Source organism: Streptomyces specialis (assembly GCF_001493375.1).
GTDB classification, from domain to species: domain Bacteria; phylum Actinomycetota; class Actinomycetes; order Streptomycetales; family Streptomycetaceae; genus Streptomyces; species Streptomyces specialis.
The window spans coordinates 169,873-226,979 of sequence record NZ_LN929769.1 but is presented as its reverse complement, the minus strand read 5'-3'; the positions used below and the strand labels follow the sequence as shown (position 1 = coordinate 226,979).

General features: G+C 73.2%; 45 protein-coding genes, 3 tRNA genes, 4 pseudogenes and 1 riboswitch (2 of these 53 only partly in view). Of the genes and pseudogenes, 21 read left to right on the top strand and 31 right to left on the bottom strand.

All coding sequences use genetic code 11. The features are described from left to right. On the bottom strand, window positions 1-1,035 hold the 5' portion of the coding sequence (locus BN2279_RS06260) for a UDP-glucose dehydrogenase family protein (RefSeq protein ID WP_059007336.1). The gene continues 327 nt to the left of window position 1, outside the view; 1,035 of the gene's 1,362 nt are visible here — the first part of the coding sequence; the start codon lies at window positions 1,033-1,035; its stop codon lies beyond the left edge, outside the window. Window positions 1,036-1,155: 120 nt separating this feature from the next. On the opposite strand from BN2279_RS06260, the gene BN2279_RS06255 reads away from it, so the two are divergent. Further along, a complete protein-coding gene (locus tag BN2279_RS06255; protein ID WP_079031891.1) occupies window positions 1,156-2,316 on the top strand; it encodes an acyl-CoA dehydrogenase family protein in 1,161 nt (386 codons plus the stop codon). A 356-nt stretch (window positions 2,317-2,672) separates the two neighbouring features. Here the strand turns inward: BN2279_RS06255 and BN2279_RS31400 are convergent. The 4 genes and pseudogenes from BN2279_RS31400 to BN2279_RS06230 all read right to left on the bottom strand — a co-directional run bounded on the left by BN2279_RS31400 (window position 2,673) and on the right by BN2279_RS06230 (window position 7,096). Next, window positions 2,673-3,712: pseudogene (locus BN2279_RS31400) on the bottom strand (M23 family metallopeptidase). A 3-nt stretch (window positions 3,713-3,715) separates the two neighbouring features. Then, window positions 3,716-3,903: riboswitch (cyclic di-AMP (ydaO/yuaA leader) on the bottom strand. A gap of 318 nt (window positions 3,904-4,221) precedes the next feature. Then, window positions 4,222-5,445, bottom strand: a complete 1,224-nt coding sequence (locus BN2279_RS06240) for a dipeptidase (protein WP_059007233.1) — start codon at window positions 5,443-5,445, stop codon at window positions 4,222-4,224. After that, complete coding sequence (gene purE / locus BN2279_RS06235) at window positions 5,442-5,963, bottom strand: 5-(carboxyamino)imidazole ribonucleotide mutase (RefSeq protein ID WP_059007231.1); 522 nt, start codon at window positions 5,961-5,963, stop codon at window positions 5,442-5,444. The genes BN2279_RS06240 and purE overlap by 4 nt, the downstream gene beginning before the upstream one ends. After that, on the bottom strand, window positions 5,960-7,096 hold the full coding sequence (locus BN2279_RS06230; RefSeq protein ID WP_059007335.1) for a 5-(carboxyamino)imidazole ribonucleotide synthase: 1,137 nt from the start codon (window positions 7,094-7,096) through the stop codon (window positions 5,960-5,962). The genes purE and BN2279_RS06230 overlap by 4 nt, the downstream gene beginning before the upstream one ends. Before the next feature lie 141 nt (window positions 7,097-7,237). On the opposite strand from BN2279_RS06230, the gene BN2279_RS06225 reads away from it, so the two are divergent. Further along, on the top strand, window positions 7,238-7,732 hold the full coding sequence (locus BN2279_RS06225; protein WP_059007334.1) for a GtrA family protein: 495 nt from the start codon (window positions 7,238-7,240) through the stop codon (window positions 7,730-7,732). A 19-nt stretch (window positions 7,733-7,751) separates the two neighbouring features. Here the strand turns inward: BN2279_RS06225 and BN2279_RS06220 are convergent, their stop codons facing one another. From BN2279_RS06220 to BN2279_RS06205, 4 genes are all read right to left on the bottom strand, one after another. Beyond that, window positions 7,752-9,008 carry an ATP-binding protein gene (locus BN2279_RS06220; RefSeq protein WP_059007228.1) on the bottom strand — a complete coding sequence of 419 codons (1,257 nt, stop codon included), beginning with the start codon at window positions 9,006-9,008 and terminating at the stop codon, window positions 7,752-7,754. 15 nt (window positions 9,009-9,023) lie between these two features. After that, window positions 9,024-9,701 (bottom strand): response regulator transcription factor, encoded by a 678-nt coding sequence (locus tag BN2279_RS06215; RefSeq protein WP_059007226.1) that lies wholly within the window; start codon window positions 9,699-9,701, stop codon window positions 9,024-9,026. 71 nt (window positions 9,702-9,772) lie between these two features. Next, window positions 9,773-10,285 (bottom strand): ATP-binding protein, encoded by a 513-nt coding sequence (locus BN2279_RS06210; RefSeq protein ID WP_059007224.1) that lies wholly within the window; start codon window positions 10,283-10,285, stop codon window positions 9,773-9,775. Window positions 10,286-10,463: 178 nt separating this feature from the next. Beyond that, entirely contained in the window at window positions 10,464-10,844 is a 381-nt protein-coding gene (locus tag BN2279_RS06205) for an STAS domain-containing protein (protein ID WP_059007222.1), read from the bottom strand. A 248-nt stretch (window positions 10,845-11,092) separates the two neighbouring features. Between BN2279_RS06205 and BN2279_RS06200 the strand changes: the two genes are divergently transcribed. Both BN2279_RS06200 and BN2279_RS06195 read left to right on the top strand, forming a co-directional pair. After that, window positions 11,093-11,959 (top strand): RNA polymerase sigma factor SigF, encoded by an 867-nt coding sequence (locus tag BN2279_RS06200; RefSeq protein WP_059007220.1) that lies wholly within the window; start codon window positions 11,093-11,095, stop codon window positions 11,957-11,959. A 130-nt stretch (window positions 11,960-12,089) separates the two neighbouring features. Further along, a complete protein-coding gene (locus BN2279_RS06195) occupies window positions 12,090-12,773 on the top strand; it encodes an MOSC domain-containing protein (RefSeq protein WP_059007218.1) in 684 nt (227 codons plus the stop codon). Here the strand turns inward: BN2279_RS06195 and BN2279_RS06190 are convergent. The 3 genes from BN2279_RS06190 to BN2279_RS06180 all read right to left on the bottom strand — a co-directional run bounded on the left by BN2279_RS06190 (window position 12,763) and on the right by BN2279_RS06180 (window position 15,207). Beyond that, window positions 12,763-13,152, bottom strand: coding sequence for a VOC family protein (locus tag BN2279_RS06190; RefSeq protein WP_059007215.1), 390 nt, complete (start codon window positions 13,150-13,152; stop codon window positions 12,763-12,765). The genes BN2279_RS06195 and BN2279_RS06190 overlap by 11 nt on opposite strands. Before the next feature lie 127 nt (window positions 13,153-13,279). Next, window positions 13,280-13,795 (bottom strand): putative immunity protein, encoded by a 516-nt coding sequence (locus BN2279_RS06185; RefSeq protein WP_059007213.1) that lies wholly within the window; start codon window positions 13,793-13,795, stop codon window positions 13,280-13,282. 65 nt (window positions 13,796-13,860) lie between these two features. Then, complete coding sequence (locus BN2279_RS06180; protein ID WP_079031907.1) at window positions 13,861-15,207, bottom strand: formimidoylglutamate deiminase; 1,347 nt, start codon at window positions 15,205-15,207, stop codon at window positions 13,861-13,863. Between the two features lie 161 nt (window positions 15,208-15,368). Between BN2279_RS06180 and BN2279_RS06175 the strand changes: the two genes are divergently transcribed. Both BN2279_RS06175 and BN2279_RS06170 read left to right on the top strand, forming a co-directional pair. Then, window positions 15,369-16,703 carry a type III PLP-dependent enzyme domain-containing protein gene (locus BN2279_RS06175; protein WP_059007209.1) on the top strand — a complete coding sequence of 445 codons (1,335 nt, stop codon included), beginning with the start codon at window positions 15,369-15,371 and terminating at the stop codon, window positions 16,701-16,703. A gap of 39 nt (window positions 16,704-16,742) precedes the next feature. Next, window positions 16,743-17,174, top strand: coding sequence for a hypothetical protein (locus BN2279_RS06170; RefSeq protein WP_059007332.1), 432 nt, complete (start codon window positions 16,743-16,745; stop codon window positions 17,172-17,174). Window positions 17,175-17,474: 300 nt separating this feature from the next. Here the strand turns inward: BN2279_RS06170 and BN2279_RS06165 are convergent, their stop codons facing one another. Further along, complete coding sequence (locus tag BN2279_RS06165; RefSeq protein WP_059007208.1) at window positions 17,475-18,866, bottom strand: cystathionine beta-synthase; 1,392 nt, start codon at window positions 18,864-18,866, stop codon at window positions 17,475-17,477. Between the two features lie 138 nt (window positions 18,867-19,004). Here BN2279_RS06165 and BN2279_RS06160 point away from each other — a divergent pair, with 138 nt between their 5' ends. From BN2279_RS06160 to BN2279_RS06145, 4 genes are all read left to right on the top strand, one after another. After that, window positions 19,005-20,045, top strand: a complete 1,041-nt coding sequence (locus BN2279_RS06160) for an SGNH/GDSL hydrolase family protein (RefSeq protein WP_199827643.1) — start codon at window positions 19,005-19,007, stop codon at window positions 20,043-20,045. Window positions 20,046-20,091: 46 nt separating this feature from the next. Then, window positions 20,092-21,312 (top strand): acetyl-CoA C-acetyltransferase, encoded by a 1,221-nt coding sequence (locus BN2279_RS06155; RefSeq protein ID WP_059007204.1) that lies wholly within the window; start codon window positions 20,092-20,094, stop codon window positions 21,310-21,312. Between the two features lie 247 nt (window positions 21,313-21,559). Continuing rightward, window positions 21,560-22,492, top strand: a complete 933-nt coding sequence (locus BN2279_RS06150) for a hypothetical protein (RefSeq protein WP_059007201.1) — start codon at window positions 21,560-21,562, stop codon at window positions 22,490-22,492. A gap of 28 nt (window positions 22,493-22,520) precedes the next feature. Continuing rightward, window positions 22,521-22,838 (top strand): hypothetical protein, encoded by a 318-nt coding sequence (locus BN2279_RS06145; RefSeq protein ID WP_059007200.1) that lies wholly within the window; start codon window positions 22,521-22,523, stop codon window positions 22,836-22,838. Window positions 22,839-22,958: 120 nt separating this feature from the next. Here the strand turns inward: BN2279_RS06145 and BN2279_RS06140 are convergent, their stop codons facing one another. Both BN2279_RS06140 and BN2279_RS06135 read right to left on the bottom strand, forming a co-directional pair. Further along, the gene (locus tag BN2279_RS06140) at window positions 22,959-23,819 is read right to left on the bottom strand and encodes a Bax inhibitor-1/YccA family protein (protein ID WP_059007198.1); all 861 of its coding nucleotides are present in this window, start codon (window positions 23,817-23,819) and stop codon (window positions 22,959-22,961) included. Between the two features lie 168 nt (window positions 23,820-23,987). After that, a tRNA-Leu gene (locus tag BN2279_RS06135) sits at window positions 23,988-24,069 on the bottom strand. 380 nt (window positions 24,070-24,449) lie between these two features. On the opposite strand from BN2279_RS06135, the gene BN2279_RS06130 reads away from it, so the two are divergent. Further along, window positions 24,450-25,211, top strand: a complete 762-nt coding sequence (locus BN2279_RS06130) for an ABC transporter ATP-binding protein (RefSeq protein ID WP_059007196.1) — start codon at window positions 24,450-24,452, stop codon at window positions 25,209-25,211. Between the two features lie 64 nt (window positions 25,212-25,275). Continuing rightward, on the top strand, window positions 25,276-27,822 hold the full coding sequence (locus tag BN2279_RS06125; RefSeq protein WP_059007194.1) for an ABC transporter permease: 2,547 nt from the start codon (window positions 25,276-25,278) through the stop codon (window positions 27,820-27,822). Between the two features lie 63 nt (window positions 27,823-27,885). Here BN2279_RS06125 and BN2279_RS06120 read toward each other — a convergent pair whose 3' ends face one another. The 7 genes from BN2279_RS06120 to BN2279_RS30305 form a co-directional block, all read right to left on the bottom strand. After that, the gene (locus tag BN2279_RS06120) at window positions 27,886-29,166 is read right to left on the bottom strand and encodes an SAM-dependent methyltransferase (protein WP_059007192.1); all 1,281 of its coding nucleotides are present in this window, start codon (window positions 29,164-29,166) and stop codon (window positions 27,886-27,888) included. 205 nt (window positions 29,167-29,371) lie between these two features. Further along, on the bottom strand, window positions 29,372-30,763 hold the full coding sequence (locus tag BN2279_RS06115; RefSeq protein ID WP_059007190.1) for an NAD(P)/FAD-dependent oxidoreductase: 1,392 nt from the start codon (window positions 30,761-30,763) through the stop codon (window positions 29,372-29,374). Window positions 30,764-31,104: 341 nt separating this feature from the next. Next, entirely contained in the window at window positions 31,105-32,058 is a 954-nt protein-coding gene (locus BN2279_RS06110) for a Ppx/GppA phosphatase family protein (RefSeq protein WP_059007188.1), read from the bottom strand. Then, window positions 32,055-32,585 (bottom strand): DUF501 domain-containing protein, encoded by a 531-nt coding sequence (locus BN2279_RS06105; protein ID WP_059007187.1) that lies wholly within the window; start codon window positions 32,583-32,585, stop codon window positions 32,055-32,057. Before BN2279_RS06105 ends, BN2279_RS06110 begins: the two co-directional genes overlap by 4 nt. 33 nt (window positions 32,586-32,618) lie before the next feature. After that, a complete protein-coding gene (locus tag BN2279_RS06100) occupies window positions 32,619-33,131 on the bottom strand; it encodes an FtsB family cell division protein (protein ID WP_059007185.1) in 513 nt (170 codons plus the stop codon). Window positions 33,132-33,231: 100 nt separating this feature from the next. Then, complete coding sequence (eno, locus tag BN2279_RS06095; RefSeq protein ID WP_059007183.1) at window positions 33,232-34,512, bottom strand: phosphopyruvate hydratase; 1,281 nt, start codon at window positions 34,510-34,512, stop codon at window positions 33,232-33,234. A gap of 228 nt (window positions 34,513-34,740) precedes the next feature. Next, window positions 34,741-34,911 carry a LysM peptidoglycan-binding domain-containing protein gene (locus BN2279_RS30305; RefSeq protein WP_104530954.1) on the bottom strand — a complete coding sequence of 57 codons (171 nt, stop codon included), beginning with the start codon at window positions 34,909-34,911 and terminating at the stop codon, window positions 34,741-34,743. Window positions 34,912-35,109: 198 nt separating this feature from the next. Here BN2279_RS30305 and mfd (BN2279_RS06090) point away from each other — a divergent pair. Then, a pseudogene (mfd, locus tag BN2279_RS06090) lies at window positions 35,110-38,565 on the top strand (transcription-repair coupling factor); the annotation flags it as partial. Window positions 38,566-38,780: 215 nt separating this feature from the next. Here the strand turns inward: mfd (BN2279_RS06090) and BN2279_RS06085 are convergent. Then, window positions 38,781-38,853 (bottom strand) — tRNA-Gln (locus tag BN2279_RS06085). Between the two features lie 14 nt (window positions 38,854-38,867). Continuing rightward, window positions 38,868-39,383: a hypothetical protein gene (locus BN2279_RS06080; RefSeq protein WP_324612819.1), complete on the bottom strand. Its 516-nt coding sequence runs from the start codon at window positions 39,381-39,383 to the stop codon at window positions 38,868-38,870. Window positions 39,384-39,504: 121 nt separating this feature from the next. On the opposite strand from BN2279_RS06080, the pseudogene BN2279_RS06075 reads away from it, so the two are divergent. Both BN2279_RS06075 and BN2279_RS06070 read left to right on the top strand, forming a co-directional pair. After that, a pseudogene (locus BN2279_RS06075) lies at window positions 39,505-40,161 on the top strand (hypothetical protein); the annotation flags it as partial. A gap of 14 nt (window positions 40,162-40,175) precedes the next feature. After that, window positions 40,176-40,248: transfer RNA gene (locus BN2279_RS06070), tRNA-Gln, on the top strand. A gap of 215 nt (window positions 40,249-40,463) precedes the next feature. Here the strand turns inward: BN2279_RS06070 and mfd (BN2279_RS06065) are convergent. Beyond that, window positions 40,464-44,100 (bottom strand): annotated as a pseudogene (gene mfd / locus BN2279_RS06065) (transcription-repair coupling factor). Between the two features lie 179 nt (window positions 44,101-44,279). Further along, the gene (locus BN2279_RS06060) at window positions 44,280-44,879 is read right to left on the bottom strand and encodes a TetR/AcrR family transcriptional regulator (RefSeq protein WP_199827642.1); all 600 of its coding nucleotides are present in this window, start codon (window positions 44,877-44,879) and stop codon (window positions 44,280-44,282) included. Between the two features lie 74 nt (window positions 44,880-44,953). On the opposite strand from BN2279_RS06060, the gene BN2279_RS06055 reads away from it, so the two are divergent. Further along, the gene (locus BN2279_RS06055; RefSeq protein WP_234347497.1) at window positions 44,954-45,571 is read left to right on the top strand and encodes a peroxiredoxin-like family protein; all 618 of its coding nucleotides are present in this window, start codon (window positions 44,954-44,956) and stop codon (window positions 45,569-45,571) included. Between the two features lie 28 nt (window positions 45,572-45,599). On the opposite strand, the gene BN2279_RS06050 is transcribed toward BN2279_RS06055, so the two are convergent. Beyond that, window positions 45,600-46,082: an OsmC family protein gene (locus tag BN2279_RS06050; protein ID WP_059007177.1), complete on the bottom strand. Its 483-nt coding sequence runs from the start codon at window positions 46,080-46,082 to the stop codon at window positions 45,600-45,602. 193 nt (window positions 46,083-46,275) lie between these two features. Between BN2279_RS06050 and BN2279_RS06045 the strand changes: the two genes are divergently transcribed. Further along, window positions 46,276-46,950, top strand: coding sequence for an HNH endonuclease family protein (locus BN2279_RS06045; protein WP_199827641.1), 675 nt, complete (start codon window positions 46,276-46,278; stop codon window positions 46,948-46,950). 577 nt (window positions 46,951-47,527) lie between these two features. Here BN2279_RS06045 and hemC read toward each other — a convergent pair. The 3 genes from hemC to BN2279_RS06030 form a co-directional block, all read right to left on the bottom strand. Then, window positions 47,528-48,466 (bottom strand): hydroxymethylbilane synthase, encoded by a 939-nt coding sequence (gene hemC / locus BN2279_RS06040; protein ID WP_059007176.1) that lies wholly within the window; start codon window positions 48,464-48,466, stop codon window positions 47,528-47,530. Window positions 48,467-48,596: 130 nt separating this feature from the next. Next, window positions 48,597-51,188: an ABC transporter permease gene (locus BN2279_RS06035; RefSeq protein WP_059007175.1), complete on the bottom strand. Its 2,592-nt coding sequence runs from the start codon at window positions 51,186-51,188 to the stop codon at window positions 48,597-48,599. Then, the gene (locus BN2279_RS06030) at window positions 51,185-51,919 is read right to left on the bottom strand and encodes an ABC transporter ATP-binding protein (protein ID WP_059007173.1); all 735 of its coding nucleotides are present in this window, start codon (window positions 51,917-51,919) and stop codon (window positions 51,185-51,187) included. Before BN2279_RS06030 ends, BN2279_RS06035 begins: the two co-directional genes overlap by 4 nt. A 273-nt stretch (window positions 51,920-52,192) precedes the next feature. Here BN2279_RS06030 and BN2279_RS06025 point away from each other — a divergent pair, with 273 nt between their 5' ends. The 3 genes from BN2279_RS06025 to BN2279_RS06015 all read left to right on the top strand — a co-directional run bounded on the left by BN2279_RS06025 (window position 52,193) and on the right by BN2279_RS06015 (window position 55,219). After that, window positions 52,193-53,488, top strand: coding sequence for a DUF6716 putative glycosyltransferase (locus tag BN2279_RS06025; RefSeq protein ID WP_059007171.1), 1,296 nt, complete (start codon window positions 52,193-52,195; stop codon window positions 53,486-53,488). A gap of 79 nt (window positions 53,489-53,567) precedes the next feature. Continuing rightward, entirely contained in the window at window positions 53,568-54,236 is a 669-nt protein-coding gene (locus tag BN2279_RS06020; RefSeq protein ID WP_059007169.1) for a SurA N-terminal domain-containing protein, read from the top strand. Then, window positions 54,233-55,219, top strand: a complete 987-nt coding sequence (locus tag BN2279_RS06015; RefSeq protein ID WP_059007167.1) for a nucleoside triphosphate pyrophosphohydrolase — start codon at window positions 54,233-54,235, stop codon at window positions 55,217-55,219. Before BN2279_RS06020 ends, BN2279_RS06015 begins: the two co-directional genes overlap by 4 nt. 283 nt (window positions 55,220-55,502) lie before the next feature. Here the strand turns inward: BN2279_RS06015 and BN2279_RS31155 are convergent, their stop codons facing one another. After that, on the bottom strand, window positions 55,503-56,408 hold the full coding sequence (locus BN2279_RS31155) for an SUKH-3 domain-containing protein (RefSeq protein WP_407702198.1): 906 nt from the start codon (window positions 56,406-56,408) through the stop codon (window positions 55,503-55,505). Between the two features lie 113 nt (window positions 56,409-56,521). On the opposite strand from BN2279_RS31155, the gene BN2279_RS06005 reads away from it, so the two are divergent. Next, window positions 56,522-57,107: the 5' portion of an SMI1/KNR4 family protein gene (locus tag BN2279_RS06005; protein WP_059007165.1), read on the top strand. Its footprint extends 389 nt past the window's final position; 586 of the gene's 975 nt are visible here — the first part of the coding sequence; the start codon lies at window positions 56,522-56,524; its stop codon lies off the right edge, out of view.

Sequence of the window (57,107 nt, the reverse complement as noted above, 5' to 3'; positions counted from 1 at the left end):
GTCGCTGTCCGGTTTGAAGGCCGCGCCCAGGACGGCGACGCGCTTGCCGAGCAGCGAGCCGTCGAGCGTTTCCCTCGTCAGCTCCACCATGCTGGCGCGCCGGCGCATGTTGATGGAGTCGATCTCGCGGAGGAACGACAGGGCCTCGGACGCGCCGAGTTCGCCCGCGCGGGCCATGAACGCCCGGATGTCCTTGGGCAGGCAGCCGCCGCCGAACCCGATGCCCGCGCGGAGGAACTTCTTCCCGATCCGGTCGTCGTGGCCGAGCGCCTCGGCGAGCTTCACGACGTCGCCGTCCGCCGCCTCGCAGATCTCGGCCATGGCGTTGATGAAGGAGATCTTGGTGGAGAGGAACGCGTTGGCCGCCGTCTTGACGAGTTCGGCGGTCGGCAGGTCGGTGACGAGGAACGGGACGCCCTCCGCGACCGGCTTGGCGTAGACCTCGCGGAGCAGCGTCTCGGCGCGCTCGCTCGTCACGCCGACGACGATCCGGTCGGGGCGGAGCGTGTCCTCGACGGCGAAGCCCTCGCGCAGGAACTCCGGGTTCCAGGCCAGCTCGGCGCCCTCGGCCGGGGCCAGCTCCGCGACGCGGCGGGCCAGACGGGCGGCGCTGCCGACGGGGACCGTGGACTTGCCGACGACGAGCGCGGGCCGGGTGAGGTGCGGGGCCAGGGACTCGACGGCGGCGTCCACATAGCTCATGTCGCAGGCGTACTCCCCCGGCTTCTGCGGGGTGTTGACGCAGATGAAGTGGATGTCGCCGAACGCGGCGGCGTCGGTGTAGGAGGTGGTGAACGACAGCCGGCCGGACGAGCCGGGCAGACCGCTGACATGGCGGCGGAGGATGTCCCCCAGACCGGGCTCGTAGAAGGGGACCTCGCCCCGGGAGAGCGACGCGATCTTGTCGGGCAGCACGTCCAGGCCCAGAACCTCGAAACCCAGCTCCGCCAGGGCCGCCGCGTGGGTGGCGCCGAGATATCCGGTGCCGATGACCGTGATCTTGGGAAGGGCCCTGGGCTGGGTCTGCGTAGGCATGGTCATGAGCATAAACCGGGGGTTGTCGGCAAGCTCACCTATCCGGCGGCGGTCGCGCGACCGTAGGATTGCTTGTTACTTAACAGTCGTTAGCATCGTCGCTCGCAGGGAGTGAGACAGGTGGCTGGAGCCGCAGACTTCGACCTCTTCCGTCCGGCTGAGGAGCATGAGTTGCTCCGGGAGTCGGTCCGTGCGCTGGCGGAGGCGAAGATCGCTCCGTTCGCGGCGGAGGTGGACGAGGAGGGGCGTTTCCCTCAGGAGGCGCTGGACGCGCTGGTGGCGGCTGATCTGCACGCGGTGCATGTGCCGGAGGAGTTCGGGGGTGCGGGGGCGGACGCGCTGGCGACGGTGATCGTGATCGAGGAGGTCGCGCGGGTGTGCGCGTCGTCCTCGCTGATCCCGGCGGTGAACAAGCTGGGGTCGATGCCGGTGATCCTGTCGGGGTCGCCGGAGCTGAAGGCGAAGTACCTGGCGCCGCTGGCGGCGGGCGGGGCGATGTTCTCGTACTGCCTGTCGGAGCCGGACGCCGGCTCGGACGCGGGCGGGATGAAGACCCGCGCGGTCCGCGACGGCGACCACTACGTGCTGAACGGCGTGAAGCGGTGGATCACCAACGCGGGCGTGTCGGAGTACTACACCGTGATGGCGGTGACCGACCCGGACAAGCGGACCCGGGGCGGGATCTCGGCGTTCGTGGTGGAGAAGTCGGACGAGGGCGTGTCGTTCGGGGCGCCGGAGAAGAAGCTGGGCATCAAGGGCTCTCCGACGCGTGAGGTGTACCTGGACCAGGTGCGTGTGCCGGCGGACCGGATGATCGGCGCGGAGGGCACGGGGTTCGCCACCGCGATGCGGACGCTGGACCACACCAGGATCACGATCGCCGCGCAGGCGCTGGGCATCGCGCAGGGCGCGCTGGACTACGCCAAGGGGTATGTGCGTGAGCGCAGGCAGTTCGGCAAGCCGGTGGGGGACTTCCAGGGGATCCAGTTCATGATCGCGGACATGGCGATGAAGCTGGAGGCGGCACGGCAGCTGACGTACGCGGCGGCGGCGAAGTCCCAGCGCGAGGACGGTGACCTGACGTTCTTCGGCGCGGCGGCCAAGTGCTACGCGTCGGACGTGGCGATGGAGATCACCACCGACGCGGTCCAGTTGCTCGGCGGCTACGGCTACACCCGTGACTACCCGGTCGAACGCATGATGCGCGACGCCAAGATCACCCAGATCTACGAAGGCACCAACCAGGTCCAGCGCATCGTCATGGCCCGCAACCTCCCATAGGCCGCACAGGGCGAGAACCGCCAGGGCCGACGAGAAACGGGCAGACCGACTAGTACGGTCCCCGCGCACGCGGGGGTTGGTCCGAGGGGCTTGCCCGTGCCCGGGAGGCATGGCGAACGGTCCCCGCGCTCGCGAGGTGGTTCTGGGCGTGCGCCAGGCAGAGGCGGCGCTCCGGCCGTCTTCGGGTGTCCGGAACCCGCTCCGGTGCGGCCCTCCCCTTCGCGCGGGCGGGAGCGTTGTCCCGGCGGTGTCGGTGCCGCCGGCGGTTCGCGCCTGCCGGCGGCAGGCTCCTGTGAACGTGACGAGGCCCCGCGCCGGGGGTGCCGGGGCGGGGCCTCGTCGTGGTGACGGATGCCTCAGAGGGCAACGCCGTGCTCCCGCAGGTAGGCCAGCGGGTCGATGTCCGAGCCGTACTCGGGGCCGGTGCGCACCTCGAAGTGCAGGTGCGGGCCGGTCGCGTTGCCGGTGGCGCCGGCGAGGCCGATCTGCTCCCCGGTGCCCACCGTCTGGCCGACGGTGACGGAGAGGACGGACAGGTGGGCGTACTGGCTGTAGTGGCCGTCGGCGTGCAGGATGACGACCTCGTTGCCGTAGGAGCTGCTGGTCCGGGCCGTGACGACCTCGCCGGAGGTGATGGCGACCACGGGGGTGCCGGTGCTCACCGGGAAGTCGACGCCGGTGTGGTAACCGGAGGACCAGTTGGAGCCCGCGACGGCGTACGCGGTACCGACCGCGCCACCGACCGGGGCGGTGAAGCCGGTGCCGGTCTCGTCGGCCGGGGCCGGGGCGGGCTCCGGCTCGGGAGCGGGCTCCGGGGCCCGGCTCGCCCGGCTCTTATACACATCTCCCAGCCCACGAGACAGGCAGAAAGATCGTATGCCGCCTCAATTGTAGTCTCAGTGAGTCGCTGTTACGTCCGTGTGCGCTCTTTCTGTACTTACTCTGCCCCCTCCATTATCTACACTACCCTCTTGTTCGGCAGCGGCAGATGGTTAGAAGAGACAGGGGACAGTTCCTGACCGGGGTGGATCAGGTCGGGGTCGCCGCCGATGACCTGGCGGTTGTCCTCGTACAGCCGCTCCCAGCCGCCGTCGACGTCCTCGGCGTCGGCGATCCCGGACAGGCTGTCGCCCTTGACCACGGTGTACGTCCGGTACTCGCCGGAGCGGTCCGAACGGTCCGAGCGGTCCGCGTCGTCCCGGTGGTCGGAACCGGCGGGGGGGGGGGCGGGAGCGGCGGTCGCGGCGGGGGCCCGCTGGGCCGCCGGCGGCGCGGCGCTCGCTCCGCCGGGGGCGAGGAGCGGCAGTGCCACGCCGGCGCCGCCCGCCGTCAGCATCAGGGAGATGCGCGAGGTGCGCCGTACGCGCTGGCGGCGGTGACGTCCGCGTGCGGACATAGGTGTGCTCCTCTCCAACGCCTGCGAGGTGAGCTGTCGGGTTCGGGCCGGAGTAGCCCGGCCACCGTCCGAATTCGGTTTGGGCGACCGAATTCATGGGTGGCTTCACCCCGAGCCGGTGCGAGTGGAACAGCCCCGGCGGAAAGTGGGTCCCCCGCTCCTGTCAGACGGAATTGCTGCGTTTCCGCCTCCGGTGACAGGACTCGGCGTCCGGGAGCGGCTCGCCGCGGATGCGGCGCGGCCAGAACGGTAAACCTATGAATTCACGGAAGACAAGAAATCGGGCGCAGTCGTTCCTTGATCGGAAATACCACCCCGGCCTTTTCGCCACGCCCCGCGACGGGACATGAACACCACGTAAGGGGCAGATTTCCGGCGGATTGCTCAACTACCCCCGGATAAACCGCTGTTGAGCCAGACGGCGGAACGGGCGGGCGACGCCGGGGCCCACCCGCACCTCGGTGAGTGACCTCGGTCACTACGCCGCCGTGCCGCGCCTTATGCCCGTTTCATCCCTGCCGCTCGGGCGGATCGGGCGCGGTGAACGTCGCGAGCGTGGCGAGCGACGGGCCGCGCCGGGCCGACAGGTCGCGGGAGACGGCCTCCGCGTCCCGCAGCACCCGCACCGCGTTGTGCCAGGTGAGCTTCGCCAGGTCGGACGGCGACCACCGCCGCTCCAGCAGCTCCGCGATCAGCGCCGGGTAGCCCGCCACGCTGTCCAGCCCGTCGGGCAGGAACGCCGTGCCGTCGAAGTCGCCGCCGATCCCGATGTGGTCGACGCCCGCGACCTCCCGCATGTGGTCCAGGTGGTCCGCGACGGTCGCCGCGGTGGCCCGGGGACGCGGGTGCTCCGCCTCGAACGCCCGGTGCGCGCGCATGGCCGGCTCGGTGGTGTCCAGCGGGTGCAGGCCGTGGGCCCGCAGGTGCTCCCTCGCGCGCCGCGTCCACGCGGCGGCCTCCGGCAGCACGAACGCCGGGACGAACGTCACCATCGCCACCCCGCCGTTCGCGGGCAGCGCCGCCAGCACGTCGTCCGGGACGTTGCGCGGGTGGTCGCAGACGGCCCGCGCCGAGGAGTGCGAGAAGAGCACCGGCGCCTCGCTCACCCGCAGCGCGTCGCGCATCGTCGTGGCGGCGACGTGCGAGAGGTCCACCAGCATCCCGACGCGGTTCATCTCCCGGACCACCTCCTCGCCGAACGCGCTGAGCCCGTCGTGCCGCGGCTCGTCGGTCGCCGAGTCCGCCCAGTCGGTGTTGTCGTTGTGGGTGAGCGTCATGTAGCGGACGCCGAGGAGGTGGAAGGCGCGGAGCGTGGCGAGGGAGTTGGCGATGGAGTGGCCGCCCTCGGCGCCCATGAGGGACGCGATACGGCCCTCCGCGCGGGCCGTCTCCATGTCGTCGGCGGTGTACGCGGGCCGCAGGGCGTCCGCGTACCGCTCGTTCAGGCGCCGCACGACGTCGATCTGCTCCAGGCAGGCGCTGACGGCGGCGTCACCGGCGAGGTCGGTGCGCACGTACACCGACCAGAACTGCGCGCCGACGCCGCCCGCCCGCAGCCGGGGGAGGTCGGTGTGCAGGTGGGCGCTCAGGTCGGTGGCGATGTCGCGGCGGTCGAGGTCGTAACCGACCTGCTCGCGCAGCGCCCACGGCAGGTCGTTGTGGCCGTCCACCACCGGGTGCTCGGCCAGCAGCGCGCGGGCGCGGTCCAGCGAGCCGGGCCCGGCGGGGCTCACGCGCCGCCGCCCGCCGCGAGGGAGGCGCGCAGGCGGCGGCCCTTCTCGGTGGCCTGCGCGTTCAGGCCGCGCTGGAACTCCCGCATCCGCTCCAGCAGCTCCGGATCGTGCGCGGCGAGCGTGCGCACGGCGAGCAGTCCGGCGTTACGGGCGCCGCCGACCGAGACGGTGGCGACGGGGACCCCGGCCGGCATCTGCACGATGGACAGGAGGGAGTCCATCCCGTCCAGGTACTTCAGCGGCACCGGCACGCCGATGACGGGCAGCGGGGTGAGGGAGGCGAGCATGCCCGGCAGGTGGGCCGCGCCCCCGGCGCCCGCGATGACCGCCTTCAGCCCCCGACCGGCGGCCTGTTCTCCGTAGGCGACCATCTCGTGCGGCATGCGGTGCGCGGAGACGACGTCCACCTCGTACGGCACGGCGAACTCGTCCAGCGCCTCGGCCGCGCCGCGCATCACCGGCCAGTCGGAGTCGGAACCCATCACGATGCCGACCAGCGGCGAGGGGGTGGTGCTCATTCGTCGATGATTCCTCGGAGGTAGTCGGCGGCGTGCCGGGCGCGGTCGCGCACCTCGGCCAGATCCTCGCCGAAGGTGGTGACGTGGCCGACCTTGCGGCCGGGCTTCACGTCCTTGCCGTACATGTGGATCTTCAGCCGGGGGTCGCGGGCCATGCAGTGCAGGTAGCCCTGGTACATGTCGGGGGCGTCGCCGCCGAGGACGTTGGCCATCACGGTCCAGGGGGCGCGGGGGCGCGGGTCGCCGAGGGGCAGGTCGAGGACGGCGCGCAGGTGGTTGGCGAACTGGGAGGTGACGGCGCCGTCCTGCGTCCAGTGCCCGGAGTTGTGCGGGCGCATCGCCAGCTCGTTGACGAGGACCCGGCCGTCGGCCGTCTCGAACAGCTCGACCGCGAGGTGGCCGGTGACGTCCAGCTCCCGGGCGATGGTGAGCGCGAGGCGCTGGGCGGCGACGGACAGGTCGTGCGGCAGGCCGGGCGCGGGGGCGATGACGGTGTCGCAGACGCCGTCCACCTGGATCGACTCGACCACCGGGTAGGCGACGGCCTGGCCGTGCGGGGAGCGGACGACGTTGGCGGCCAGCTCGCGCGTGAAGTCCACCTTCTCCTCGGCCAGCACCGGCACGCCCGCGAGGAACGGCGCGGTGGTCGAGGCCGCCTCGGCGGCGGACCGGATCACCCAGACGCCCTTGCCGTCGTACCCGCCGCGGGTGGTCTTCAGGACGACGGGGAAGCCGACGGCGCCCTCGTCGTCCTCGGCGAAGCGGCGGACGTCGGCGGGGTCGGCGACGACGCGGTGGCGGGGGCAGGGGATGCCGAGCGCGGTGAGGCGGGCCCGCATCACGCCCTTGTCCTGGGCGTGGACGAGCGCGCCGGGCCCGGGGCGGACGGGGACGCCGTCGGCCTCCAGCGCCCGCAGGTGCTCGGTCGGGACGTGCTCATGATCGAACGTGATCACGTCGCAGCCCCGGGCGAACGCGCGCAGGGTGTCGAGGTCGCGGTAGTCACCGACGACCACGTCGTTCACGACCTGGGCCGCCGCGTCACGCGGAGTGTCGCTGAGCAGCCTGAACCTGATGCCGAGCGGGATGCCCGCCTCATGGGTCATACGGGCGAGCTGACCGCCTCCGACCATGCCGACCACGGGAAAAGTCACGGGCCCAGCGTATCGGCAGCGCTCTGACGTCGGTCGATGGGCCGTGGCGTGGGTGCCGCGCGACGGGCGGCACCGCCGCCGGCCGGGCCCATGGGGGGCGGTCTGGTTAGCATGGCCGGTATGAGCGACCGGCGCACGCTGCGCGACCGTCTGCGCGGCATCGCCCAGGAGGCCGCGAAGTTCGGCACCGTGGGCGCGTTCGGCTTCCTCGTGAACGTGATCGTCTTCAATCTCTGCACGCAGGCGGCCGGCCTGGCGCCGGTCCGTTCGGGCGTGCTGGCGACGTCGGCGGCGATCTGCGCGAACTACGTGGGGAACCGGTACTGGACGTACCGGCACGCCGACAAGACGGGCCGCAGCCGGGAGGCGGGGCTGTTCCTGCTCTTCTCGGGCGCGGGCATGGTGATCGAGAACGGTGTGCTGGCGCTGTCGCACTACGGCCTGGGCTTCACGTCACCGCTGGCGGACAACCTCGCGAAGAACGTGATCGGCCTGGGCATCGGCTCGCTGTTCCGCTTCTGGTCCTACCGGACCTGGGTGTTCCGCACGGCCCAGGCTCCCGCCCCCGCGCCCGGCTCCGAACCGGCCGCGACGGCGGGCACGGCGGCCCGCTGACCGGCCCGCGCCCCGGCGGTCAGTGAGCCGCCTTGCCCAGGCCGTCCGCCTCGCGGCTCAGGAACAAGGCGAAGATCGGCGGGCGCTGCTGGAGCAGCTCCAGCCGACCGCCGTCCGCCTCGGCCAGGTCGCGGGCCACCGCCAGGCCCAGACCGGTCGAGTTGTGGCCGCTGACCGTCCGTTCGAAGACGCGGGCGCCCAGCTCCGGGGGGACACCGGGGCCGGCGTCGGTGACCTCGATCACCACCTGGTTGCCGGTCGTCCGGGTGCGCAGGGCGACCGTGCCGTCGCCGTGCATCAGGGAGTTCTCCACCAGGCACGCCAGCACCTGCGACACCGCCCCGGGGGTGCCCACCGCGCGCAGGCCCGGCTTGCCGGAGTGGACGATCGCGCGGTTCGCGCTGCGGTACGCCGGGCGCCACTCCTCGATCTGCTGGATCACGACCTCGTCGAGGTCGAAGCCGACCGCCGAGCCGAGGCGGGCGTCGCGGGCGTTCGTCAGCAGCCGCTGCACCACGTCCGTCAGGCGTTCCACCTGCGACAGCGCGATCGTCGCCTCCTCCTTGACGGTGTCCGCGTCCTCCGTCGCGATGATCTCCTCCAGCCGCATGGTCAGCGCCGTCAGCGGTGTGCGGAGCTGGTGGGAGGCGTCGGCGGCGAGGCGGCGTTCGGCGGTGAGCATGCGCGCGATCCGTTCCGCGCTGGAGTCCAGGACGTCCGCGACGCGGTCCAGCTCGGCCACGCCGTAGCGGCGGTGGCGGGGGCGCGGGTCGCCGGAGCCGAGGCGTGCGGCGGTCTCGGCCAGGTCGGTCAGCGGCGCGGCCACGCGGTGCGCCTGCTGGACGGCGAGGAGCGCGGCGGCGGCGACGGCCAGCAGCGAGACGACGAGGATGATCGTGACCATGCGGCCGATCTCGTCGCTGACCACGCTCTTGGAGTGGCTGACGGTCACGGTCTCGCCGTGCACACCGGTCTCGGTGGCCTCCATCAGGTCGCCCTCGGGCCGCGCCCCGAGGACCACCGGCGCCTCACCGGCCAACTGGATCTTGACGAAACGATCGGCGGGCGCCACCGGGCGCATCTCGTCGGCCGTCACCGGCTCGCCGGCCGCGATGCGGCTCTCCACGTCGCCGAGCAGCCGGGCCACCTCGGCGTCGAGGCGGTCCTCCGCGCTGGACTCGATCGAGCGGGCCTCGACCACGAACAGGGAGATGCCGAAGACCGCGATGACCACGAGCACCACGGCGAGGGTCGAGTTGATCAGGCGGCGGCGCACGCCAGGAGTCCTCCGTCAGCTCTTCTCGAAGCGGAATCCCACTCCGCGGACCGTCGCGATGTAGCGGGGGTTGGCGGCGTCGTCGCCGAGCTTCTTGCGGAGCCAGGAGATGTGCATGTCGAGGGTCTTCGTGGAGGACCACCACGTGGTGTCCCACACCTCGCGCATCAACTGCTCCCGCGTGACGACCCGGCCGGCGTCCCGGACGAGGACCCGCAGCAGGTCGAACTCCTTGGCCGTCAGGTGCAGTTCGTCCTCGCCCATCCAGGCGCGGTGCGATTCGACGTCGATGCGGATGCCGTGCACGGTCGGTGCCGGGGCGGCCTCGGCGGTGCCGCGCCGCAGCAGGGCCCGGACCCGGGCCAGCAGCTCGGCGAGCCGGAACGGTTTGGTGACGTAGTCGTCGGCGCCCGCGTCGAGGCCGACGACGGTGTCCACCTCGTCCGCGCGGGCGGTCAGGACCAGCACGGGCAGCCCGAGTCCCTCGGTCCGGAGTCTTCGGCAGACTTCGAGCCCGTCCATGCCGGGCAGTCCGAGGTCGAGCACGACCAGATCGACGTCGCCCCGCAGCCCGGCCCGCAACGCTCCCGGGCCGTCCTCCCGCACCTCCACCTCGTATCCCTCGCGGCGCAGCGCTCGCGCCAGCGGCTCCGAGATGGACGCGTCGTCCTCAGCGAGCAGTACTCGGGTCATGGGCTGATGGTAGACGCCCGCGGGTGAGCCGCCAGGGTCACGGAGGCCCGGAGCCGGTCTCCGGGCGCTCCTCAGTCACCGGCCGACGGCCCGGACAGCTCCGCCCAGACGGTCTTGCCCGATCCGTCCGGGTTCTCGGTCACGCCCCAGTCGAGGGAGAGACGCTGGACGATGAACATGCCGTGTCCGCCGGGGCTTCCGACCCGGCGCGTGGTGGCCGGAGCGGGCGCCCCCGCGCCGCCGTCCGCCACCTCGACGCGGAGCAGCTTGCCGCTCCGCCCGACCCGGATCTCCTCGGGGCCGCCGGCGTGCAGGCACGCGTTGGTCACCAGCTCCGAGACGACCAGGAGGACGTCCTCGGCGACCGCGCGCTGCTCCTCCGATACGGACGGCAGCCAGCCCCAGTCCCGCAGCGCCTCGCGCGCGAACTCCCGCGCGAGGGACACGACCCCCGCCGCCCCGGCCAGCGACAGCGCGCGCGTCTGACGCGGCGACTCGGGCTCGGTGGGCGGAACGGGGGCTACCGACGGGGCGGGCGGATCAGGGCCCGGATCTCCCGCCGGATACGGCTGGGTCATACCCATACGCGCTCCCCTCACCGCATCGCCGTGTCTCCGGATGACCATGCCGAGTCGTCCCAGTGGCCCGGCGTGCCTGAACTCCTGCCCTGACGAGCGGGGGCCACACCCGCCCGTTCCCGGTAATCCCGGTAATAGTGTGACCCGCCGACCGGTGACGCGCACGGCGTCCCGAGCGCGGACCTCATTCGGCCGGAAGGGCCGCGAGAGCCTCGTCGAGACTGTCGTGCACCACGAAGACGGAACCGGCACCTGTTATCTCGAAAACGCGGGCGACATTCGGCCGCATTCCGGCCAACTGCACCTCTCCACCCACCGTCTCCGCTTCCAGCCGCGCGGCGAGAAGCACGTTGAGTCCGGTGGAGTCGCAGAATTCGAGCGCCGAGCAGTCGATAACGATCCGGGAACAACCGTCCGCGACGCAACGGTCGAGCGCCGCGCGAAGTTCACCGGCGGAGTGGTGGTCGAGCTCGCCGATCGGCGAGACCACCGCACCTGTACCCACGCGCCGCACTTCGACCGTCAGTTGGCGCGGGGTTCGTTCACCCTGCATCCCGCGGTCCATGCAGCCCCCTTCATTCTGGAGCCCGTTCCTGGCTAGGTTCGAACCTTAGCCCCTGACGGGATCGCTCAACAGCCGAACAAGACGGACAAAGAGCCCAATTCGGTCCTAGCAGACTTGCCATCGTCACCGTACGCCGGGTAGGTCTAGAACACATCAGTATCCCCACGCCGGCTTTGGAGGCGCCGCACCCCGTAGTGCACCTCACGGCTTCGGCAGCCATATGCCGAGACGATTCGGAGGACCCCCCCATGTCACCCGCCCCTGAGACAACCCACCAGCCCGGCAGCGGAGTCACTGCCCCCGACGAGGACGTGTTCGCCTCGCTGCCCGACCTCCCCCACTACGACACGGTGGCGCCGCCCGACGCGCGCGCCCTGTCCAAGAGCCTGTTCGTGCGCCTGCGGACCCTCGACGAGGGCACCCACGAGTACGCGTACGTGCGCAACACCCTGATCGAACTCAACCTGGCCCTCGTCAAGTTCGCCGCGGGCAGGTTCCGGTCCCGCAGCGAGCCGATGGAGGACATCGTCCAGGTCGGCACGATCGGCCTGATCAAGGCGATCGACCGGTTCGAGGCGGACCGCGGTGTGGAATTCCCCACATTCGCGATGCCGACGATCATCGGCGAGATCAAGCGTTTCTTCCGCGACACCTCCTGGTCGGTCCGCGTCCCCCGGCGGCTCCAGGAACTGCGCCTGGACCTGGCCAAGGCCGGGGACGAGCTGTCGCAGAAGCTGGACCGCTCCCCCACCGTGGCCGAGCTGGCCGCGCGGCTGCGGATCAGCGAGGACGAGGTCGTGGAGGGCATGGCCGCGTCGAACGCGTACACCGCCAGCTCGCTGGACGCCCAGCCCGACGACGATCCCGAGGGCGCCCTGGCCGACCGGATCGGTTACGAGGACCACGGCCTGGAGGGCATCGAGTACATCGAGTCCCTCAAGCCGATGATCGCGCGGCTCGCGCCCCGCGACCGGCGGATCCTGTCGCTGCGCTTCGTGGCGAACATGACCCAGTCCGAGATCGGCGAGGAACTGGGCATCTCGCAGATGCACGTCTCCCGCCTGCTGGCCCGGACGCTGGGCAAGCTGCGCCGCGGGCTGATGGCCGAGGACTGACCCGCCGCCGCCGCTCGCGCCCTGCCGGGGGCCCGCCGGACCGCTCAGGTCCCACGGGCCCCCGCTGCTGTGCCGGGATCGGCCGGAATCCCCTGCGCGGCCGGCCGGGGGCGGCGTCTAGGGTGACGGCATGCTGAGCACCCTGCTGTCCGTGAACCTCGGCCGGGCCGCCGCCTCGGCGAGGACCGAGTCCCCCGACGGCCTGACCGGCATCGACAAGCGGCCGACGCCCGACCCGGTGGCGGTCTCCGCGCCGGGCCCCAAGGGCACGGGCGGCAGCGGCCTGGCCGGGGACACGATCTGCCACCTGCGCCACCACGGCGGCGACGACCAGGCCGTCTACGCCTACGCCCGCGAGGACCTGGACCACTGGGAGACGACCCTCGGCCGGAAGCTCACCAACGGCGTCTTCGGCGAGAACCTCACCACCACCGGCATCGACGTCAACGACGCCCGCGTCGGGGAACGGTGGCGGATCGGGCCCGATCTGCTGATCGAGGTCACCTCCCCGCGCATCCCCTGCCGCACCTTCGCGACCTGGCTGGACGAGCGCGGCTGGATCAAGCGCTTCACGAACGAGGCGCTGCCCGGCGCGTACTTCCGCGTGATCCGGCCGGGCGTGATCCGGGCCGGTGACCCGATCGAGATCGTCCACCGGCCCGGCCACGAGGTGTCCGTCGCGTTCCTCTTCCGCGCCGGGACCACCGAGCCGGAGCTGCGCCCGCGCGTGCTGGCCGCCGGTGACGCGCTGCACCCGGAGATCCTGCGCAAGGCCCGTAAGTGGGCGGCCGAGGGCGAGCGCGTCAGCCGTTGAGGGCCTGGAGGATCTGCGGGTAGTTCCCGTCGGGGTCCTCCACGGTGGCGAGCACCACCGGGTCGCCCGGCGCCGGGTCGGACACCGGCCGGATCCAGCGGACGCCCAGCTCGTCGAGGCGCGCGGCGGCGGCCTTGATGTCGTCCACCTGGAAGGTGAGCAGGGCCCGGCCCGGCTCGGCCGCCTTCGGGGCGACGTCGTCGCGGCGCTCGAAGATGAGCGTGGAGCCGCCCACCTCCAGCACGAGCCCCGGCCCGCCCGGCTCGGCCTCCGGCGCGAACGCCGCCCGGTACCAGGCGTGCAGCCGCTCGGGGTCGGTGCTGCCCAGCACCACGCCGCCCAGGCGGGCGGTGGCGGTCTGGTCGTTGTTCTCGGTCATGTCGGTCGCTCCTCGCCGATCGGTGAACGGGCGACGGTGGTCGCCCCTCCACCAGACCGTCCCGGACGCGAAAAGTCATCGATCGCCGGGAGACCGGTCGCCGCGGGTCCGGCGGCGGGCGGCGCCGTCAGCAGTCGAAGACCGACCAGCAGATCTCGTTGCGCGAGCGCTGGTCGTCCAGGACGAGCGCGCGTATCGGCTCCGGGAGCTGTGCGCGCTGCCAGCGGCACTCCAGCCGTCCGGCGCTCTCCGCCTCCGCCGCGGGCGCCGCCGCGCGCACCGCCTTGATCGCGTAGGCCGCGGCACCCAGCTCATGGGCGGCGACATGCGCCACCACCGCGGCCTGGCCGGCGGCGAACGCCGCGTGACGGGCCGCACCGCTCAGCACTCGCGCCGCGGCCATGGCGTGGCCGCCCGCCGCGCGGGACTCGGACATCGTGATCTCCCCCCGGGCCCAGGCCCGGATCCGCTCGACCGCCCGGCGAGGCCGGGGGTCCGAGGGCCGCGCCGCCTCGAAGAGCGGGAGCACGTGCTCCGCGCAGATGGCGGCCCACAGGGCCAGGAGCCGATGGTCGGAGTCCGTGAGCGTTCCCCCGCGGCGGATGGTGATGAACCGGGGGTCACGCTCCTTGGGCAGGATCACGGCTCCGACCGTACCGCGACGCCCGCCCGTCCGTCATCGGCGGAACCGGGCACGGACGGTGGGGTCTAGCGGGCGGCGCCCAGGGCGGCGATCGACCGGGTCAGGGCCCTCGGGACGTCGGGCACCAACTGGTGGACGCCGTCCCGCACCACATGCCGCCCGCCGACGACGGTGTGCCGGACATCGGCGGCCGTCGCGGCGAACACCGCCGCCTCGGCCGCCAGCCGGGGCGGCGGGCCGGCGGTGCGGACGGAGTCCAGGGCGACGGTGGTGAAGTCGGCGAGGCCGCCCGGTTCGAGGCGCCCGGCCTCCGGCCAGCCGAGCGCCGCGTACCCGCTCTCGCCGGCCGCGCGCAGGAGCTGGGCGGCGGTGAAGTGGCCGCGCACGCGGCTGCCGAGACGTTCGTGCATCTCCACACCGCGCGCCTCGGCGAGCATGTCGATGACGGCGTGGCTGTCGCTGCCCAGGCACAGCGGGCTGCCCGCGGCGCGCAGCGCGGCGGCGGGGCCGATGCCGTCGGCGAGGTCGCGTTCGGTCGTCGGGCACAGGCAGACGGCGGTGCCGGCGCGGCCGAGAAGGCCGATGTCGTCGTCGGTGAGGTGGGTGGCGTGCACGGCCGTGGTGCGCGGGCCGAGGACGCCGTGGTCCGCCAGCAGACGCGCCGGGGTGCGGCCGTGGGCGCGGTGGCACGCCTCGTTCTCGCCGGGCTGCTCGGAGAGGTGGACGTGGAGCACGGCGTCCCGTTCGGCGGCCCAGGCCGCGACGGTGGCGAGCGCGTCGGCGGGCACGGCGCGCACCGAGTGGACGGCGGCGCCGACGCGGGCGGTGTCGCCGCCGCGCAGCGCGGCGGCGCGTTCGGCCCAGGCGTCGGCGGTGCCGTCGGAGAAACGGAGCTGCGACGGGTCCGGCGGCTCGCCGAAGCCGGCGGACAGGTAGCAGGTGTCCAGCAGCGTGACGCGGATCCCGGCCGCCGAGGCGGCGGCGATCAGGGCCCGGCCCATGGCGTTGGGGTCGCCGTACCGGGCGCCGCCCCGGTCGTGGTGCAGGTAGTGGAACTCCCCGACGCACGTGATGCCCGCCAGCGCCATCTCCGCGTAGACGGCGCGGGCGAGCGCGAAGTACGAGTCGGGGGTCAGCTCCTGGGAGAGCGCGTACATGGAGCTGCGCCACGTCCAGAAGGTGCCGCTGCCGATCTGGACGCTGGAGCGCAGCGCGCGGTGGAAGCAGTGGCTGTGGGCGTTGGCGAAGCCGGGCAGGGTCAGGCCGCGCAGCGCGACGGCCCCGGGCGGGGGCTGCGGGACATCGGCGCGCGTCGCGGTGATGTGCCCGGTGGGCGCGGTGGTGATCAGGACGCCGGGCTCGACGGTGTCGTTGAGCCAGGCGTGCTCGGCCCAGTAGGTCTGCGCGGTCAGGGACACCCGGACCTCCCCTCGGTGACCGGCCGGACACGGCTGCGTGCCCCCGCGAGTACCCCGGGAACGGCCCGGCGGAAACCGCCTCCGGCGCACGGGTTCGCCGGATTCTTCCCGCTTTCCGTCCCCCTTTCGTCCGCCGCCCGTGCTTGGCTGGCGGCATGGAGCTGTCCTCCCGGCGCGACGCGGCCGTGCGGGCCGTCGTCGCCCGCCGGCTTCTCACCGACGACCACCCGCTGGTCGCCCTGCTCGACCTGCGGGCCGTCGAGGAGGCGGCCCGCGCCCTCCACGCCGCCTTCGGCGCGGTGCTCGCGCCCGGCGGCCGGCCGGTGCTGCACGCCTTCGCCGTCAAGGCCGCGTCGCTGGTGCCCGTGCTGCGGCTGCTGAACGGGCTGGGCCTTGGCTGCGAGGTCGCCGGCCCCGGGGAGCTGGCCCTGGCCCGCGCCGCCGGGGTCGCGCCCGGCCGTATCGTGCTGGACTCCCCCGCCAAGACGCCGTCCGAGCTGCGCGAGGCCCTCGCGCTGGGCATCGCGCTCAACGCCGACAACCCGCAGGAGCTGGCCCGGCTGGACGATCTGCTCGCCACGCGGCCCGCGCCGCCGGGGCCGGTGGGACTGCGGATCAACCCGCAGCTCGGCGGCGGCAGCATCGACGCGATGAGCACCGCGACCGTCACGTCCAAGTTCGGCGTCCCGCTCCAGGACCCCGGGGCCCGCGCCTGGATCCTGGCCGCCTTCCGCGACCGGCCGTGGCTGACCCGGCTGCACTGCCACGTCGGCTCCCAGGGCATGGCGCTGGAACGGATGGCGGCGGGGGTACGGGTCACCTACGAGCTGGCCGAGGAGATCAACGCGGCGGCCGGGCGGCGGCAGGTCGACACCCTCGACATCGGCGGCGGCCTGCCGGTGAACTTCGCGTCCGACGCCGTCACCCCGTCCTTCGCCGACTACGCCCGCCTGCTGCGCGACGCGGTCCCCGGGCTGTTCGACGGCCGGTACGGGCTGGTCACCGAGTTCGGCCGGGCGCTGCTGGCCAAGGCCGGGACGATCGTGGCCCGCGTGGAGTACACCAAGTCGGCGGGCGGCCGGCCGATCGCCGTCACCCACGCGGGCGCGCAGGTCGCGGTCCGCACGGTGTTCGTCCCCGAGTCCTGGCCGCTGCGCGTCGCGGTCTACGACGCCGAGGGACGGCCCGGGACGGGCCCCCGCGTCCGGCAGGACGTCGCCGGGCCCTGCTGCTTCGCCGGGGACCTGGTGGCCCGCGACCGGCCGTTGCCGCGCCTGGCGCCGGGCGATCTGGTCGCGCTGCTGGACACCGGCGCGTACTACTTCTCCACGCCGTTCGGCTACAACGCGCTCCCCCGGCCCGGCGTCTACGGCTGCGCGGACGACGGGGCCGGCGGGAGCGCGTTCAGCACGCTGCGCCGCCCGCAGACGACGGCGGAGCTGATCGCGGAGTACGGCGGGCCGCCCGCCGGAAAGGGGGGTTACCCCTAGTGCCGCCGGGTCCCGGCCCGCCGTACGGTGTGGGTCATGATGAGTGGCCGTGACCCCGAGCTGAACCACGACTCCGACCTCGGGCGGGAGCTGGACGCCGCCCTGGAGACCCGCAAGGAACTCGGCGCGTCCTATGAGGCGGAGCTGGTCGAGTCGTTCCTCGCGAAGGTCGAGCAGCGCATCGACGCCACCGTGGACAAGCGCGTGCGCCGCCAGCTCGCCGAGCAGCAGATGGTCATCGCGCGCGGCGGCCGTCCGGCGCCGGGCAGCGGCGAGAGCCACGGGCCGGGCGCCGCGTTCGGCCTGGCCGCGCTCTCCCTCGTGCTGGCGATCCCGCTGTCCGCGATCGCCGCCGCGCAGACGGGCCTGGCGGGGATCTTCGTGTGCTGGGCCGGCATCGTGGGCGTCAACGCCTGCTACGCGGGCGGCAAGCTGTTCAACCGCGGGGCCCGCCGGGAGGACTGGGACTGAACGCGCCCGCCGCCCGCCATCGGCGGGCGGCGGCGATGCGCGGGAGGCGCGGAGGAAGAGGCTGGCGGGGACCGCCGCACCCCGGTGAAGTCACCAGGGGCGGGACGACGGCGGTCCCCGCGGGGACACGGGCCGGGTCGGGGCCTCGCGTCCGGGCGACCAGGGAGGTCCGGGAGCCGCTCCGGAGGTCCTTGGTGCCGACATCCAGAACTCTGCCGGACCGGTGTTAACGACGCGTTGCCCGGCCGTGACACTTCGGGATCTCTTGCCCGACGCCCCAACGGCGGGCCGCCTGACCTGTCACTTCCCGTCGTCTCCGCCCGCCAGGAACGCCAGCAGGTCCTGCCTGCTCACGACGCCCGTCGGCTTGCCGTCCACGAGCACCACCGCCGCGTCCGCGTCCCGCAGCACGGCCATCAGGTCGCCCACCGGCTCACCGGACCCGACCTGCGGCAGCGGCCGGCTCATGTGCTCCTCCAGCCGGTCCGCCAGGGCCGCCTTCTGCGTGAAGAGGGCGTCCAGCAGCTCGCGTTCCACGACCGAGCCGACGATCTCGGCCGCCATCACGTCCGGGTGCCCGGCGCCCGGCTTCACCACCGGCATCTGGGACACGCCGTACTCACGCAGCACCTCGATGGCCTCGCCGACCGTCTCGTCGGGGTGCATGTGCACCAGGGACGGCAGGCCGCCCTCCTTGCGCCGCAGCACGTCCGCCACCCGGGTCTGGGGCTCGCCGCCCTCCAGGAAGCCGTAGTCGGCCATCCACTCGTCGTTGAAGATCTTGCTGAGGTAGCCGCGACCGCCGTCCGGGAGCAGGACGACGACCACGTCGTCCGGGCCGAGCCGCCGCGCCCCCTTCAGGGCGGCGGCGCCCGCCATCCCGCAGGACCCGCCGACCAGCAGCCCTTCCTCGCGGGCCAGCCGCCGCGTCATCCGGAAGGACTCCTTGTCGGAGACCGCGACGATCTCGTCCGCGATGTCCCGGTCGTACGCCTCGGGCCAGAAGTCCTCGCCGACGCCCTCGACGAGGTACGGCCGCCCGGAGCCGCCGGAGTACACCGAGCCCTCGGGGTCGGCGCCGACGATCCGGACCCGCCCGCCGCCGGCCTCCTTCAGGTAGCGGCCGGTGCCGGTGATGGTGCCGCCGGTGCCGACGCCCGCGACGAAGTGCGTGACGCGGCCCCCGGTCTGCCGCCAGATCTCCGGGCCGGTGGTCTCGTAGTGGGACCTCGGGTTGTCCGGGTTGCTGTACTGGTCGGGCTTCCACGCGCCGGGCGTCTCGCGGACCAGCCGGTCGGACACGTTGTAGTACGAGTCGGGGTGCTCGGGATCGACGGCCGTGGGGCAGACCACGACCTCGGCGCCGTACGCCCGCATCACGTTGATCTTGTCGGAGGAGACCTTGTCGGGGCAGACGAAGACGCAGCGGTAGCCCTTCTGCTGGGCCACGATCGCCAGGCCGACGCCGGTGTTGCCCGAGGTCGGCTCGACGATCACGCCGCCGGGCCGCAGCGCCCCGGACCGCTCGGCCGCCTCGATCATCCGCAGCGCGATCCGGTCCTTCACCGAGCCGCCAGGGTTGAAGTACTCCACCTTGGCCAGCACGGTGGCCGCGATACCGGCCGTGACCTTGGTCAGCTTGACCAGGGGGGTGTTGCCGACAAGGTCGATCATCGACTCGTGATACTGCACCTGGGTCTCCGCATGTCAGGGGCGGGTTCCTCCACCCTCTCCCAGCAGCCTATTGCGTTGCGCGACGGCCCGCGCTGGGCACCACTTCCAGTGAGGATCGGGTCCGGCGGTGAGCCGGGGGCAAGTCGGGAGCGGGCCATGTCGAGGGCGAGAGTGGCACGGAGGATCGCGACCGCGGCGGCGTTCGGCGGTGGCGGGATCAGCCTGGTGGGCGGGGCGGCGGCCGGGCTGGTGCTCACCGAGATGCGGTACGCGCGACGCCGGCTCGGTCACGGGCCGGACGCCGAGCCGCCCGTCGCGGAGGGGCTGTACGGGACGGCGTTCGCCGGCACCCGAGGGGCGCCGTGGCGGCTGGCCATGCTGGGCGACTCGACGGCGGCCGGGCTCGGCGTGCGGCGCGCGGGGCAGACGCCGGGCGCCCTGCTGGCATCGGGGCTCGCGGCGGCCTCCGAGCGCCCGGTGGAGCTGCACAACGTGGCGCTGTCCGGCGCCGGCTCGGCCGATCTGGAGCGGCAGGTGTCGCTGCTGCTGACCGACCCGGGCCGGGCGCCGGTCCCGGACGCGTGCGTGATCATGATCGGTGCCAACGACATCACCGGGCACGTGCCCCCGGCGCGTTCGGTCAAGCACCTGTCGGACGCGGTGGCCCGGCTGCGCACGGCCGGCTGCCAGGTGATCGTCGGCACCTGCCCGGACCTCGGCTCGGTGGAGCCGGTGGGTCAGCCGCTGCGCTGGATCGCGCGCCGGCTGTGCCGGCAGCTCGCGGCGGCCCAGACGATCGCGGTGGTGGAGCTGGGCGGCCGGACGGTGTCGCTGGGCACGCTGCTGGGGCCCGAGTTCGCCGCGAACCCGCGCGAGCTGTTCGGCCCGGACCGTTACCACCCGTCCGCGCAGGGGTACGCGACGGCCGCCATGGCGATCCTGCCGACGCTGTGCGCCGCGCTCGGCGCGTGGCCGGAGGAGGAGCGGGAGGGGGTGCGCCGCCGGGAGCGGCTGCTGCCGGTGGCGGACGCGGCGGTGAAGGCGGCGGCGGAGGGCGGCACCGAGGTCAGCGCGGCGCGGGCCGCGGGCCAGCGCGCGCCCGGGGCACTGCTGCGCCGCCGGCGGCGCCGGCCGCTGCCCGGGCAGGACCAGGATCACGTTCACATGCACGTGACACACACCGCTACCAGCGGGTAATTTGCGCGCGAGAGCTCGTGCCAGCAGCAGCCGCCTGGAGGACCCCGTGCCCGAAGCAGTGATCGTCTCCGCCGCCCGTTCACCGATCGGCCGCGCCTTCAAGGGCTCGCTGAAGGATGTACGCCCCGACGACCTGACCGCCACGATCGTGCGCGCCGCGCTGGACCAGGTCCCCGGGCTCGACCCGTCCGACATCGCCGACCTGATGCTGGGCTGCGGCCTGCCGGGCGGCGAGCAGGGCCACAACCTCGGCCGCGTGGTGGCCGTCCAGCTCGGCCTGGACCAGCTCCCCGGCTGTACGATCACGCGCTACTGCTCGTCGTCGCTCCAGACGACGCGGATGGCGTTCCACGCGATCAAGGCCGGTGAGGGCGACGTCTTCATCTCGGCCGGTGTGGAGACGGTTTCGCGCCAGGTCTACGGCACCTCCGACAACATGGAGGGCACCCAGAACCCGCTCTTCGACGCCGCCCAGGCCCGCACCGAGCGGCGCTCGGAGACCGCCGGGGAGGGCTGGCACGACCCGCGCGAGGACGGCGAACTGCCCGACGTGTACATCGCGATGGGCCAGACCGCCGAGAACCTGGCGCGCCTGAAGGGCGTCACGCGGCAGGAGATGGACGAGTTCGCGGTCCGCTCGCAGAACCTGGCCGAGAAGGCCATCGCGGACGGCTTCTGGCAGCGGGAGATCACCCCGGTGACGCTGCCGGACGGCTCGGTCGTCAGCGCCGACGACGGCCCGCGCCCGGGCGTGACGCTGGAGGGCGTCTCCGGGCTCAAGCCGGTGTTCCGCCCCGACGGCCTGGTCACCGCGGCCAACGCCTGCCCGCTGAACGACGGCGCCGCCGCGCTGGTGGTCATGTCGGACACCAAGGCACGGGAGTTGGGGCTGACGCCGCTGGCGCGGATCGTGTCCACCGGGGTCTCGGGCCTGTCGCCGGAGATCATGGGCTACGGCCCGGTCGCCGCCACCCAGCAGGCCCTGGCCCGCGCCGGGATGACCATCGACGACATCGATCTGGTCGAGATCAACGAGGCGTTCGCCGCGCAGGTCATCCCCTCCTACCGTGACCTGGGCATCGACATCGACAAGCTCAACGTCAACGGCGGCGCCATCGCGGTCGGGCACCCGTTCGGCATGACGGGCGCGCGGATCACGACTACGCTCATCAACTCGTTGCGGTGGCACGACAAGCAGTTCGCCCTCGAGACGATGTGTGTCGGGGGCGGCCAGGGCATGGCCATGATCCTGGAGCGACTGAGCTGAAGGTGACGTAAGGTGCTCATGGTGCGGAAGTGGCCTACGTCACTTGGTATATACGGGCGATACCGAAGCGGCCCCGGGATGTGATCCGGGGTGGAGCTCCCCGCGAAACCGCAGCTCAGCGGGGTGCGGGGGGCGCGTTTCGGACCAAAGTCCCGTCCAGTTCATGACGTTTCGCACTGCACGCCGTGGCCGCGCCCCGGAAACCTGAGATAAGAAGTCAGGGACCGAGAGCACTGGGAGCGAGTCCGTGAGCGCCATATCCGTCATCCTGCTGGTGGCCGCAGGCACCGCCGTTGCCCTGGGCGCCGGAGCCCTGCACACCGCCCGCGGCCTGCGGGCGGAAGTCGCCGCGCTCCGCGCCGAGCTGGGCGGGCGCACGGTGCCCGCGGCCCGGCAGGTCCCGGCCGAGGAGATCCGCGGCGCCGTCGCCGCCGCCCTGGCCGACGAGCGGGAGCGGGAGCTGGCCGAGGCCCGCGCGTACTGGGCGGAGCAGGACGCCCGGGAGAACGACGGCCCGGCCGCGCTGCTGGGTGGCCGGGGCCTGGGGTACGAGGTCGCGGAGGCCGACGAGGAGTTGCTCGACGCCCTGCTGGAGCGGTATCTGCTGAGCGACTCGGGCCTGCCGGCGGCCGGCGCGGGCCGCGACGGCGGTGTGCTCATGGCGCGGCAGCCGGGCGAGGAGGCCGACAGCGGCCCGGCTCCCGCCGAGGCCGGTGCCGGGGCCGGTGCCGAGCTGTCCACCGAGAGCGCCGCCGACAGCGGCGAGTCGGCCGAGCTGGCGGCGGCCCGCCGCAGGCACCCGTCGCACCCGGGCTTCACGCTGTCCGGGGAGCCCGTGGAACGGGCCGCGGCCGACCGCACCGCGCGCGAGGAGCACCGCCGCACCACGGACCGGCTGGCGAAGCTGGCGGAGGCCAGGACGCCGCTCACCGACGTGCGGCAGGGCCCGTTGGGCACGCTGGACGTCTTCCTGTTCGCCGACGGCACCACGCTGTGTCTCTCGCCCGGCCACCCGGAGGCGGCCGAGCGGCTCGCCGCGGCGGCGCGGGCCGGGGACCGGCCGGTGCTGCTGGGCGGCTCGGGGGTGTCCGGCGCCTACGCGCTGACGTTCTCCTGCGGGCAGGACAGCGTCTACCTGCTGGCCGACCGCGTGGTGGCGTCCACGCATCTCAGCGAGTAGCGGGCGACGGGTCGAGGGGACGGCGCGGATGACCGTGGACACCGGCGAGCTGGACGAGGCCGTGGAGACGCTCGCGGACCGGCTGCGGGCGCTGCCGGAGAGCCGTCTGCGGCGCGAGGCGGGCGTGCGGGGGCTGGAGACGGCCAGGGAGCTTTCGCGGCGCGCGCAGCGCCTGGAAGGGGCGTTCGGGGCGCCGCGCGAGATGCCGGACGCGGGGGTGTGGGTCATCGCGGAGCAGGTGGCGGTCGCCGGGCACGACCTGTCGCGGGCGATCGCCGCCGCCCCGGACGAGGACGCCGCCCGGCGCGAGCTGGCGGCGGCGCTGGAGCTGCTGCGGCGGGCGTGACCGGCGCGGCTCCCCGGTGGGAGAGACGCGCGAGGGCCCCGGCGGGACGATGTCCCGCCGGGGCCCTTCTCGCGTGGCACGTGCGTCCGGCGGTCCCCTGGCGGGGCGCCGCCGGCCGCGTCAGTCGCCCTGGAGGATGGCGATCAGCCGCAGGAACTCCAGGTAGATCCACACCAGGGTGAGGGTCAGGCCGAAGGCGGCGAGCCAGGACTCGTTCTCCGGGGCGCCGTAGGCGATGCCGTCCTCGACCTGCTTGAAGTCCAGGGCGAGGAAGCAGGCGCCGAGCAGGATGCCCACGATGCCGAAGACGATGCCGAGGCCGCCGTCGCGCAGACCCAGACCGTTGCCGTCGCCGATGAGGGCGACGACCAGGTTCACCAGGGAGAGCAGGACGAAGCCGACCGCGGCGGCCAGCACGAAGCGGGTGAACCGGGCGGTGACCCGGATGATCCGCTGCTTGTACATGAACAGCACGCCGGCGAAGACGGCCATGGTGCCGATCACGGCCTGCATGGCCGCGCCGGGCGCGCCCTGGTTGATCGCGTTGCTCAGGGAGCCCAGGAAGAGGCCCTCGAACGCGGCATATCCGAGAATCAGCGCGGGCGACGGCTGGCGCTTGAAGCTCTGCACCAGCGCCAGGACCAGCGCGACGAGGGCGGCGGCGAGCGCGGCGCCGAGCGGGAGGTCGGCGATCCAGGCCGCCGCCGCCGTGAGGACGACGGTGCCCAGGGTGAGCGCGGTGCGGGAGACGACGCTGTCGATCGTCATCACACCGGCGCGCGCGGGAGCGCCGGGCGGCACGAGTCCGCCCTGCGGGCCCGCCTGCGGCTGCGCATACGGGTTACCCGGCTGCGCGTACGGGTTGGTCGGGCTGCCCGCGTACGGAGTCCCGGTCTGCGGGGCAGGTCCGGCGTTGAAGCCGGCGTAGCCACCGTCCCGACTGAACCCCCGACGCGTGAAGACCGGGTTGCTGCTCCTCATCTCACTCCTTCATGGCCGCACGGCGCGGCCTTGACCACCAGAGTAATGCGTAAGCAAAGACCGCACGGTAGTGCACTCATGAGAACGTGGGGAAGAGCCGCGCTGTTCCCGGCGGGCCCGGAGCCGGCCGGGGAAGGGCCGGGGGCGGGACGTCGTACCGCTCTGGGGTGCCCGGAGCCGGACTTGAACCGGCACGGCCCGAAGGCCAGCGAGTTTTAAGCTCGCCGTGTCTGCTTTCCACCATCCGGGCACAGATCCCAAGCCGTACCGGGCGCACAGGCGCGCCGTGTCGCTCATGAGCTTAACGGTCTGGTTCGGCCGAACACCGGTGCCCCAGGCCGACGTTGTCTGATTTTATGAGCTGCTGACGAGTCATCAGGTGGCTACTGCCCGGTCACGGGCCGCTTCATGCGGTCGCCGCAGGGCCCGCGGCGACCGAGGAATGACGCAAATCAACCCTCCGCAGCCTCACGGATACTCAGGGGTCACCTCCTCCTCAGGTAGGAGGGGCGCGGTGCGCGCGTAGCCCTGAAGAACTCCCCGGAACCCGCACGTGGAGGGATCCCCCGCGTCGGGTGGCTGGCCCAGGATGGGACCGTACCTCCCCCACCCCGGCAAAGGAGCTCACCGGTGTCCCCCTCAGCCCCCTCGACCGCATACGCCGCCAAGGCCACGGATCTGACCAAGGTGTACGGAGAGGGCGAGACCCGGGTCGTGGCACTCGACCACGTCTCGGTCGAATTCCGCCAGTCCGAGTTCACCGCGATCATGGGCCCGTCCGGCTCCGGCAAGTCCACGCTGATGCACTGCATGGCCGGCCTCGACTCCGTCTCGGGCGGCTCGGCCCGCATCGGCGACACGGAGCTGACCGGGCTGAGCGACAAGAAGCTGACGAAGCTGCGCCGGGACCGGATCGGCTTCATCTTCCAGGCGTTCAACCTGCTGCCCACGCTCAACGCCATCGAGAACATCCGGCTGCCCATGGACATAGCCGGCCGCAAGCCGGACACGGCGTGGCTGGACACCGTGATCACCACCGTGGGCCTCGCCGACCGGCTCAAGCACCGGCCCGCCCAGTTGTCCGGCGGCCAGCAGCAGCGCGTCGCCGTGGCGCGGGCGCTCGCCGGGCAGCCCGACATCATCTTCGGCGACGAGCCCACCGGCAACCTCGACTCCCGGGCCGGCGCCGAGATCCTCGGCTTCCTGCGCAACTCGGTGCGGGAGCTGGGCCAGACGGTCGTGATGGTCACCCACGACCCGGTCGCCGCGTCCTACGCCGACCGCGTCGTCTTCCTCGCCGACGGCCGCGTCGTGGACGACATGGCGGAGCCGACCGCCGAGCGCGTGCTGGAGCACATGAAGCGGTTCGACGCCGGAGGCCGCACGAGCTGACGCCCGTCCCGGCGTCCCCTCGCTCCCGACTTTCCGCCCGCCCACACCACTGTCTGGATCCCCCATGCTCAAAACCGCCCTGCGCAACGTGCTCGCGCACAAGGCCAGGCTGATGATGACGACCCTGGCCGTGCTGCTCGGCGTCGCCTTCGTGTCCGGCACCCTCGTCTTCACGTCCACCGTCTCCGAGGCCTTCCAGCGCAGTTCGGAGGAGGGCCTGACGAACGTGGACGTGGCCGTCCAGCCGGACGACGACAGCGACGCCGCCGAGGAGACCCCGGGTGACGCCGCCAACCTCCGCCAGGAGCTGCTCGACCAGGTGACGGCCCTGCCGGGCGTCGCCTCGGCCACCGGCCGCGTCTCCGGCTTCGCCGCCCTGGCCGACAAGGACGGCGACCTCGTCGGCGCCGGCTGGGACACCAGCGGCGCCAACTACTACGCCGGCACCGGGACCGGCGGCGACGCCGAGCGCTACCCGATGACCGAGGGCCGCGCCCCCGAGCGGGCCGGCGAGATCGCGCTGGACGCCACCACCGCCGACCGCGCCGACTACCAGGTGGGCGACACCGCCCGCGTCTCGGTGGACGGCCCGGTCCGCGAGGAGACCATCACCGGCATCTTCACCACCGACGACGGCACCGTCGCGGCCGGCGGCTCCCTGCTGCTGTTCGACACGGCCACCGCCCAGGAGCTGTACACCGCGCCCGGTGAGTACACCCAGATCATGCTGGAGGCCGCCGAGGGGACGACGCAGCAGGAGCTGAAGGACGCGGTCACCCCGCTGCTGCCCGCCGACGCCGAGGCCATCACCGGCCGGCAGCTCGCGACGGACCAGGCCGCCGAGATCGAGCAGGCCACCAGCGGTCTCCGCACGACGATGCTCGCCTTCGCCGGGATCTCCCTGTTCGTCGGCATCTTCATCATCGCCAACACGTTCACCATGCTCGTCGCGCAGCGCACCCGGGAGCTGGCGCTGCTGCGCGCGGTCGGCGCCACCCGGCGGCAGGTGACCCGGTCGGTGCTGATCGAGGCGCTCGCCGTGGGCGTCGTCGCGGGCGTCACCGGCTTCGCCGCGGGCATCGGCATCGCGGTCGGCCTGCGCTCCCTGATGACCTCGTTCGACATGACGATCCCGGACGGGCCGCTGATCATCTCGGCGCCGGCCGTGCTGGCGTCGCTGGTCGTCGGTGTCGTGGTGACGATGCTCGCCGCCTACCTGCCCGCCCGCCGCGCGGCGAAGATCCCGCCGGTCGCGGCCATGAGCAGCGTGCACTCCGGCCCGACCGCCCGCGGTCTGGTCGTCCGCAACACCATCGGCGCGCTCTTCTCCGCCGCCGGCGCCGTGCTCGTCGTGGCCGGCACCGGCGCGGACGACAACGGCGCGACCATGGGCCTCGGCGCCGGGCTGCTGGTCATCGGCGTCTTCGTGCTCACCCCGCTGCTGTCCCGCCCGGTGATCGCCGCGGCGAGCCCGCTGCTGCGCGTGTTCGGCGTCTCCGGCCGCCTCGCCCGGCTCAACGCCGTCCGCAACCCGCGCCGCACCGCCGCCACCGCCTCGGCGCTGATGATCGGCCTCACGCTGATCACCGGCATCACGGTGATCGCGGACTCGATGTCCAAGAGCATCGACAACATGGCCACCTCGTCGCTGCGCTCGGACTACGTGGTGTCGCTGGCGAGCTTCGGACCGCTCTCCCCCGAGGTGGAGCGCACCCTTGCCGAGCAGCCGGAGGTCACCGCGATCACCGGGCTGCGCATGTCGCCGGCGCTCGTCGCGGACGACCCCGACACCATGAACCTCGTGGGCGTCAACGGCGAGTCCATCGACGAGCTGACGTCCCTGGACTTCACCGCCGGCTCCTTCGAGAACCTCAGCGGGCAGAACGTGGTGGTGGACACCGACACCGCCGAGGACCAGGGCTGGCGGCTGGGCTCCACGTTCCCCGTCACCTACGAGGACGGCGCGACCGGCGAGCTGACCGTCTCCGGGCTCTACGAGGGCAACCTCATGATCAGCGGCATCATGCTGGACAACGGCACCCTCGCCCCGCACATGCAGCGCGTCGAGGACGTCCAGGTCATGCTGCGCACGGAGAACGGCGCGAGCGACGCGACGAAGGAGCGCCTGGAGCAGGTCCTCGGCGACAACCCGGCGGTCCTGGTGCAGGACAAGGACGACATCTCCGAGGACATCGCCTACATGTTCACGCTCCTGCTGAACCTGGTCTACGGGCTGCTGGCGATGGCGGTGATCGTGGCCGTCCTCGGCGTCATCAACACCCTGGCCATGTCGGTGTTCGAGCGCCGCCAGGAGATCGGCATGCTGCGGGCCATCGGCCTGGAGCGGCGGTCCACGAAGCGGATGGTGCGGCTGGAGGCGGTGGTCATCGCGCTCTTCGGCGGCGTGCTGGGCGTCGCGCTGGGCACGTTCTTCGGCTGGGCCGTCGGGGAGATGCTCGCCGGGTTCATCGCGGACTTCGAGCTGGTGCTGCCGTGGACCCGGATGGTGATCTTCCTGGTCCTGGCCGGTCTGGTCGGCGTCCTGGCGGCGCTGTGGCCGGCCCGCCGCGCGGCGAAGCTCAACATGCTGGAGGCCATCAAGGCGGACTGACCGGCAGGACCGGCGGAGCGGGCCGGGCGCGTCACCTTCGGGGGCGCGCCCGGCCCGTCGGCGTCAGGCGCCTTCCGTCCAGACCCGGGGGCGCAGCGGCAGCGGGCTGTCGCCCGCCTCGGTGGGACGGGTGGCGAGGACCTGGTTCACCCCGATGCGGCCGTGCTCGAACGCCAGGGCCGAGGCCGCCATGTACAGGCGCCAGATCCGGGCCCGGCCCGGGCTCGTGAGCCGGACCGCCTCCGGCCAGTCGGCCTCCAGGTTCCGCACCCAGCGGCGCAGCGTCAGGGCGTAGTGCTCGCGCAGCGACTCGACGTCCCGCACCTCGAAGCCCGCCTCCTCCAGCAGGGACACCGTCCGGCCCAGCGGCGCCAGTTCCCCGTCCGGGAAGACGTAGGCGTCGATGAACGGGTCGATCCGGTACGCCGACTCGTCCGCCATCGGGCGGCGCGCGATCTGGTGGTTGAGCAGCCGCCCGCCGGGGCGCAGCAGGCCGAACAGCCGGTCGGCGTACTCCCGGTAGCGGACCGACCCGACGTGCTCGGCCATGCCGACCGACGACACGGCGTCGAACGGGCCGTCGGCCGTCTCGCGGTAGTCCTGGACGCGGATCTCCACCCGGTCGCCCAGGTCCTCCTTGGCCACCCGCTCGCGGGCGTAGGCGGCCTGCTCGGCGGAGAGGGTGATGCCCACGGCCCGCACCCCGTACCGCTGCGCGGCGTGCAGCACCAGCGAGCCCCAGCCGCAGCCGACGTCGAGCAGCCGGTCGCCCTCGCGCAGCCCCAGCTTGCGGCAGATCAGGTCGAGCTTGGCGGCCTGCGCGTCCTCCAGGCACGCGGTGTCGTCGTCCCACACGGCGCACGAGTAGACCATCGAGGGGCCGAGCACCAGCTCGTAGAAGTCGTTGCCGACGTCGTAGTGGTGGCTGATCGCCCGCCGGTCGCGCAGCGGCGAGTGGAGCGGCCCGCCGCGCCGGCGGATCTCCTCCCGGGGCGGCGCCGGGGGAACGGGCAACGGGCCGGTCAGCGCCAGCAGTTCCCGCAGGGCCGCCAGCCGCTCCCGGCCCGTCAGGGGCGGACGCCCGCCGTGGAACAGCGTCGCAAGACCCTCCAGCGCCCCGTACAGGTCGCCCTCGACATCGAGGTCCCCGGCGACCCAGGCGCGGGCGAGCCCCAGTTCGCCCGGTTTGAACAGCAGACGCCGCAGGGCCCGTGGATTCCGCAGCACGACGACGGGCGCGCCGGGCGGCCCGCTCTCGCTGCCGTCCCAGGCCCGCACGCGCAGCGAGAGCGGCGTACCGAGGAACTGACCGGCGAGGGCGGCGAGTCGGGGAGCGACGGCCATGGGACACACCTCCAGGAACGTCCACGAAGAGGACGGGCGCCGCGCACCACCTTGGCACCCAGGTGCTGTAGAACGTCCTCGCCCTGCCGCCGATTCCGCCACCGGGCGGGGTGAATGACCCGAACGGCGAGAAGGGGCGGACCGGCCTTCGCCGTCCGCCCCTTCCGGAACTCCCGATACCGATCCCGGCCGTCAGACCGCCGGGCTAGCCCGCCCGGGCCGCCGGCTCGTCCTGCCGCCGCGCGGCCTCGGCCGCCCGGGTCACGGGCGCCGCCGCCTCGTAGAACTCGTCACGCGGGTGCTCCATCGCGCCGAGCGACACCACCTCGCGCTTGAGGAACAGGCCCAGGGCCCAGTCGGCGAAGACGCGGATCTTCCGGTTCCACGTCGGTACCGCCATGCCGTGGTAGCCGCGGTGCAGGTACCAGCCGAGCCGGCCGCGGAAGCGGAGGGTCAGCTTGCCGAGCTTGATGAGGGCCACGCCCTTGCGGAGGCCGAGACCGGCCACCGCGCCCATGCTGGCGTGCTTGTACTCGTGCTGCGGGAAGCCGCGCATCCCGGAGATCACGTTGTCGCCGAGCACCTTGGCCTGGCGCAGCGCGTGCTGCGCGTTGGGCGGGCACCAGGCGTTCGGCTGGCCCGCCGCGCGGGCGGCGAGGTCGGGGACCTGCGCGTTGTCGCCGGCCGACCAGATGTAGTCGGTGCCCTTGACCTGGAGCGTGGGCTCGGTGTCCACGTGGCCGCGCGGACCGAGCGGCAGGCCGTAACGGGCCAGCGCCGGGTTGGGCTTGACGCCCGCGGTCCACACGATGGTGTTCGAGTCGGCCTCGACGCCGTTGCTCAGCACCACGTGACCGTCCACGCAGGACGTCAGCGAGGTCCCGAGGTGGATCTCGATGCCGCGCTTCTTCAGGTGCTCCAGGCCCCACTCGCCGAGCTTGGGGCCGACCTCGGGGAGGATCTTGTCCGCGACGTCGACCAGGAGGAACCGCATGTCCTCGCGCTTGACGTTCGGGTAGTACTTGGCCGCGTCGCGGGCCAGGTCCTCGATCTCGCCGATGGTCTCGGCGCCGGCGAAGCCGCCGCCCACGAAGACGAACGTGAGCGCCTTGCGGCGGATGTCCTCGTCGGTGGTGGAGTCGGCCTTGTCGAACTGCTCCAGCACGTGGTTGCGCAGCCCGATCGCCTCCTCGACACCCTTCATGCCGATGCCCTGCTCGGCCAGGCCCGGCACGGGGAAGGTGCGGGACACCGCGCCGAGGGCCACCACCAGGTAGTCGAAGGGCACCTCGTACGGCCTGCCGACGAGCGGCGAGACGGAGGCGACCCTGCGGTCCTGGTCGATGGACGTGACCCGGCCGGTGAGGACCTCGGCGCCGGGCAGCACACGGCGCAGCGGGACCACCACATGGCGGGGGGAGATGCTTCCGGCCGCCGCCTCCGGGAGGAACGGCTGGTAGGTCATGTACGAACGCGGGTCGACGACGGTGACGGTCGCCTCGCCGTAACGCATCTTCTTCAGGATGCGGCGGGCTGCGTACAAACCGACGTACCCGCCACCAACGACGAGAATGCGGGGACGCTCCGTGGTGCTCATGCCATCGAGTATCCACCCGGCTGGAGGGGGGTGCTCGTGAGGGGCTTCACAAGCAGAGTGGTGCATTCTGCTACACTGCGCCCCTTTGTTACCGGTGCGTAAGATCGTCCGCACCGCTCAGGGCGGGCCGCTGAGAGATCTGCGCAGGTCGCCGGGGTGGAACGGCCGGCGCGGGCCTCGCCCGGACGGCGGAACGCCGCCGTCCGGGCCGCGCGGAACCCGCCGGATCCGGCCATCCGGCTCCGGCCGGGGCCCGTTACCCGGCCGTTCCGGCCCCAGGTCGGGAGGGTTTCGGGGAACCCCATGTGAAAAACTTCACGAACTTCCTCGCGGGCGTTCGTTCAGGGGGTCACGACGCTCCACAAAATGCCGTCCAGGATGTCGTGTTCGCTGACCACGACCTCCGTCGCGCCGGTCCGTTCCAGCACCTTCAGCAGCACCAGCGCGCCCGCGCCGATCACGTCCACCCGGCCCGGGTGCATCACCGGGATCGCGGCCCGCTCGGCGTGCGTGGCGGCCAGCAGCCGCCCGGTGATCTCCCGGACCCGGTCGGCCGTCAGGCGGGAGTGGTGGATCGCGGCCGAGTCGTAGGCGGGCAGGTCGAGGGCGATGGCGGCGAGCGTCGTCACCGACCCGGCCAGCCCGACGAGGGTGTGGGTGGCGTCCAGCGGGACCCGTTCCGCCGCCAGGGCCAGCGCGGCGTCGATGTCGGCGCTCATCGCGGCGATCAGCTCCGGCGTCGGCGGGTCGGCGATCCGCCCGTCGCGCAGCAGGTGCCGCTCGGTCAGGCGGACACAGCCGATGTCCACACTGCGGGCGGCGCGCACCGCGTCGTCGCCGAGCACGAACTCCGTGGAGCCGCCCCCGATGTCGAGCACCAGATACGGCGGCGTGATCCCCGGCCGCCCGGTCAGCTCCCGGGTGGCGCCGGTGAACGAGAGCGCCGCCTCCTCGTCGCCGCTGATCACCTCGGGCGTGATGCCCAGGATGTCCCGCACCCCGCGCGTGAAGTCGTCGCGGTTCTCCGCGTCCCGCGAGGCGGAGGTGGCGACGAACCGGGTCCGCTCCGGCGTGACGCCGTGCTCCGCCATCGCCGCCGCGTACTGCCGGCAGGCGGCGAACGTGCGCTCCAGCGCCTCCGGGGCGAGCCGGCCGGTGCGGTCCACGCCCTGGCCGAGGCGGACGATCTCCATCCGCCGGTCGAGATCCGTCAGCCGCCCGGTCGCCGGATCGGCGTCGGCGATCAGCAGGCGGATGGAGTTGGTGCCGCAGTCGATCGCGGCGGCTGCCGTCATGTCGCGTCGTCTCCTTCACCGGACTTCCCGGACCCGTCCTGGCTCACCGGTACGCACGGGCCCTTGCGCCACCACTCGGGCAGCATGGCCAGCGCCTCGTCGCCCAGCGGGTTGACGCCCGGGCCCGCGGCCAGGGAGTGCGCGACCAGCACGTGCAGGCACTTGACTCGGTCGGGCATCCCGCCCGCGCTGGGGAACCCGGGCAGCACGCCGATGGCGTCCCGGCGCGCGAGGTAGTCCTCGTGCGCGGCCCGGTACGCGGCGGCCAGCTCCGGGTCCTCGGCGAGCCGGGCGGTCATGTCCTTCATCACGCCCCCGGCCTCCAGGGTGCCGATGGCGGAGGCGGCGCGCGGACAGGTCAGGTAGTAGGTGGTGGGGAACGGCGTGCCGTCGGGCAGACGGGGGGACGTCTCCACCACGTCCGGGTTGCCGCAGGGGCAGCGGTGCGCGACCGCGCGCAGACCGCGCGGTGTCCGGCCGAGCTGCTCCTCGACCGCGGCGGTGTCCGTCGGGGTTGGGGTTTCCACAGGTGGCTTTCTGTCGGGGACCGGGGACGGCGGTCAGCTCGGCCGGTCGGCCTCGTCGACGCCCTCCCACAGATTGTCGTACCAGGGGCGCGGAACGGGAGCGCCACGGGTGCGGAGGCGCTCGTCGTCCTCCCCGGCACCGTCGTCCCCGCCGTCGCCGTCACCGGCCTGCGGCAGGATGAAGCCGATCTCGCCGGGCCGCACGAACTGAAGCCGCTCCCGCGCCTGTTGCTCGACATACGCCGGGTCCTGCCAGCGGGCCTTGGCGTCCCGCAGATCCTCCACCCGCTGCCGCTCCTCCTCCGCCTGCCGCCGCAGATCGTCGATCTCGGCGCGCTGCTGGATGTACTGCCGCAGCGGGTAGGCGAGGGCGACGATCAGCGAGCAGACGACGAGCGCGAGGATCGCGGCCCGGCCGGTGAGGCGGCTGCGGCGCGGCGGGCGCCGCAGGCGGCGGCTCTGCGCCCGGTAGACCCGGGCGGCGGCCTGCTCGCCCAGCGCCCTGAGCCTGGTGGCGGTGGAGAAACGATCCCGCTCCGCGGCCACGTCGCCTCCCTGTCACCCCTGTTCACCGTCACGCGTGTCCCCGCCACCGTACGGGACGGATGGCGGGGACGGGCGAACCTGGCTGGATGTGCGCCGCGCGTCAGCCGCGGAAGCGCGGGAACGCGCTGCGCCCGGCGTAGACGGCCGCGTCGTCGAGGATCTCCTCGATGCGCATGAGCTGGTTGTACTTGGCGACCCGCTCGGACCGGGCGGGGGCGCCGGTCTTGATCTGGCCGCAGTTGGTGGCGACGGCCAGGTCGGCGATGGTGACGTCCTCGGTCTCGCCGGACCGGTGCGACATCATGCACTTGAAGCCGTTGCGCTGGGCCAGCTCCACGGCGTCGAGGGTCTCGGTCAGCGAGCCGATCTGGTTGACCTTCACCAGCAGCGCGTTGGCCGCGCCCGCGTCGATGCCGCGCTGGAGCCGCTCGGGGTTGGTGACGAACAGGTCGTCGCCGACGATCTGGAGCCGGCCGCCCAGCTCGGTCGTCAGGGCCTGCCAGCCCTCCCAGTCGTCCTCGCTCAGCGGGTCCTCGATGGACACCAGCGGGTAGGCGTCGACCAGTTCCGCGTAGTACGCCGTCTGCTCGGCGGCGGTGCGGGACTTGCCCTCGAAGGTGTAGGCGCCGTCCGAGTAGAACTCGGTGGCGGCCACGTCCAGGGCCAGGGCGATGTCCTGGCCCGGGGTGTACCCGGCCTTCTGGATGGCCTCGACGATCAGGTCGAGCGCCTCGCGGTTGGAACCGAGGCTCGGCGCGAAGCCGCCCTCGTCGCCCAGGCCGGTGCCGAGATCGCGCTCCTTCAGCACCTTCTTGAGCGTGTGGTAGGTCTCGGCGCCCCAGCGGACGGCCTCGGAGAAGGACTCCGCGCCGATCGGGGCGATCATGAACTCCTGGATGTCCACGTTGGAGTCGGCGTGCGCGCCGCCGTTCAGGATGTTCATCATCGGCACCGGCAGCAGGTGCGCGTTCGGGCCGCCGAGGTAGCGGAAGAGGGGCAGGTCGCGGGACTCGGAGGCGGCGTGCGCCACGGCGAGGGAGACGCCGAGGATGGCGTTGGCGCCGAGCGAGGACTTGTCCGCGGTGGCGTCCAGGTCGAACATCGCCTGGTCGATCAGCCGCTGCTCGGTGGCGTCGTAGCCCACCAGCTCGGGGCCGATCTGCTCGATGACGGCGAGGACGGCTTTCTCCACGCCCTTGCCCAGGTAGCGGCTCTGATCCCCGTCGCGCAGCTCCAGCGCCTCGAAGGCCCCGGTGGAGGCGCCGGAGGGCACCGCGGCACGGCCGGTGCTGCCGTCGTCGAGGCCAACCTCCACCTCGACCGTGGGGTTGCCTCGCGAGTCAAGGATCTCGCGGGCTACGACGACGTCGATAGACGGCACGAGGTTCTCCTTCGGTCCGAGTGGATGACGTGAGTGGCTTCTTCAGCCCTCTGAGCGTAGCCGCCCCGGGGGACCGCGCTGCTCGCCAGCTCGCCCTTAGCGCCGGACACCCCACTGAAAGACCAGCTCAGAGGGGGTGCCATCTTTTTGTTTAACGGGAGAAGAAAACCCGGTGCGGGGACATCGCCCCGCACCGGGTCCGCGTTCACCGGCATGGGCCGGAGCGTGTCAGACGCTCAGCTCCTGGCCCGGGTGGATCAGGTCCGGGTTGTCACCGATGACCTCGGCGTTGTCGGACCAGAGCTGCTGCCAGGAGGTGTCGTGGTCCTGCGCGATCTCCGACAGGGTGTCGCCGCGCTGGACGGTGTACGTGCCGCCGTTGCTGTGGTCGGCGGGCACCTCCTCCTCGCGCGCCGGGGCGGCCTGGACCTCCGGCTGCGGCTCGGCCGCGGGCTCCGGGGCGGGCGCGGGGGCCGGGGCGGGGGGGGGGGGGGGGGCGGGGCCGCCGGCGGGCAGGCCGGGCCCCGCGCCCGCCCCCCGGCCCCTTTACACCTCTCCGAGCCCCCGAGACCGGCAGAACTCTCGTATGCCGTCCTTCTCCCGGGCCCGCCCGCCGCCCGGCCCGGCCCGGCCGCCCCCCCCGCCGCCGGGCCCCGCGCCCCGCGCCGCCCCTCGCCCGCCCCCGCCCGCGAGGCGGCGGCCCTCGCCGCCGCCGCCCGCTCGCTGCCCGCCCCGGCCGGCGGCGTGGGGTCCCCCGCGTGGGGGACGCGGCCCCACGAACGGCTCTCCCCCCGCGCCGACACCGGCGGCGGGCGGCGGGCCGTGCTGCGCCGCCTCGCCCACCCCCGGGGCGACGACCCGGGCGCCGGACCCGTCTCCGTCGTCGTCGCCCCCATCCGCTCCGTGCTCCAGCCGCAGGTCAAGGGCCTGGGCGACCTGGAGCCGGTCAGCCTGCGCGGCGGGCAGACCGCCGACCTCGCCCGCGTCACCGCCGACCTCGCCGCCGCCGCGTACAGCCGCGTCGAACTGGTCGAGAAGCGCGGCGAGTTCGCCGTGCGCGGCGGTATCCTCGACGTCTTCCCGCCCACCGAGGAACACCCGCTGCGCGTGGAGTTCTGGGGCGACGACGTCGAGGAGATCCGCTACTTCAAGGTCGCCGACCAGCGCTCCCTCGAAGTCGCCGAGCACGGCCTGTGGGCCCCGCCCTGCCGCGAACTGCTGCTCACCGACGACGTGCGCCGCCGCGCCGCCGACCTGGCCGCGCGCCACCCCGAGCTGAACGAACTGCTCGGCAAGATCGCCGAAGGCATCCCCGTGGAGGGCATGGAGTCCCTGGCCCCCGTCCTCGTGGACGACATGGAGCTGCTGCTCGACGTGCTGCCCGCCGGCAGCATGGCCGTCGTCTGCGACCCCGAACGGGTCCGCAGCCGCGCCGCCGACCTCGTGGCGACCAGCCACGAATTCCTCCAGGCGTCGTGGGCCGCCGCCGCCATGTCCGACACCGGCGAGGCCCCCATCGACGTCGGCGCCGCCTCCCTGCGCGGCATCGCCGACATCCGCGAGCACGCCGCCGCACTCGGCCTGCCCTGGTGGTCCGTCTCCCCGTTCTCCCCCGACGAGGAGGCCGACGAGGACACCCTCCGCCTCGGCCTGCGCGCCCCCGAGACCTACCGAGGCGACACCGCGCGGGCCCTGGCCGACACCAAGGGCTGGCTCGCCGACGGCTGGCGCGTCGTCTACCTCACCGAGGGCCAGGGCCCCGCCGCCCGCACCACCGAGGTGCTCGCCGGGGAAGGCATCCCCGCCCGCCTCGACGGCACCCTCCCGGGCGACATCGCGCCGTCCGTCGTCCACGTCTCCTGCGGCGCGATCGAACACGGCTTCCTCGCCCCCGCCCTGAAGCTCGCCGTCCTCACCGAGACCGACCTCACCGGCCAGAAGGCCGCCGGACGCGACGGCGTACGGATGCCGGCCCGCCGCCGCAAGACCCTCGACCCGCTCTCCCTGGAGGCCGGGGACTACATCGTCCACGAACAGCACGGCGTCGGCCGCTACATCGAGATGGTGCAGCGCACCGTCCAAGGCGCCACCCGCGAATACCTCGTCGTGGAGTACGCCCCCGCCAAGCGCGGCCAGCCCGGCGACCGGCTGTTCGTGCCGACCGACCAGCTCGACCTCGTCACCAAGTACGTCGGCGGCGAGGCCCCCACCCTGCACCGGCTCGGCGGCGCGGACTGGACCAAGACCAAGGCCAGGGCCCGCAAGGCCGTCAAGGAGATCGCGGCCGACCTGATCAAGCTGTACTCCGCGCGGATGGCCGCCCCCGGCCACGCGTTCGCCCCCGACACCCCGTGGCAGCGGGAGCTGGAGGACGCGTTCCCCTACATGGAGACGCCCGACCAGCTCACCACCATCGGCGAGGTCAAGGAGGACATGGAGAAGTCGGTCCCCATGGACCGCCTGATCTGCGGCGACGTCGGCTACGGCAAGACCGAGATCGCGGTCCGCGCCGCCTTCAAGGCGGTCCAGGACGGCAAGCAGGTCGCCGTACTCGTACCGACGACCCTGCTCGTGCAGCAGCACTTCGGGACCTTCTCCGAGCGGTACGCCCAGTTCCCCGTCACCGTCCGGCCGCTGTCCCGCTTCCAGTCCGACACCGAGTCCCGCGCGGTCGTCGAGGGCCTGCGCGACGGCGCCGTGGACATCGTCATCGGCACGCACCGCCTGTTCTCCTCCGAGATCAAGTTCAAGGACCTCGGCCTGGTCATCGTGGACGAGGAGCAGCGCTTCGGCGTCGAGCACAAGGAACAGCTCAAGAAGCTGCGGGCCAACGTCGACGTCCTCACCATGTCCGCCACCCCCATCCCCCGCACCCTGGAGATGGCCGTCACCGGCATCCGCGAGATGTCCACCATCACCACCCCGCCCGAGGAACGGCACCCGGTGCTGACGTTCGTCGGGCCGTACGAGGAACGGCAGATCAGCGCCGCGATCCGCCGCGAACTGCTGCGCGAGGGACAGGTCTTCTACATCCACAACCGGGTCGAGTCCATCGACCGCGTCGCGGCCCGGCTGCGGCAACTCGTCCCGGAGGCGCGCATCGCCACCGCCCACGGGCAGATGAGCGAATCCGCGCTGGAACAGGTGGTCGTGGACTTCTGGGAGAAGAAGTCCGACGTGCTCGTCTCCACCACCATCGTGGAGTCCGGCATCGACATCCCCAACGCGAACACCCTCGTCGTGGAACGCGGCGACACCTTCGGCCTCTCCCAGTTGCACCAGCTCCGCGGCCGGGTGGGCCGAGGCCGGGAACGCGGTTACGCCTACTTCCTGTACCCGCCGGAGAAGCCGCTGACCGAGACCGCGCACGAGCGGCTGGCCACCATCGCGCAGCACACCGAGATGGGCGCCGGCATGTACGTGGCGATGAAGGACCTGGAGATCCGCGGCGCGGGCAACCTGCTGGGCGGCGAGCAGTCCGGCCACATCGCGGGCGTCGGCTTCGACCTGTACGTGCGGATGGTCGGCGAGGCCGTCGCCGACTACCGCGCGGCGCTGGAGCAGGGCGCGGGCGGCGCCGAGCCGGACGAGTCGCTGCTGGAGGTCAAGATCGAGCTGCCCGTGGACGCCCACGTGCCGCACGACTACGCGCCCGGGGAACGGCTGCGCCTCCAGGCGTACCGGTCGATCGCCGCCGCCAACACCGAGGACGACATCCGGGCCGTGCGGGAGGAACTGGCCGACCGGTACGGACCGCTGCCCGAGCCGGTGGAGAACCTGCTGCTGGTCGCCGGGCTGCGGATGCTGGCCCGCTCCTGCGGGGTCACCGACATCACGCTCCAGGGCAACAAGGTCAGGTTCTCCCCCGTGGAGCTGCGGGAGTCGCAGGAGCTGCGGCTGAACCGCGTCTACCCCGGGTCGGTGATCCGCCGCACGTCGCAGCAGATCCTCGTCCCGCGCCCGACGACGGCCCGGGTCGGCGGCAAGCCCGTGACGGGCCGCGACCTCCTGGCCTGGACCGGCGAGTTCCTGACGACGATCCCCGCGACATAACCCCGCGCCGGGGAGCCGAGGCGCCCGGCACCGGAACCCCTCACCGGTGCCGGACACCCGCCCCACCCGCTGCTCTTCTTCCCGCTCCACGCGGCACTCTCCCCCCAGCGTCCGGAAGGAAGGCCGAGGGCGCCCGGTGCGACCCGGTGGCGGGCCGACGAACAGCTTCGCCCGCGTCCGATGGGGACGCGGGCGGTAGGAGACCGGGGAGGAGGCTCCGCCGGCTGGATTCGAACCAGCACTGCAAGGCTTCAAAGGCCTGCGGGCTACCTGTTACCCCACGGCGGACGGTAAAGCAGACCCTACCGGAGCCGGTGCCCTGCCCTGGCAATACCCGTCCACCAGCCCTCGATCCTGCGGTAGAGCTCGGCGCCGTCCAGGACACGGACGACCAGGCAGCCGCGGTACCCGTCGCCCACGTTCTTGCGGACGGTCCTTGGGGTGTGACGCTTCAGCGTCGTCTTCGTGAACTGCTCCCGGCCGGCGCCGGTGATCCCCCTCCAGTAACTCTCGGCGGCGGCGACATCCGCCGTCGCGTGAATCTGCACCCGGAAGCGCAGACGGTCCGGCGCGACCCCCAGCAGTCGTAGCCAGGCGAGAAACACCGTGATCATGTCCGGATCGCTGTTGATGAACGTCACCGTCTCCCGCACGGCGTGCGGCTTGCTCTTCGACCCCTCCGACCAGTACAGCCCCACGCCGACGAGGAACAGCTCGCGGTCCGTGAGCCGGCCGACTTCCGACTCGGCGCACAGCGAGGTGGCGCGTCGCAGTAAAGTCCGCACGCGCCGGTACGGCTGCCAACGAGCCTCGTTCATCCGGCGCATCCGGTCCGGTGACGCCTCCGGCCTGGGCAAGTCCCGCACCCACAGCGACACCGAGCTCTTCGACACCCCCAGCTCGGCGACGATCTCGTCATAGGTCTTCCCTGCCTCGCGCAGGGCCCGGGCCCGGGCCCTGCGCGAGGCAGGGAAGACCTATGACGAGATCGTCGCCGAGCTGGGGGTGTCGAAGAGCTCGGTGTCGCTGTGGGTGCGGGACTTGCCCAGGCCGGAGGCGTCACCGGACCGGATGCGCCGGATGAACGAGGCTCGTTGGCAGCCGTACCGGCGCGTGCGGACTTTACTGCGACGCGCCACCTCGCTGTGCGCCGAGTCGGAAGTCGGCCGGCTCACGGACCGCGAGCTGTTCCTCGTCGGCGTGGGGCTGTACTGGTCGGAGGGGTCGAAGAGCAAGCCGCACGCCGTGCGGGAGACGGTGACGTTCATCAACAGCGATCCGGACATGATCACGGTGTTTCTCGCCTGGCTACGACTGCTGGGGGTCGCGCCGGACCGTCTGCGCTTCCGGGTGCAGATTCACGCGACGGCGGATGTCGCCGCCGCCGAGAGTTACTGGAGGGGGATCACCGGCGCCGGCCGGGAGCAGTTCACGAAGACGACGCTGAAGCGTCACACCCCAAGGACCGTCCGCAAGAACGTGGGCGACGGGTACCGCGGCTGCCTGGTCGTCCGTGTCCTGGACGGCGCCGAGCTCTACCGCAGGATCGAGGGCTGGTGGACGGGTATTGCCAGGGCAGGGCACCGGCTCCGGTAGGGTCTGCTTTACCGTCCGCCGTGGGGTAACAGGTAGCCCGCAGGCCTTTGAAGCCTTGCAGTGCTGGTTCGAATCCAGCCGGCGGAGCCTCCTCCCCGGTCTCCTACCGCCCGCGTCCCCATCGGACGCGGGCGAAGCTGTTCGTCGGCCCGCCACCGGGTCGCACCGGGCGCCCTCGGCCTTCCTTCCGGACGCTGGGGGGAGAGTGCCGCGTGGAGCGGGAAGAAGAGCAGCGGGTGGGGCGGGTGTCCGGCACCGGTGAGGGGTTCCGGTGCCGGGCGCCTCGGCTCCCCGGCGCGGGGTTATGTCGCGGGGATCGTCGTCAGGAACTCGCCGGTCCAGGCCAGGAGGTCGCGGCCCGTCACGGGCTTGCCGCCGACCCGGGCCGTCGTCGGGCGCGGGACGAGGATCTGCTGCGACGTGCGGCGGATCACCGACCCGGGGTAGACGCGGTTCAGCCGCAGCTCCTGCGACTCCCGCAGCTCCACGGGGGAGAACCTGACCTTGTTGCCCTGGAGCGTGATGTCGGTGACCCCGCAGGAGCGGGCCAGCATCCGCAGCCCGGCGACCAGCAGCAGGTTCTCCACCGGCTCGGGCAGCGGTCCGTACCGGTCGGCCAGTTCCTCCCGCACGGCCCGGATGTCGTCCTCGGTGTTGGCGGCGGCGATCGACCGGTACGCCTGGAGGCGCAGCCGTTCCCCGGGCGCGTAGTCGTGCGGCACGTGGGCGTCCACGGGCAGCTCGATCTTGACCTCCAGCAGCGACTCGTCCGGCTCGGCGCCGCCCGCGCCCTGCTCCAGCGCCGCGCGGTAGTCGGCGACGGCCTCGCCGACCATCCGCACGTACAGGTCGAAGCCGACGCCCGCGATGTGGCCGGACTGCTCGCCGCCCAGCAGGTTGCCCGCGCCGCGGATCTCCAGGTCCTTCATCGCCACGTACATGCCGGCGCCCATCTCGGTGTGCTGCGCGATGGTGGCCAGCCGCTCGTGCGCGGTCTCGGTCAGCGGCTTCTCCGGCGGGTACAGGAAGTAGGCGTAACCGCGTTCCCGGCCTCGGCCCACCCGGCCGCGGAGCTGGTGCAACTGGGAGAGGCCGAAGGTGTCGCCGCGTTCCACGACGAGGGTGTTCGCGTTGGGGATGTCGATGCCGGACTCCACGATGGTGGTGGAGACGAGCACGTCGGACTTCTTCTCCCAGAAGTCCACGACCACCTGTTCCAGCGCGGATTCGCTCATCTGCCCGTGGGCGGTGGCGATGCGCGCCTCCGGGACGAGTTGCCGCAGCCGGGCCGCGACGCGGTCGATGGACTCGACCCGGTTGTGGATGTAGAAGACCTGTCCCTCGCGCAGCAGTTCGCGGCGGATCGCGGCGCTGATCTGCCGTTCCTCGTACGGCCCGACGAACGTCAGCACCGGGTGCCGTTCCTCGGGCGGGGTGGTGATGGTGGACATCTCGCGGATGCCGGTGACGGCCATCTCCAGGGTGCGGGGGATGGGGGTGGCGGACATGGTGAGGACGTCGACGTTGGCCCGCAGCTTCTTGAGCTGTTCCTTGTGCTCGACGCCGAAGCGCTGCTCCTCGTCCACGATGACCAGGCCGAGGTCCTTGAACTTGATCTCGGAGGAGAACAGGCGGTGCGTGCCGATGACGATGTCCACGGCGCCGTCGCGCAGGCCCTCGACGACCGCGCGGGACTCGGTGTCGGACTGGAAGCGGGACAGCGGCCGGACGGTGACGGGGAACTGGGCGTACCGCTCGGAGAAGGTCCCGAAGTGCTGCTGCACGAGCAGGGTCGTCGGTACGAGTACGGCGACCTGCTTGCCGTCCTGGACCGCCTTGAAGGCGGCGCGGACCGCGATCTCGGTCTTGCCGTAGCCGACGTCGCCGCAGATCAGGCGGTCCATGGGGACCGACTTCTCCATGTCCTCCTTGACCTCGCCGATGGTGGTGAGCTGGTCGGGCGTCTCCATGTAGGGGAACGCGTCCTCCAGCTCCCGCTGCCACGGGGTGTCGGGGGCGAACGCGTGGCCGGGGGCGGCCATCCGCGCGGAGTACAGCTTGATCAGGTCGGCCGCGATCTCCTTGACGGCCTTGCGGGCCCTGGCCTTGGTCTTGGTCCAGTCCGCGCCGCCGAGCCGGTGCAGGGTGGGGGCCTCGCCGCCGACGTACTTGGTGACGAGGTCGAGCTGGTCGGTCGGCACGAACAGCCGGTCGCCGGGCTGGCCGCGCTTGGCGGGGGCGTACTCCACGACGAGGTATTCGCGGGTGGCGCCTTGGACGGTGCGCTGCACCATCTCGATGTAGCGGCCGACGCCGTGCTGTTCGTGGACGATGTAGTCCCCGGCCTCCAGGGAGAGCGGGTCGAGGGTCTTGCGGCGGCGGGCCGGCATCCGTACGCCGTCGCGTCCGGCGGCCTTCTGGCCGGTGAGGTCGGTCTCGGTGAGGACGGCGAGCTTCAGGGCGGGGGCGAGGAAGCCGTGTTCGATCGCGCCGCAGGAGACGTGGACGACGGACGGCGCGATGTCGCCCGGGAGGGTGCCGTCGAGGCGGGCGGGGATGCCTTCCCCGGCGAGCACCTCGGTGGTGCGGGCGGCGGGGCCCTGGCCCTCGGTGAGGTAGACGACGCGCCAGCCGTCGGCGAGCCAGCCCTTGGTGTCGGCCAGGGCCCGCGCGGTGTCGCCTCGGTAGGTCTCGGGGGCGCGCAGGCCGAGGCGGAGGGTGTCCTCGTCGGCCTCCTCGTCGGGGGAGAACGGGGAGACGGACCACCAGGGCAGGCCGAGTGCGGCGGCGTGCTCGCGGATGTCGGCGATGCCGCGCAGGGAGGCGGCGCCGACGTCGATGGGGGCCTCGCCGGTGTCGGACATGGCGGCGGCGGCCCACGACGCCTGGAGGAATTCGTGGCTGGTCGCCACGAGGTCGGCGGCGCGGCTGCGGACCCGTTCGGGGTCGCAGACGACGGCCATGCTGCCGGCGGGCAGCACGTCGAGCAGCAGCTCCATGTCGTCCACGAGGACGGGGGCCAGGGACTCCATGCCCTCCACGGGGATGCCTTCGGCGATCTTGCCGAGCAGTTCGTTCAGCTCGGGGTGGCGCGCGGCCAGGTCGGCGGCGCGGCGGCGCACGTCGTCGGTGAGCAGCAGTTCGCGGCAGGGCGGGGCCCACAGGCCGTGCTCGGCGACTTCGAGGGAGCGCTGGTCGGCGACCTTGAAGTAGCGGATCTCCTCGACGTCGTCGCCCCAGAACTCCACGCGCAGCGGGTGTTCCTCGGTGGGCGGGAAGACGTCGAGGATACCGCCGCGCACGGCGAACTCGCCGCGCTTCTCGACCAGTTCGACGCGGCTGTACGCGGCGGCGGCGAGGTCGGCGGTGACGCGGGCGAGGTCGGCGGTCTGCCCGCCGCGCAGGCTGACCGGCTCCAGGTCGCCCAGGCCCTTGACCTGCGGCTGGAGCACGGAGCGGATGGGGGCGACGACGACGGAGACGGGTCCGGCGCCCGGGTCGTCGGCCCGGGGGTGGGCGAGGCGGCGCAGTACGGCCAGCCGCCTGCCGACGGTGTCGGCGCGGGGGGAGAGCCGTTCGTGCGGCAGCGTCTCCCACGCGGGGTACTCCACGACGCCGTCCGGGGGGAGCAGCGAGCGGAGGGCGGCGGCGAGGTCCTCGGCCTCGCGGCCGGTGGCGGTCACGGCGCGGCGCGGGGCGCGGGGCCCGGCGGCGGGGGGGGCGGCCGGGGAGGTCCTCGGCGTGGGGACCGGTGGCGGTCACGGCGGGGACCGGGCCGCGGGCCGCGCGGGCGAGGGCGGCGATCGCGAACGGGCGGGCGGCGGGCGGGCCGACCAGGTCGAGGTGGCGCCGCCCGCCGTCGGCTGCGGCGGCGGCGGCGACGGCCTCGGCGAGGGCCGGCTCTTCCGTTACGGCGTCGAGAAGGCCGTGCAGGCTCATGAGGTTCCGTCCGGGGGTTTCAGAGGCGTGTGCGGGATGGTGGGTGCTGGGCCGGGCGTGGTGGGCGCCGCGGCGGCGGGCAACGCGAATCGCCCGGCACGCGCGGCGGGCCGGGGGTTCCCAGGGTACGCGCCCGGGCGGTCGGCCACGCGCCGGCCGGACGGCGGCCCACGCGCCGGTCACGCCAGGTGATCGGCGAGGCCGCGGAGCAGGAGGTCGAGGCCGTTGCGGAACTCGTCGTCGGGCGACAGGTCCTTGGCCTGGCGGACGATGTCGGCCAGCAGGGGGTGTTCGCCGGCGTCGGCGGCGCCGGACGGCGGGCCGAGCCGGTCGGTCTGGAGGGCGCCCATCAGGTAGCTGACCAGGCCGCGCAGGCCGACGAGGCGCTGGCGGCCGGTGAAGCCGGCGGAGTGCAGCACGGTGAGGACGGCCTCGGCCCAGCGCCAGGCGCCGGGTGAGTCGTGCCGGTGGGTGAGGATCAGCGGCAGGGCCTCGGGGTGGGCGGCGACGGCGGCCCGGAGCCGGACGAGGAGCGCGGCGACCTGTTCCTGCCAGGGCTCGCCGGGCGGCGGGGTGATGTCGAGGGAGCCGAGGACGCGTTCGGCGACGAGGCTTTCCAGCTCGTCGCGGCCGGTGACGTACCGGTACAGCGACATGGTCGCCATGCCGAGTTCGGCGGCGACCGCGCGCATGGAGAGCGCGGTGAGGCCGTCGCGGTCGATGACGGCCAGGGCGGCGTCGGTGACCTGGGACTGGGTGAGGGACTTGGGGCGCGGCATGACCTTGACAGCGTACAAGATACGCCCATACCGTCGTTCAGCGTACGGCGCACTCCTACGAGGCAGGTGGACCCATGCCGGAAGCCACGCCCGACGCCACGCCCGCGTCCCCCGATCGGCCGCCGGTGGCGGACTCCGCGCGCGTCCCGGTGGGCACGGTGATCGAGGCCGAGGTCGAGACGCTCTCGGGCGAGCGGATCGCGATCCCGGCCGGGGGCGGGCTGCTGCACCTCCAGTTCCGCCGGTTCGCCGGGTGCCCGATCTGCAACCTGCATCTGCGGTCGGTCGTCGGGCGCCACGACGAGATCGCCGCGGCCGGGATCCGCGAGGTGGTGTTCTTCCACGCGCCGGCCGACGACCTGCGCCCGTACGTGGCGGACCTGCCGTTCGCGGTCGTGCCCGACCCGGACAAGACGTTCTACCGGCGCTTCGGCGTCGAGTCCGGGGCGCGGTCCATGGGGCCGCGCGCCTGGGGGGCCATCGCCCGCGGCTTCCTGCTGGTCGCCGGCCCGATGGCGCGGCGCAAGCGCCCGGCCCCGAAGTTCAGGCCGCACGGCGGGCAGCTCGGCCTCCCGGCGGACTTCCTCCTCGCCCCGGACGGCCGGGTGCTGGCCGCGAAGTACGGCGACCACGCGTACGACCAGTGGTCGGTGGACGAACTCCTGGCCCTGGCCGCCGCCGCCCGCTCCTGAACGCCGAACCCGGCCCGGGCCGTTGCCGCTAGGACGCCACCCGGATCGTCGGGGCGTGGTGGACGGGGAAGTTGACCGAGTTGGCGATGAAGCAGATCCGGTGCGCCTCCTCGTGCAGCGCGGTGGCCGCCTCGACCATCGACTCCTCCGCCACCGTCACCACCGGGTTGAGCACGACCTCGTGGAACGCCCCGCCGCCGCCGGGCGTTTCGCGCATGGTGCCCTGGGCCGCGTCCTCGTAGCCGGTCACCACCACGCGCTTCAGCGAGCACAGCGCCAGATACGACAGCATGTGGCACTGCGCGAGCGACGCGACGAGCAGCTCCTCGGGGTTCCACCGGTCGGGGTCCCCGACGAACGCCGGGTCCGCGCTGCCCAGGATCATCGTCGGCTTCCCCGGCACGGTCACCTCGTGATCGCGGGCGTACGCGCGGTACCCCGAGGTTCCCTCGCCGGTGTCACCGGTCCACCGGACCGTGACGTCGTAGCCGTGCTCCCTGTTCCTGCCCACCTGGCCGCTCCTTCGTTCCGCTGCGGAGACCTCCACTGTCGCAGGTTCCCCGTGCGCCTTCATGACGTGTGCATGCCCTTCAGCCGTTACCTGTCGCACCCCGGGCGGAAACGTTCCGGCGGGAGCATGTCGAACGCATGAGCACACGCGGCTCTGCTGAGCCGAATCCGCCCCCACCACAAGGGAGTTACGCGTGAACCGAGTGCGCGACGCCGTCCTGCGGCGGACTTTCTACGCGCGTCGACGGCTGGCCCTGATCGCCGCCGTCACCGGCCTCATATCCATCGCCGCCCTCTTCACCGGCCCGTCGGCCCAGGCCGCGCTGCCGACTCCGATCAGCGCCTCGACCGCCCGCAGCTACCTGGCCGCCCTCCCGGTCCGCACCGAGAACCGGACGGGCTACAACCGCGACCTGTTCCCCCACTGGATCACCCAGAGCGGCACCTGCAACACCCGCGAGGTGGTGCTCAAGCGCGACGGCACGAACGTGGTCCAGGACTCCAACTGCGCGGCGGTCAGCGGTAGTTGGTACTCCCCCTACGACGGTGCCACCTGGAGCGCGGCGTCCGACGTGGACATCGACCACCTCGTTCCCCTCGCCGAGGCGTGGGACTCCGGCGCGGGCTCGTGGACCACGTCCCAGCGCCAGGCGTTCGCCAACGACCTGACCCGGCCGCAGCTCATCGCCGTGACGGACGACGTGAACCAGGCCAAGGGCGACCAGGACCCGGCCACCTGGATGCCGTCGCGCTCCGCCTACCACTGCACCTACGCCCGCGCCTGGGTGCAGGTGAAGCACCACTACGGTCTCGCCGTCGACTCCGCCGAGAAGAGCGCGCTGACCAGCATCCTCAACGGCTGCGCCTGACCTCCCCGCACCGGGCGGCGGACGCCGGCCACGGGGGCCGGGCGGCGAAGGCCGAGGGGCCGGGCAACGCCAGAGACCGGACGCCGAGGACCCGTGCGCCGGACGACAGGCGCCGGGGGGCGAAGACCGAGGGTCCGGTAACGAGCGGAGCCGGAGACCGGGACACCGGGTACCGAGGGCCCAGGTGTCGGGAAGTACCGGGGGTCGGGATACCGGACGCCGAGGGCTCGGCCTCGCGTGCCGGATGGTGGACGCCGGGTGCCGGGCGCCCGGCGGCGAAGACCCGGGGGGCCTCATATCGGGTGGAGCCGGACACCGGGACCCGCTCGTCGCGCGCCGGGCGGCGACACCGAGCACCAGGTGTCGGGGGACCCGTAACCGGACGCCGAGAGCTGACGGTCGCGTGCCGGGAGGCGGGCCCAGGGCCGAGCGTCGCGTGCCCGACGCCGGGTGACGCCAGACGCCGAGGGCCGAGCGTCGCGTACCGGATGGTGGACGCCGGGCGCCGGGGGGCCGGTGACGCGAAGGCCGGGCGACGGGCCCGGGGACGTGCCGGACGCCGGGCGCCGGGGGTGGGTCAGTGGGGGATGTCGGCGATCAGGGCGCCGGCGCCCTGGCGTTTCAGGGCCAGGGCGGTGGCGGTGCCGAGGTCCTCGGGGGTGAGGGCGCCGGCCCATTCGTGGGCGTCCAGGACCCGTTTGCCGTCGGGGGTGAAGACCCGGCCGCGCAGGGAGAGCCGGCCGTCAGGTTCGGCCTTGGCGTAGCCGGCGATCGGGGAGTTGCAGTGGCCCTGGAGGACGTGCAGGAACATCCGCTCGGCCGTCGCCTCGCGCCAGGTGTCGTGGTGGCCCAGGGCGCTGACGGCGTCGATGGTCGCGGTGTCGTCCTCGCGGCACTGGAGGGCGAGGATGCCCGCGCCGATCGGCGGGCACATGGTCTCGGTCGGGAGGATCTGGGCGATCCGCTCCGGCTGCCCGATGCGCTGGAGGCCGGAGACGGCCAGCAGCAGCGCGTCGGCCTCGCCGGCGTCGAGCTTGGCGAGGCGGCTGTTGGCGTTGCCCCGGATGGGTACGCAGCGCAGGTGCGGGTGGGAGGCGGCGAGCTGGGCGACGCGGCGCACGGACGAGGTGCCGACGCGGCTGCCCGCCGGGAGCTGGTCGAGGGTGAGGCCGTCGGGCTGGACGAGGGCGTCGCGGATGTCGTCGCGTTCGAGGTAGGCGGCGAACACCGTGCCGGCCGGCAGCGGCCGGTCGGCGGGCACGTCCTTGAGGCAGTGCACGGCGAGGTCGGCCTCGCCGGCGAGCAGCGTGGCGTCGACCTCCTTGGTGAAGGCGCCCTTCCCGCCGAGCGCCGCGAGGTCCCCCATCCACCGGTCGCCGGAGGTGGTGACGGGCACCACCTCGGTCCTGATCCCCGGCCGCAGCGCCGCCAGTTCGGCCCGGACCCGCTCGACCTGGGCGAGCGCCATGGGGGAGGAGCGGGACACGATGCGGATCAGGTCAGCGGTGGCAGCCATGACAGTGATGCTAGTCCTCCGGATCATCGCTCAACCGTCCGCCTCACATTTTCACTTCCTTTCTGTCGCGCACATCTTCCCCAGCGCTCCTCCCCCGCCTCGCGCGCCCCGGGGGCGTCGGCCGGTGGGGTCACTCGGTGGCGATGGCGTCGAGGACGTTCATCCGGCCGGCGCGGAAGGCCGGGAGGAGGGCGGCGAGGAGGCCGACCAGGGCGGAGCCGACGAAGACCGCGACGATGGTCACCCAGGGGATCTCCAGGACGGTGAAGTTCTCGGCGGCCAGGAGCTGTTGGCCGGCCGCTCCCCAGGCCATGCCGAGGCCGAGGCCGAGGATGGCGCCGAAGAGGGCGATCACGACGGACTCCAGGCGGATCATGCGCCGCAACTGCCGCCGGGAGAGGCCGATGGCGCGCATCAGGCCGATCTCCCGGGTCCGTTCGACGACGGACAGGGCCAGGGTGTTCACCACGCCCAGGATCGCCACGATGATCGCCAGCGCCAGCAGCGCGTAGACCATGATGAGGAGCTGGCCGATCTGCCCCTGGATCAGCTCCTTGAACTCGGCCTGGTCGCGGACCTCCATCGTCGGGTACGGGTCGAGGGCCGTCTCCAGGGCGGCGCGGGCCTCGTCCTGCTGTCCGTCGGCCGCGGTGGCGAACATCATCGTCGGCAGCGGCAGCGCGTCCTCCGCGAGGCTGGCGCGGGCGGTGTCGAGCCCGGTGTACCAGGCGGTGCCCTCCAGCACGCTGTCGGTGGAGGTGATGGCCCGGACGGTGAGGGTGGCGGTGCCGGTGCCGTTGTCGAACGTGACCGCCAGGTCGTCGCCGACCTCCAGGCCGTGGCGGTCGGCGGTGTCGGCGTCGACGGAGATGCCGCCGGGTTCCAGGGCGCGGGTGATGTCGCCGGAGAGCACGGTGGAGGTGAAGTCGTCCACGTAGCCGGGTGTGGTCACGCTGAAGGTGATGTCGCCGTGCCCGCCGTCGGGGAAGTCCACCTCGGACTCGATCTGCCGTACCTCGGTGACGTGGTCGAGTTCGGCGACGGAGCGGACGGCCTCGGCCGGGTCGGGCAGGACGGGCTGGAAGTTGAGGGCGGAGATCACGAAGTCGGCGCCCAGCGAGTCGTCGATCTCCTCGGTCGCCGAGGCGACCATGGAGGTGCCGACCACGGAGAGGCCGGCCACGAGGGCCAGCCCGATCATCAGCGCGGCGGCGGTGGCGCCGGTGCGGCGGGGGTTGCGCAGCGCGTTGCGTTCGGCGAGCCGGCCGACGGGGCCGAACATCCGCAGCAGGAGCGCGCTGAGGACCCGCACGACGAGGCCGACGAGGAACGGTCCGACGACGATCAGCCCGATCAGGCTGAGGGGCACGCCGAGGACGAGGTACGGCACGCCGTCCGCGGCGCTGTCGTCGGCCGTCGCGGTGCCGGCGAGGGCGGCGAGTCCGGCGGCGGCGCAGACCGCGCCGATGACGGTCCGCGCCCGTCCGGCGCGCGTGTCGCCGGGGAGTCCGGCGTCGCGGAGCGCCGCCATGGGGCTGATCCGGGCGGCGCGCCGGGACGGGAAGTAGGCGGCGACGAGGGTGACGGCGACGCCGAGGACGATGCCGATGGCCGGGACGCTCCAGCCGATGGTCAGCTCGTCGGTGCTGAGGTTCATGCCGAGCAGGCTCATCAGGCTCATCAGGACGACGGCGAGGCCGATGCCGACGCCGAAGCCGACGACGGAGGCGGCGAGGCCGAGGAGCAGCGCCTCGATCAGGACGGAGCCGGTGATCTGGCGGCGGCCGGCGCCGATGGCCCGCATCAGGCCGATCTCGCGGGTGCGCTGGGCGACGAGCATGGAGAAGGTGTTGACGATGAGGAAGACGCCGACGAGGAGCGCCACTCCGGCGAAGCCGAGCAGCACGTACCGCACGATGCCGAGGACTTCGCCGATCTGGTCGCGGTTCTCCTCTATGTACTCGTCGGCGGTCTGGATCTTGTACGGGCCGTCGCCGAGGGCGTCGGTGACGGCGGCCTTGAGTGCCTCGTCCGTGACGGCGCCGGTGGAGTCGACGTAGACGGCGGTGATCCGGTCGGTGGCGCCGAGCAGGATCCGCTGGGCGGTGGGGAGGTCGGTGTAGACGAGGGCGGCGCCGGGGTTGGTGATCGTGAAGTCGGCGATGCCGCTGATGGTGACGGGGTGGTCGCCGAGGGCGGTGACGAGGCGGAGTCCGTCGCCGACGCCGAGGTTCTTCTTGTCGGCGGTGTCGCCGTCGATCATGATCTCGTCCGGTCCGGACGGGGGGCGGCCCTCGGCGATCTCCATGGACCGCAGTTCGATGTCGGACCAGGAGGCGACGACGGTGGGGGCGCCGCTGGTCGGGCCGATGTTCTCGTTGTCGCCGTCCACGGCGACCGCGGTGGTGGAGGAGACGGTGCCGGTCACGCGTTCCACGCCGTCGACGGCGGCGATCCGGTCGAGGACGGTGACGGGCAGGGTGTCGGGGACGCCGGTGGTGGGGCCTTCCTCGAAGGCGCTTCCCTCGTCGTCCTCCTGGGGGGCGACCATCACGTTCGACGCGGTCTCGGCGAAGAGCTGGTCGAACGTCGTGTTCATGGTGGCGGTGAAGACGAGGGTGCCGCAGACGAACGCGACGGACAGGACGACCGCCATCCCGGACAGCAGCATGCGGCCCTTGTGGGCGAGGACGTTCCGCAGGGACGTTCTCAGGACGGTCATGAGGTGCGTCCCCGGGTGTCGAAGCGGCGCATCCGGTCCAGGACGCGGTCGGCGGTGGGCTCGCGCATCTCGTCCACGACGTGGCCGTCGGCGAGGAAGACGATGCGGTCGGCGTGGGCGGCGGCGACGGGGTCGTGGGTGACCATGACGATGGTCTGGCCGAGGTCGTCCACGGAGCGGCGCAGGAAGCCGAGGACTTCGGCGCCGGCGCGGGAGTCGAGGTTGCCGGTGGGTTCGTCGGCGAAGATGATCGCGGGGCGGGCGGCGAGGGCGCGGGCCACGGCGACGCGCTGCTGCTGGCCGCCGGACAACTGGTTCGGCCGGTGCTTGAGGCGGTCGGCGAGGCCGACGGTCTCCACGACGCGGCGGAGCCAGTCGGGGTCGGGCTCGCGGCCGGCGATGTCCATCGGGAGCGTGATGTTCTCGATGGCGTCGAGGGTGGGCAGCAGGTTGAACGCCTGGAAGACGAAGCCGACGCTGTCGCGCCGGAGCCGGGTGAGCTTCTTGTCCTTCATTCCGGTGATCTCGGTGTCGCCGATCCAGACGCGTCCGGCGGTGACGGTGTCGAGTCCGGCCAGGCAGTGCATCAGGGTGGACTTGCCGGAGCCGGAGGGGCCCATGATCGCGGTGAACACCCCGCGCTCGATGTCCACGGACACGCCGTCCAGGGCCACCACCCGGGTCTCGCCGGCGCCGTACGCCTTCGCCACGCTCTCGGCCCGCGCGGCCATGGCCGGGTGACCGCCGCCGTCCCCGGTCGTGGCGTCCTCAACAGCCGTTGTCACGTCGATCTCCTCCAGTGAGTGAAGCTCTGGCCTACGCCGCCCCCAGAAGACTAGGGACGGCACCCCGCCCGCTCATCGCCCGGCAGGAGGAACCCGCCGCGCGCTCCCCTAGGGGGACACCCGCGCCCGTGCAACGGTTCGAACGCGTCCCCTCCGGACGGTAACCTGACCGCCCGTGAACTACCGGGACTTCAGGTCCCGTCGGAGGGAAGTCGAGCGATGGGAAGCGCAGTTCCCCGTGCGGTCGTGCTCGCGGACTCGGACAGCCGGTGGAAGTGGGCCGCTCACGCGGCGCGGAGGCTCGCCCCCCAGCATGCCGTCGACGCCCGTTTCCTGCTGACCCCCACCACCCCCACCGAGCGCCAGATCGCCGAGGTCGGCATCGCGCCCGACACCAGCCGCCACGTCACCTGCGCCGAACTGCTGGACGACCCGGCGCTGGCCGAGGCCGACCTGCTGGTCGTGGGGGCCATCGGCGGCACGGTCCTCGCGCTCGTCCACAGCCTGGGGATGGCGTGGGACGGCGCCGCCCGGCGGCCCGTGGTCGTCTCCGGCTACGTCGGGGTCGTCTACGAGAACCTGGTCGACGGCCTGCTGCTGCGGGTCGGCTCCGACATGGTGCTGGCCAACGGCGCCGACGACGCCAGGCGGTTCCGCGACGTCTACCGGAGCATCGGCGCCGACCCGTCGGCCGTGGTCGAGGCCGGGCTGCCGTTCCTCGGCGGACGCCGCCACGACCCGTCGGCCGTCGGCCGCGGCGACCGCCCGTTCACCGTCTGCTTCGCCGTGCAGCCGACCGTGCCCGCCTCGCGCGCCGCCCGCGCCGGGCTGCTCGACAAGCTCCAGCGGCACGCGCGCCGTTTCCCCGACCGCGAGGTGCTGCTCAAACTGCGCACGCGGGAGGGCGAGACCACCAGCCGCATCGAGCGCTTCCCGTACCAGGAGCTGTACGACGAACTGCCCGACCCGCCGCCCAACCTCACCGTCGTCCACGGCGACATGGGCCAGGTGCTGGACCGCACCGACCTGCTGGTCACCGTCAGCTCGACCGCCGCCATGGAGGCCGTGCACCGCGGCATACCGACCGCGATCCTCACCGACTACGGCATCCGCGAGGCGCACGGCAACCACTACTTCCTCGACTCCGGCCTTCTCGCCTCCTGGGCGCAGCTCGACGAGGGCCTCGTCCCCCGCGCCGACCCCGCCTGGGCCGCCCGCCAGGGCCTCGGGCAACGGGACCCGCTCGCCGCCGCCCGCACCCGGTTCACCCAGCTCCGGGGCCGTATGTCGCTGCCGCGGATGCGGCCGTACTACACCCCGGCGAACGCGTCGGACTACCTGGAGACGCTGCTGATGCGCCACGGCCTCGGCCTCAGCGGGCGCCCGCTGCCGGGCGGCGCGGCGGGCAACCCCACCGCGATGCGGAAGCTGATCCAGCGCGGCGCGGGCGGCATCTACCGCGTCGGGCGGGCCCGGGTCGCGCCCGTCATCCGCCGCCTGGCGCAAGGCCAGTGACGGCGCAGCGGTGCTGACATCGGCAGGCCCGCTGCATAAGATCGACCGACCCACCGGATTCATCCACGGGAGTGCCTCAGTGAAGCGCCGCAGCTCCGCACTGTCCGTCTCCGCCGCAGCCCTGCTCGCCGCCGCGGCCCCTCTGCTGACCGGGTGCTCCACCGACGCCCACCCGGGCGCGGCGGCCGTGGTGGGCGGTGAGCGGATCTCCCTGGCCACGGTCCAGTCCCAGGTCGAGACCGTTCGCGACGCGCAGCGCGACCGGCCGGAGGCGGACCAGCTCATCGCCGCCACCAGCGGCCTGACCCGTGAGCGCGTCGAGTTCCTGGTGTACCTGGAGGTGCTGGAGCGCACCGCGGCCGACGCCGGGGTGAAGGTCTCCCGGCGCGACGTGCAGGAGGCCCGCGACCAGGCCGAGGAGAGCCTGGGCGGCGCCGACGCGCTGGCGCGGGCCGCGCTGACGCCGGCCAGCGGCGCGACACCGCTGGCCGGGGACGAGCAGATCGACCAGATGCTCCGCAGCCAGTTGCTGTTCCAGGGCCTGGCGGCGGAGCTGGGCGTCACGCCCGACGCGTCGGGCGTGCAGCGGATCGCCGACGAGCTGGCGCGCACCGCCGACGAGATCGGCGTCGAGATCAACCCGCGGTTCGGCGAGTGGGACGCGCGGCAGGTCATGCTGACCGACGCCGCCGAGCCGTGGCTGCGGGAGGCCACCGGCGAGCAGGCCCCCGTTACGCTCGACGGGTGACCACCACACCGTCTGCCCCGTCCGGCCGGATCGTTCTGCTGACCACCACCCACCGGGTGGCGCCCGGCCTGCTGTCCTGGCCCGCGTGGCAGGCGCTGCGCGGCGCCGATCTGGTGCTGTGCCGGGACGCGGCGCACCCGCAGACGCCGTACCTGAAGGAGGCGGGCGTCGCCGTCGAGACCGCCGCCGTGCTCGGCGCGGACCGGGTCGTCGGGGCCTGCGCGGGCGGGCGGGTGGTCGTGATCCTCGCCTCCGCCGAGGGCGAGCCGCGCCTGACGGACGAGCTGGCGGCCCTGGCCGGGTCCGGCCGGGCCACGTCGCTGCCCGAGCTGGAGCTGCTGCCCGGCTCGTACGACCTGCCGGGGGCCAGGCTGCTGGATCTGGTGCAGGTGATGGACCGCATCCGCGCCGCGTGCCCGTGGGCCTCGACGCGGACCAGCGCGGACCTCGCGCCCTACGGGATCGAGGAGATGTACGAGCTGATCGAGGCCATCGAGGCGGGCGACCGGACCGAGCTGCGCGAGGAGCTGGGCGACGTGCTGCTCCAGGTCGTGTTCCACGCCGCCATCGCGGCGGACGACCCGGAGGAGCCGTTCGACATCGACGACGTGGCGGGCGGCATCGTCGCGAAGCTGATCCACCGCCACCCGCATGTCTTCGGCGACGAACGGGCCGAGACCGCGGACGACGTGCGGGCGCTGTGGCGGCGCGCCAAGGCGGCGGAGAAGCGCCGGGAGTCGGTGACGGACGGCGTGCCGCTGGGGCAGCCGGGCCTGGCGCTGGCCGCGAAGCTGGCCGCCCGCGCCCGCGCGGCGGGCCTCGACGTGCCGCTCCCGGCCGCGCCGGAGGGCGACGACATCGGCTACCGCCTGCTGGCCCTGGCCGCCGAGGCGGAAGCCGCGGGCACCGACCCCGAAACGGCACTCCGCGCGGCGGCCCGCACCTACCGCGACGCGATCCGCACGGCCGAGACCCTCCACTGAGCCACCCCGGAACGCCCCTCCGCCGTCACCAGCCCGCCGACCGCACCGGACGCGACCCCGGGCACCACATCGGAACGCCCCGCCAACGGGCCGCCGCCACCAACCGGGCCCGTGTCATCGCCAGGCCGCTGAGCACGCCGACCACGCCGGACAGCGAACCCCGCCGCCGCGGCGGACGCCACAGGCTCCGGCCACGAAGCCGCGCGACGGCCCACCACCGCCAACCGGACCCGCCGGGCAGCGACACCGGCCGGTGACCGGAACGTTTCTGCCGTGGTTGCCGTCACGGCTCTTCCGCCGGCACCAGGCGATACGGTGCCGCGCCGGTCAGTACGGTCGTCAGGCCGCTGAGCACGTCCGGACCGAGGTACCAGTCGCCGGTGTGGTCCACGCCGTACAGGCGGCCCTCGCGGTCCACCGCGATCAGCGCCGTTCCGCCGGTCTCCTCGCCCAGCGGGCACAGCTCCGTGCCGAGCGCGCGGCCGAGGTCGCCGAGGGTGCGGGCCCAGTGCAGGCCGCGCAGCGGGTCGACGACGACGCCGGTCGCCGCGTACTCCTGCCCCGGGCCCTGCGGCGGCAGGGTCAGCTCGCCCAGTTCGGCCCAGGTCTCGAACGCGGCCGGGAACAGCGCGTGCGGGTGGCCCTGCGGCGAGCGGTGGCCGCTGAGCGCGTCCGCCCACTGCTCGGCGCGGGCCGCGTGGCGCCGCCCCGGGGTCCAGCCCGCCGCGGCCAGCGCCTGGTCCACGCTGCCCGCCGACCAGGGGCCGCCCGCGGCCGGCGCCTCCGGGGACGCGGCGGACGCCGCGCTGACGCTCCGCACGCCCAGCCGCGCGAGGAGCACCGCGCAGGAGCGGCAGTGCGGCGCGTACTGGCCGTGCAGCGGGTCGCCGTCCTCCCGGATGTGCCGGGTGGTGATCCCGGCGTCCGCCAGGGCGGTCCGGGCGGCGGCGATGTCGTGGGCGCCCGCCTCGGTGAGGCAGCGGGAGAGCAGGAACGCCTCGGGGCAGCGGCCGAGGTGGCGCTCGCGCTGTCCGGCGCCGAGACCCGCGAGGATCTCCGCGACGACCGGGTGGAGGTCGGGCGCGGCGGCGGCGCGGCTCGCGGTTCCGGTGAGTGCCTGGGCGCGGGCGGGCACGGACAGCGCGGCGGCCGTCGTCGGCAGAATGCCGTCGCGGCGGTGCTGGAGCACGGGCGGGACCGGGCCGTGGGTATCCGATATCACGTGCACGATCGTGCCACCGACAGATCGAACCCATAGGCTGTCCGGCGACAGCGTGATGGAACAGCAGGGGGCGTACCGCCATGACGACAGGCCGGCTCGGGCATCAGGCCGCGCCACCGAACAGGGCTTATGCCGGACAGGTCGTGCAATTCCCGGACCCGGTGCGGGCCGCCCGATTCCCGCAGGGCGTCCGCGTGGACGCGGACGGTTATCCCGTTTTCACGCCGTACGCGCGGGCCGCGGCCGAGATCGCCGATCCGCCCGAGGGTTTCGGCGTGGACGAGCTGCGGCTGACCGACTACGTCTCGGCGAACGCCGCGCTGCACGCCGCGGGCCACGAGCTGTGGGCGAACCTGCCGCCCGTCGCCACCCCGCACGGCTGGACGTGGCACCACGTGGCGCACTCGCGGCGGCTGGAGCTGGTCCCGGCGGAGGTGAAGGCGCTGCTGCGGCACCACGGTGGTCTGGCGACGGCGCATGTCGACCAGACCAAGCGCGGCACCCGACCGCTCGCCGACACCAAGCCGGCGCACTTCGCCGTGCCGCACACGGCCGCCGTCCCGGAGGACCGGCTGCGCGCCGCCGAGGACCGGCTGGGGTACCGGCTGCCGGAGGCGTACCGCTCGTTCCTGAAGGCGGCCGGTGGCTGCGCGCCGGTGGGCACCG

Bases quoted from the DNA above. Each gene is read 5' to 3' on its own strand.
- purE (WP_059007231.1), bottom strand. From the start codon at position 5,963: ATGAGCACCACCCCCTCGCCGCTGGTCGGCATCGTGATGGGTTCCGAC.
- BN2279_RS06230 (WP_059007335.1), bottom strand. From the start codon at position 7,096: ATGGTCGGAGGCGGTCAGCTCGCCCGTATGACCCATGAGGCGGGCATC.
- BN2279_RS06225 (WP_059007334.1), top strand. From the start codon at position 7,238: ATGAGCGACCGGCGCACGCTGCGCGACCGTCTGCGCGGCATCGCCCAG.
- BN2279_RS06215 (WP_059007226.1), bottom strand. From the start codon at position 9,701: ATGACCCGAGTACTGCTCGCTGAGGACGACGCGTCCATCTCGGAGCCG.
- BN2279_RS06210 (WP_059007224.1), bottom strand. From the start codon at position 10,285: ATGGGTATGACCCAGCCGTATCCGGCGGGAGATCCGGGCCCTGATCCG.
- BN2279_RS06205 (WP_059007222.1), bottom strand. From the start codon at position 10,844: ATGGACCGCGGGATGCAGGGTGAACGAACCCCGCGCCAACTGACGGTC.
- BN2279_RS06200 (WP_059007220.1), top strand. From the start codon at position 11,093: ATGTCACCCGCCCCTGAGACAACCCACCAGCCCGGCAGCGGAGTCACT.
- BN2279_RS06195 (WP_059007218.1), top strand. From the start codon at position 12,090: ATGCTGAGCACCCTGCTGTCCGTGAACCTCGGCCGGGCCGCCGCCTCG.
- BN2279_RS06190 (WP_059007215.1), bottom strand. From the start codon at position 13,152: ATGACCGAGAACAACGACCAGACCGCCACCGCCCGCCTGGGCGGCGTG.
- BN2279_RS06175 (WP_059007209.1), top strand. From the start codon at position 15,369: ATGGAGCTGTCCTCCCGGCGCGACGCGGCCGTGCGGGCCGTCGTCGCC.
- BN2279_RS06170 (WP_059007332.1), top strand. From the start codon at position 16,743: ATGAGTGGCCGTGACCCCGAGCTGAACCACGACTCCGACCTCGGGCGG.
- BN2279_RS06160 (WP_199827643.1), top strand. From the start codon at position 19,005: ATGTCGAGGGCGAGAGTGGCACGGAGGATCGCGACCGCGGCGGCGTTC.
- BN2279_RS06145 (WP_059007200.1), top strand. From the start codon at position 22,521: ATGACCGTGGACACCGGCGAGCTGGACGAGGCCGTGGAGACGCTCGCG.
- BN2279_RS06140 (WP_059007198.1), bottom strand. From the start codon at position 23,819: ATGAGGAGCAGCAACCCGGTCTTCACGCGTCGGGGGTTCAGTCGGGAC.
- BN2279_RS06125 (WP_059007194.1), top strand. From the start codon at position 25,276: ATGCTCAAAACCGCCCTGCGCAACGTGCTCGCGCACAAGGCCAGGCTG.
- BN2279_RS06120 (WP_059007192.1), bottom strand. From the start codon at position 29,166: ATGGCCGTCGCTCCCCGACTCGCCGCCCTCGCCGGTCAGTTCCTCGGT.
- BN2279_RS06115 (WP_059007190.1), bottom strand. From the start codon at position 30,763: ATGAGCACCACGGAGCGTCCCCGCATTCTCGTCGTTGGTGGCGGGTAC.
- BN2279_RS06110 (WP_059007188.1), bottom strand. From the start codon at position 32,058: ATGACGGCAGCCGCCGCGATCGACTGCGGCACCAACTCCATCCGCCTG.
- BN2279_RS06080 (WP_324612819.1), bottom strand. From the start codon at position 39,383: ATGAACGAGGCTCGTTGGCAGCCGTACCGGCGCGTGCGGACTTTACTG.
- BN2279_RS06060 (WP_199827642.1), bottom strand. From the start codon at position 44,879: ATGCCGCGCCCCAAGTCCCTCACCCAGTCCCAGGTCACCGACGCCGCC.
- BN2279_RS06055 (WP_234347497.1), top strand. From the start codon at position 44,954: ATGCCGGAAGCCACGCCCGACGCCACGCCCGCGTCCCCCGATCGGCCG.
- hemC (WP_059007176.1), bottom strand. From the start codon at position 48,466: ATGGCTGCCACCGCTGACCTGATCCGCATCGTGTCCCGCTCCTCCCCC.
- BN2279_RS06035 (WP_059007175.1), bottom strand. From the start codon at position 51,188: ATGACCGTCCTGAGAACGTCCCTGCGGAACGTCCTCGCCCACAAGGGC.
- BN2279_RS06030 (WP_059007173.1), bottom strand. From the start codon at position 51,919: ATGGCCGCGCGGGCCGAGAGCGTGGCGAAGGCGTACGGCGCCGGCGAG.
- BN2279_RS06025 (WP_059007171.1), top strand. From the start codon at position 52,193: ATGGGAAGCGCAGTTCCCCGTGCGGTCGTGCTCGCGGACTCGGACAGC.